52 protein-coding genes and 1 tRNA gene (2 of these 53 running past the window's edge) are annotated in these 57,021 nt (G+C 62.6%); 26 read left to right on the top strand and 27 right to left on the bottom strand.

All coding sequences use genetic code 11. The features are described 5' to 3' along the window. From CHB88_RS13585 to CHB88_RS13570, 4 genes are all read left to right on the top strand, one after another. Positions 1-428: the end of an amidohydrolase family protein gene (locus CHB88_RS13585; RefSeq protein ID WP_089399874.1), read on the top strand. It extends 586 nt beyond the left edge of the window; the window shows 428 of its 1,014 coding nt (coding positions 587-1,014); its start codon lies off the left edge, out of view; the stop codon is at positions 426-428. Between the two features lie 66 nt (positions 429-494). Next, positions 495-1,466 (top strand): Bug family tripartite tricarboxylate transporter substrate binding protein, encoded by a 972-nt coding sequence (locus CHB88_RS13580; protein WP_089399873.1) that lies wholly within the window; start codon positions 495-497, stop codon positions 1,464-1,466. A 111-nt stretch (positions 1,467-1,577) separates the two neighbouring features. After that, complete coding sequence (locus CHB88_RS13575; RefSeq protein WP_217900164.1) at positions 1,578-3,260, top strand: PQQ-dependent dehydrogenase, methanol/ethanol family; 1,683 nt, start codon at positions 1,578-1,580, stop codon at positions 3,258-3,260. An 11-nt stretch (positions 3,261-3,271) separates the two neighbouring features. Next, positions 3,272-3,565, top strand: a complete 294-nt coding sequence (locus CHB88_RS13570) for a c-type cytochrome (RefSeq protein ID WP_089399872.1) — start codon at positions 3,272-3,274, stop codon at positions 3,563-3,565. Between the two features lie 260 nt (positions 3,566-3,825). Here CHB88_RS13570 and CHB88_RS24505 read toward each other — a convergent pair whose 3' ends face one another. From CHB88_RS24505 to CHB88_RS13550, 4 genes are all read right to left on the bottom strand, one after another. Next, positions 3,826-4,368, bottom strand: coding sequence for a hypothetical protein (locus tag CHB88_RS24505; protein ID WP_143131268.1), 543 nt, complete (start codon positions 4,366-4,368; stop codon positions 3,826-3,828). 292 nt (positions 4,369-4,660) lie between these two features. After that, positions 4,661-5,467 (bottom strand): CsgG/HfaB family protein, encoded by an 807-nt coding sequence (locus CHB88_RS13565; protein WP_245844963.1) that lies wholly within the window; start codon positions 5,465-5,467, stop codon positions 4,661-4,663. Between the two features lie 640 nt (positions 5,468-6,107). Beyond that, a complete protein-coding gene (locus CHB88_RS13560) occupies positions 6,108-6,608 on the bottom strand; it encodes a YdcF family protein (RefSeq protein WP_245844962.1) in 501 nt (166 codons plus the stop codon). Between the two features lie 315 nt (positions 6,609-6,923). Further along, positions 6,924-7,181 (bottom strand): hypothetical protein, encoded by a 258-nt coding sequence (locus CHB88_RS13550; RefSeq protein ID WP_089399869.1) that lies wholly within the window; start codon positions 7,179-7,181, stop codon positions 6,924-6,926. Positions 7,182-7,413: 232 nt separating this feature from the next. On the opposite strand from CHB88_RS13550, the gene CHB88_RS13545 reads away from it, so the two are divergent. Continuing rightward, positions 7,414-7,890: a c-type cytochrome gene (locus CHB88_RS13545; protein ID WP_425436104.1), complete on the top strand. Its 477-nt coding sequence runs from the start codon at positions 7,414-7,416 to the stop codon at positions 7,888-7,890. Between the two features lie 32 nt (positions 7,891-7,922). Here CHB88_RS13545 and CHB88_RS13540 read toward each other — a convergent pair whose 3' ends face one another. From CHB88_RS13540 to CHB88_RS13505, 8 genes are all read right to left on the bottom strand, one after another. After that, positions 7,923-8,906 carry a tripartite tricarboxylate transporter substrate binding protein gene (locus CHB88_RS13540; protein ID WP_089399867.1) on the bottom strand — a complete coding sequence of 328 codons (984 nt, stop codon included), beginning with the start codon at positions 8,904-8,906 and terminating at the stop codon, positions 7,923-7,925. A gap of 55 nt (positions 8,907-8,961) precedes the next feature. Then, entirely contained in the window at positions 8,962-10,149 is a 1,188-nt protein-coding gene (gene tcuB / locus CHB88_RS13535; protein ID WP_089399866.1) for a tricarballylate utilization 4Fe-4S protein TcuB, read from the bottom strand. Beyond that, on the bottom strand, positions 10,136-11,539 hold the full coding sequence (gene tcuA, locus CHB88_RS13530; protein ID WP_089399865.1) for an FAD-dependent tricarballylate dehydrogenase TcuA: 1,404 nt from the start codon (positions 11,537-11,539) through the stop codon (positions 10,136-10,138). Before tcuA ends, tcuB begins: the two co-directional genes overlap by 14 nt. 76 nt (positions 11,540-11,615) lie before the next feature. Beyond that, positions 11,616-12,542, bottom strand: a complete 927-nt coding sequence (locus tag CHB88_RS13525; RefSeq protein WP_089399864.1) for a LysR family transcriptional regulator — start codon at positions 12,540-12,542, stop codon at positions 11,616-11,618. A gap of 251 nt (positions 12,543-12,793) precedes the next feature. Further along, entirely contained in the window at positions 12,794-14,293 is a 1,500-nt protein-coding gene (locus CHB88_RS13520) for a hypothetical protein (RefSeq protein ID WP_143131267.1), read from the bottom strand. Positions 14,294-14,418: 125 nt separating this feature from the next. Next, complete coding sequence (locus CHB88_RS13515; protein WP_089399862.1) at positions 14,419-15,048, bottom strand: 4'-phosphopantetheinyl transferase family protein; 630 nt, start codon at positions 15,046-15,048, stop codon at positions 14,419-14,421. Positions 15,049-15,051: 3 nt separating this feature from the next. After that, positions 15,052-19,110 (bottom strand): Pls/PosA family non-ribosomal peptide synthetase, encoded by a 4,059-nt coding sequence (locus CHB88_RS13510; RefSeq protein WP_089399861.1) that lies wholly within the window; start codon positions 19,108-19,110, stop codon positions 15,052-15,054. A 431-nt stretch (positions 19,111-19,541) separates the two neighbouring features. Beyond that, positions 19,542-20,132, bottom strand: a complete 591-nt coding sequence (locus tag CHB88_RS13505; protein WP_089399860.1) for an IMPACT family protein — start codon at positions 20,130-20,132, stop codon at positions 19,542-19,544. A 225-nt stretch (positions 20,133-20,357) separates the two neighbouring features. On the opposite strand from CHB88_RS13505, the gene CHB88_RS13500 reads away from it, so the two are divergent. After that, entirely contained in the window at positions 20,358-21,065 is a 708-nt protein-coding gene (locus tag CHB88_RS13500) for a glutathione S-transferase N-terminal domain-containing protein (RefSeq protein WP_089399859.1), read from the top strand. 1 nt (position 21,066) lies between these two features. On the opposite strand, the gene CHB88_RS13495 is transcribed toward CHB88_RS13500, so the two are convergent. Further along, entirely contained in the window at positions 21,067-21,966 is a 900-nt protein-coding gene (locus CHB88_RS13495; protein ID WP_089399858.1) for a LysR family transcriptional regulator, read from the bottom strand. Between the two features lie 133 nt (positions 21,967-22,099). Here CHB88_RS13495 and CHB88_RS13490 point away from each other — a divergent pair, with 133 nt between their 5' ends. The 3 genes from CHB88_RS13490 to CHB88_RS13480 all read left to right on the top strand — a co-directional run bounded on the left by CHB88_RS13490 (position 22,100) and on the right by CHB88_RS13480 (position 24,705). Further along, positions 22,100-23,206, top strand: coding sequence for an NAD(P)-dependent alcohol dehydrogenase (locus tag CHB88_RS13490; protein ID WP_089399857.1), 1,107 nt, complete (start codon positions 22,100-22,102; stop codon positions 23,204-23,206). Positions 23,207-23,244: 38 nt separating this feature from the next. Then, a complete protein-coding gene (locus CHB88_RS13485) occupies positions 23,245-24,420 on the top strand; it encodes an ABC transporter substrate-binding protein (RefSeq protein ID WP_089399856.1) in 1,176 nt (391 codons plus the stop codon). Between the two features lie 90 nt (positions 24,421-24,510). Further along, positions 24,511-24,705 (top strand): hypothetical protein, encoded by a 195-nt coding sequence (locus CHB88_RS13480; protein WP_089399855.1) that lies wholly within the window; start codon positions 24,511-24,513, stop codon positions 24,703-24,705. A gap of 247 nt (positions 24,706-24,952) precedes the next feature. Here CHB88_RS13480 and CHB88_RS13475 read toward each other — a convergent pair whose 3' ends face one another. Together CHB88_RS13475 and CHB88_RS13470 are read right to left on the bottom strand one after the other, a co-directional pair. Next, a complete protein-coding gene (locus CHB88_RS13475; protein WP_089399854.1) occupies positions 24,953-25,399 on the bottom strand; it encodes a DoxX family protein in 447 nt (148 codons plus the stop codon). 63 nt (positions 25,400-25,462) lie between these two features. Continuing rightward, the gene (locus CHB88_RS13470) at positions 25,463-26,248 is read right to left on the bottom strand and encodes a dioxygenase family protein (RefSeq protein ID WP_089399853.1); all 786 of its coding nucleotides are present in this window, start codon (positions 26,246-26,248) and stop codon (positions 25,463-25,465) included. A gap of 174 nt (positions 26,249-26,422) precedes the next feature. On the opposite strand from CHB88_RS13470, the gene CHB88_RS13465 reads away from it, so the two are divergent. The 5 genes from CHB88_RS13465 to CHB88_RS13445 all read left to right on the top strand — a co-directional run bounded on the left by CHB88_RS13465 (position 26,423) and on the right by CHB88_RS13445 (position 31,865). Continuing rightward, complete coding sequence (locus tag CHB88_RS13465; protein ID WP_217900163.1) at positions 26,423-27,313, top strand: LysR family transcriptional regulator; 891 nt, start codon at positions 26,423-26,425, stop codon at positions 27,311-27,313. 374 nt (positions 27,314-27,687) lie between these two features. Next, complete coding sequence (locus tag CHB88_RS13460) at positions 27,688-28,551, top strand: lytic transglycosylase domain-containing protein (RefSeq protein ID WP_089399851.1); 864 nt, start codon at positions 27,688-27,690, stop codon at positions 28,549-28,551. 150 nt (positions 28,552-28,701) lie between these two features. Further along, positions 28,702-30,681, top strand: coding sequence for an acyl CoA:acetate/3-ketoacid CoA transferase (locus CHB88_RS13455; RefSeq protein ID WP_245844961.1), 1,980 nt, complete (start codon positions 28,702-28,704; stop codon positions 30,679-30,681). Positions 30,682-30,770: 89 nt separating this feature from the next. Further along, complete coding sequence (locus CHB88_RS13450) at positions 30,771-31,685, top strand: AEC family transporter (RefSeq protein ID WP_089399850.1); 915 nt, start codon at positions 30,771-30,773, stop codon at positions 31,683-31,685. Between the two features lie 105 nt (positions 31,686-31,790). Further along, a tRNA-Thr gene (locus CHB88_RS13445) sits at positions 31,791-31,865 on the top strand. 183 nt (positions 31,866-32,048) lie between these two features. Here CHB88_RS13445 and CHB88_RS13440 read toward each other — a convergent pair. The 4 genes from CHB88_RS13440 to CHB88_RS13425 form a co-directional block, all read right to left on the bottom strand. Beyond that, positions 32,049-33,185: a DUF4124 domain-containing protein gene (locus CHB88_RS13440; protein WP_089399849.1), complete on the bottom strand. Its 1,137-nt coding sequence runs from the start codon at positions 33,183-33,185 to the stop codon at positions 32,049-32,051. Between the two features lie 285 nt (positions 33,186-33,470). Then, positions 33,471-34,106, bottom strand: a complete 636-nt coding sequence (locus CHB88_RS13435; protein WP_089399848.1) for a ProQ/FINO family protein — start codon at positions 34,104-34,106, stop codon at positions 33,471-33,473. 49 nt (positions 34,107-34,155) lie between these two features. Further along, entirely contained in the window at positions 34,156-34,713 is a 558-nt protein-coding gene (locus CHB88_RS13430; RefSeq protein ID WP_089399847.1) for a hypothetical protein, read from the bottom strand. 82 nt (positions 34,714-34,795) lie between these two features. Further along, positions 34,796-35,155 carry a hypothetical protein gene (locus tag CHB88_RS13425; protein ID WP_089399846.1) on the bottom strand — a complete coding sequence of 120 codons (360 nt, stop codon included), beginning with the start codon at positions 35,153-35,155 and terminating at the stop codon, positions 34,796-34,798. A 440-nt stretch (positions 35,156-35,595) separates the two neighbouring features. Between CHB88_RS13425 and CHB88_RS13420 the strand changes: the two genes are divergently transcribed. The 3 genes from CHB88_RS13420 to CHB88_RS13410 all read left to right on the top strand — a co-directional run bounded on the left by CHB88_RS13420 (position 35,596) and on the right by CHB88_RS13410 (position 38,913). After that, positions 35,596-36,081, top strand: coding sequence for a hypothetical protein (locus tag CHB88_RS13420; protein WP_089399845.1), 486 nt, complete (start codon positions 35,596-35,598; stop codon positions 36,079-36,081). Positions 36,082-36,204: 123 nt separating this feature from the next. Further along, positions 36,205-38,082 (top strand): potassium transporter Kup, encoded by a 1,878-nt coding sequence (locus tag CHB88_RS13415; RefSeq protein WP_089399844.1) that lies wholly within the window; start codon positions 36,205-36,207, stop codon positions 38,080-38,082. 129 nt (positions 38,083-38,211) lie between these two features. After that, the gene (locus CHB88_RS13410) at positions 38,212-38,913 is read left to right on the top strand and encodes a dioxygenase family protein (protein WP_245844960.1); all 702 of its coding nucleotides are present in this window, start codon (positions 38,212-38,214) and stop codon (positions 38,911-38,913) included. Positions 38,914-38,928: 15 nt separating this feature from the next. On the opposite strand, the gene CHB88_RS13405 is transcribed toward CHB88_RS13410, so the two are convergent. The 4 genes from CHB88_RS13405 to CHB88_RS13390 form a co-directional block, all read right to left on the bottom strand. Continuing rightward, positions 38,929-39,237: a helix-turn-helix domain-containing protein gene (locus CHB88_RS13405; protein ID WP_089399842.1), complete on the bottom strand. Its 309-nt coding sequence runs from the start codon at positions 39,235-39,237 to the stop codon at positions 38,929-38,931. Positions 39,238-39,468: 231 nt separating this feature from the next. After that, entirely contained in the window at positions 39,469-41,226 is a 1,758-nt protein-coding gene (locus tag CHB88_RS13400) for a putative bifunctional diguanylate cyclase/phosphodiesterase (RefSeq protein ID WP_089399841.1), read from the bottom strand. Positions 41,227-41,236: 10 nt separating this feature from the next. Further along, positions 41,237-42,568 carry a sensor domain-containing diguanylate cyclase gene (locus CHB88_RS13395; RefSeq protein ID WP_089399840.1) on the bottom strand — a complete coding sequence of 444 codons (1,332 nt, stop codon included), beginning with the start codon at positions 42,566-42,568 and terminating at the stop codon, positions 41,237-41,239. Positions 42,569-42,572: 4 nt separating this feature from the next. After that, entirely contained in the window at positions 42,573-42,965 is a 393-nt protein-coding gene (locus CHB88_RS13390) for a phosphonate transporter (protein ID WP_089399839.1), read from the bottom strand. Positions 42,966-43,581: 616 nt separating this feature from the next. Here CHB88_RS13390 and CHB88_RS13385 point away from each other — a divergent pair. After that, positions 43,582-44,577, top strand: a complete 996-nt coding sequence (locus tag CHB88_RS13385) for a Bug family tripartite tricarboxylate transporter substrate binding protein (protein ID WP_089399838.1) — start codon at positions 43,582-43,584, stop codon at positions 44,575-44,577. 62 nt (positions 44,578-44,639) lie between these two features. Here the strand turns inward: CHB88_RS13385 and CHB88_RS13380 are convergent, their stop codons facing one another. Further along, positions 44,640-45,911, bottom strand: a complete 1,272-nt coding sequence (locus tag CHB88_RS13380) for an MFS transporter (RefSeq protein ID WP_217900162.1) — start codon at positions 45,909-45,911, stop codon at positions 44,640-44,642. A gap of 135 nt (positions 45,912-46,046) precedes the next feature. Between CHB88_RS13380 and CHB88_RS13375 the strand changes: the two genes are divergently transcribed. The 4 genes from CHB88_RS13375 (at position 46,047) to CHB88_RS13360 (ending at position 50,324) form a co-directional block, all read left to right on the top strand. Next, a complete protein-coding gene (locus tag CHB88_RS13375; protein ID WP_176442460.1) occupies positions 46,047-46,391 on the top strand; it encodes a DUF1840 domain-containing protein in 345 nt (114 codons plus the stop codon). Positions 46,392-46,716: 325 nt separating this feature from the next. Continuing rightward, on the top strand, positions 46,717-47,937 hold the full coding sequence (locus CHB88_RS13370) for a diguanylate cyclase domain-containing protein (protein WP_089399835.1): 1,221 nt from the start codon (positions 46,717-46,719) through the stop codon (positions 47,935-47,937). A 161-nt stretch (positions 47,938-48,098) separates the two neighbouring features. Beyond that, a complete protein-coding gene (locus CHB88_RS13365) occupies positions 48,099-48,290 on the top strand; it encodes a hypothetical protein (RefSeq protein ID WP_089399834.1) in 192 nt (63 codons plus the stop codon). Between the two features lie 213 nt (positions 48,291-48,503). Then, entirely contained in the window at positions 48,504-50,324 is a 1,821-nt protein-coding gene (locus CHB88_RS13360; RefSeq protein ID WP_089399833.1) for a hypothetical protein, read from the top strand. Positions 50,325-50,376: 52 nt separating this feature from the next. Here the strand turns inward: CHB88_RS13360 and CHB88_RS25620 are convergent, their stop codons facing one another. Then, positions 50,377-50,577, bottom strand: coding sequence for an FAD-dependent oxidoreductase (locus tag CHB88_RS25620; RefSeq protein WP_089399832.1), 201 nt, complete (start codon positions 50,575-50,577; stop codon positions 50,377-50,379). A 227-nt stretch (positions 50,578-50,804) separates the two neighbouring features. Here CHB88_RS25620 and CHB88_RS13350 point away from each other — a divergent pair, with 227 nt between their 5' ends. Next, a complete protein-coding gene (locus tag CHB88_RS13350) occupies positions 50,805-52,628 on the top strand; it encodes a hypothetical protein (protein WP_089399831.1) in 1,824 nt (607 codons plus the stop codon). On the opposite strand, the gene CHB88_RS13345 is transcribed toward CHB88_RS13350, so the two are convergent. Next, entirely contained in the window at positions 52,617-52,829 is a 213-nt protein-coding gene (locus CHB88_RS13345) for an FAD-dependent oxidoreductase (protein WP_281255021.1), read from the bottom strand. The genes CHB88_RS13350 and CHB88_RS13345 overlap by 12 nt on opposite strands. A 261-nt stretch (positions 52,830-53,090) precedes the next feature. Between CHB88_RS13345 and CHB88_RS13340 the strand changes: the two genes are divergently transcribed. Continuing rightward, positions 53,091-55,007, top strand: coding sequence for a hypothetical protein (locus CHB88_RS13340; protein ID WP_143131266.1), 1,917 nt, complete (start codon positions 53,091-53,093; stop codon positions 55,005-55,007). Between the two features lie 104 nt (positions 55,008-55,111). On the opposite strand, the gene CHB88_RS13335 is transcribed toward CHB88_RS13340, so the two are convergent. Continuing rightward, entirely contained in the window at positions 55,112-56,014 is a 903-nt protein-coding gene (locus CHB88_RS13335; protein WP_089399828.1) for an NAD(P)/FAD-dependent oxidoreductase, read from the bottom strand. Positions 56,015-56,202: 188 nt separating this feature from the next. On the opposite strand from CHB88_RS13335, the gene CHB88_RS13330 reads away from it, so the two are divergent. Both CHB88_RS13330 and CHB88_RS13325 read left to right on the top strand, forming a co-directional pair. Then, positions 56,203-56,520, top strand: coding sequence for a hypothetical protein (locus CHB88_RS13330; protein ID WP_089399827.1), 318 nt, complete (start codon positions 56,203-56,205; stop codon positions 56,518-56,520). Positions 56,521-56,541: 21 nt separating this feature from the next. Continuing rightward, positions 56,542-57,021: the 5' portion of a hypothetical protein gene (locus CHB88_RS13325; RefSeq protein ID WP_089399826.1), read on the top strand. 132 nt of this gene lie beyond the right edge of the window; 480 of the gene's 612 nt are visible here — the first part of the coding sequence; it begins with the start codon at positions 56,542-56,544; its stop codon lies off the right edge, out of view.

Raw genomic sequence — 57,021 nt, 5'->3', positions numbered from 1 at the left:
CGCGCATCGTCTTCTCCGGCCTGTTCGACCGCCTGCCGGAAATGCGCATCATCACCCATCACTGCGGCGGCATGATCCCGTACTTCTCCGGCCGCGCGGAAACGCTCTGGGCGCAGCTCGGCAGCCGCAGCGCCGACGAGAACTACGAGGACATCCTCAAGCGCATGGCGAAGAAGCCGATCGAGTATTTCCGCATGTTCTTCGGCGACACGGTGCTCGGCGGGTCCGCCTCGGCGCTGCGCTGCGGCCTCGATTTCTTCGGCCCCGACAAGGTGGTGTTCGCCAGCGACTGCCCCTTCGATCCGGAGGGCGGGCCGATGTTCATCCGCGAAGGCATGCGTTCCATCGAATCGCTCAACCTGTCGGACGAAGACAAGCGCAAGATCTATCTGCTCAACGCGCTCAAGCTGCTGGGCATGAAGGAGTAGCAGGACTCCCTGCCGCGGGAGACGCTGGAGCGGCGCACACCAACGGAAGGAAGAGAAGGAGACATCATGCAGTCCTTGATCCGCTTCATCGGCGTCGCATCGCTGTGCCTGGCCGCCGCCGGCGCCGCCCAAAGCCAGACTTATCCGTCCCAGCCGGTCACGCTGATCGTGCCCTACACGCCCGGCACCGGCATCGACATCATCGCGCGGACCGTCGGCCCGAAGCTGCAGGAACGCCTCGGCCAGCCCTTCATCGTCGACAACAGGCCGGGCGCTTCCGGCAACATCGGCGCCGAAGCGGTGGCCAAGGCCGCACCCAACGGCAACACGCTGATGATCACGGTAAACACCTTCACCATGACGCCGGCCCTGTACAAGAAGATTCCCTACGACCCGGTGGCGGACTTCACGCCGATCAGCAAGCTCGCCTTCGGCTCGCTGGCGCTGGTGGTGAACCCGGACGCGCTGCCGGTAAAGAGTCTCGACGAGCTGGCCAGCTATGCCAAGGCGCGGCCCGGCAAGATCAACTACGGCTCGCCGGGCAACGGCACGCCCCAGCACCTTGCGGTGGAAATCCTGAAGGAGCGTCTCGGCATCGACATGGTGCATGTGCCCTACAAGGGCGCCGCCGGCGCGAATACCGATCTGCTCGGCGGCCACATCCAGCTGATGGTACTGCCGGTGCATACCGCGCTGCCCTTTGTCCGCCAGGGCAAGCTGCGCATCCTGGCGGTGTCCGGCGAGAGCCGCTCGGTGCTGGCGCCGGACGTGCCGAGCATGGGCGAACTCGGCATCAAGAACCTCGACGTGGACCTGTATTTCTGGCTCGCCGGTCCGGCGAACCTGCCCAAGCCGGTGGTGGCCAGGCTCAACCAGGAGATGGCCGCCATCATGGCCATGCCGGACGTAAAGGAGTCCCTGATGCGCCAGGGGCTGGTGCCGGCGACGAGCTCGCCGGAAGAAATCAATGACAGCATCAAGAAAGATGTCGTGCGCTGGAAAACCTTCACCCGGCAGCACAACATCACGGCGGATTGACTTGAAAGCCCGCGCATGGCGGCTTGAGCCGCCGTGCGCTTTCACAGAAGAGCCGCGCCGAAGCGGCCGAAGACATCCATGAACCCAACAAGCACACAGGGAGACAAACGCATGCAGTCCATCATCCGCACCGGCGTCGCCGCCGGCCTGCTCGGCCTTTGCGCGCTCAGCGGCGCGCAAACCACCCAAGACCTGCTCAACGATGCGCAAACCACCGGCGACGTGCTGGTCAACGGCATGGGTTACGCCGCCCAGCGCTACAGCCCGCTGACCCAGATCAACAAGACCAACGTCAAGCGCCTGGTCCCGGTGTGGAACACCTCGCTCGCCAGCAATACCGGCGAGCAGGCGCAGCCGGTGATCCATGACGGCGTGATGTACGTCACCACCTTCAACGCCACCTTCGCCATCGACGCGCTGAGCGGCCGGGTGCTGTGGCGTTCCGCCCTCGATCTCGATCCCGGCTTGGCGCGGGTGATCTGCTGCGGCCAGGTCAACCGCGGCGCGGCGCTCTATGAAGGCAAGGTGTTCCGCGGCACGCCGGATGCCTTCATGCAGGCCCTGGATGCCAAGACCGGCAAGGAACTGTGGCGCACCAAGCTGCTCGACTGGGAAGACGGCTACTCCATCACCGGCTCGCCCATCGTTGCCAACGGCGTGCTCATCACCGGCATGGCCGGCGGCGAATACGGCGTGCGCGGCTTCATCGCCGGCTTCGATCCGGCCACCGGCAAGGAACTGTGGCGGCATCACACCGTTCCGGGGGAGAACGAGCCGGGCAGCGACAGCTGGCCCAGCAACGACATGGCCAAGCGCGGCGGCGGCACCACCTGGGGCCCCGGCTCCTACGATCCCAAGCTGGACCTGGTCTACTGGGGCACCGGCAATGCCGGGCCATGGGATTCGCGCGGCCGCAAGGGCGACAACAAGAACACCGCCTCGGTGATCGCGGTGCGGCCCAAGACCGGCGAGCTGGTCTGGGCTTTCCAGTTCACGCCGAACGATGCCTTCGACTTCGACAGCATCAGCCAGATGGTGCTGGCCGATATCAAGGTCAACGGCCAGACCCGCCCGGTGCTGATGCACGCCGACAAGAATGGCTTCATGTACGTGCTCGACCGCAGCAACGGCAAGTACATCGCCGGCAACAAGTTCGTGAAAGTCACCTGGGCCGACGGCCTCGATCCGAACGGCCGACCCATCCTTTCGGCCGCCACCAAGCGCTTCATGGAGAACAACGACAAGATCGAAACCTGGCCTTCCAACAGCGGCGGCGTGAACTGGCATCCGATGGCCTACAGCCCGCGCACCGGCCTCCTGTATGCCAACACGCTGGAATTCGGCATGGAGATCGTCGGCAAGGGCCCGGTGGAATACAAGTCGCGCGGCCAGCTTTACATGGGCGTGTCGATCAAGAAGCTCTATCCGGAAGACGGCAACCGCGGCTACCTGAAGGCCATCGATCCGCTCACCGGCAATATCAAGTGGCAGGTGCCGGCGCAGATCCCGCACTGGGCCGGTACCCTCGTCACCGCCAGCGATATCGTCTTCACCGGCGACATGCTCGGCGCCTTCAAGGCCTTCGACGCCAACACAGGCAAGGTGCTATGGAGCTTCCAGACCGGCTCCGGCATCGTCAGCCAGCCCATCACCTGGGAGCACAAGGGACGGCAGTACGTCACGGTGCTGAGCGGCATCGGCGGGGTGTACGCGCAGAACAGCGGCGACGAACGTTTGCGGAACGTACCCACCGGCGGCTCCGCCTGGACCTTCGCCCTGTTCGATAACAAGTGAGTGAGGATGTAATGAAATTGATCGCGTTGACGCTGCTGCTGGCGGCCGCCACTGCCCACGCCGAAGTCCCGCTCTCGGAAGCGGGGAAATCGGTTTATGAGAACAACTGCATCACCTGCCATGGGCCGGACATGGTCAACCCGGGCACGGTGACCTACGACCTGCGGAAGTTTCCGAAGGACGCCAAGCCGCGCTTTCTGTATTCAGTGATGAACGGGAAGGGCGGGATGCCGGCGTGGAAGGGGACGTTGAAGCCGGAGGATGTTGAAGCGTTGTGGGCTTATGTGTTGACGGAGGGGAAGTAGGCATTGATGGTTCGAAGGTTTATTGACAATGAATGTGCAGAGCTGCGCCATACTCGCATAGTGCTCAGGAAAGCATTGTCCCTATAACTACATGTATGGATTGTCTTGGAAACCCAGTCAGAAGAGGATCAGCTTAAGCGGCATCGCTGCCAGCGATGCCGCCTCGGCTTCAGAGAAATTAAAAGAGTTAGAAAAAATTCTCTATTGATCGCACTCGGGGTGCCAATTCAGACCTCAGTTGGCATGACATAAAAATAAGGTTAAAAATGACCGATAGTTCTATTCCGTGGGTCATATCGCCCAGATGTATGAAGGACCCCAATCTGAGAATCGCTAAAGTCGGCAAGCTCTTTTCCACCATAGCCAAAGCTGTTCGCTATACCAATAGCTACTTTTGCAGCAGCAGTGGAGTCAGCACTATTCAAATTAAATTTTTTGGGAAACACCAACCCCGGAAGTTTGCCAATTTTAGCTGGACCAACGACAGCATATTTATCGTTTCCGAGGCTAACGACGAAAGCCACGGAGTCGGAGAGGTCTAGGCGATCATTTTTATCGTCTGCTTTGATTATTCGATTCGCAATTCGACATGCCATTGTGTAGTTTCCCGCGACTTGTACATCTACTTTTTGACCGGATTGCGAGATGACGAACTTGTCCCCTTGTTGGGCTGCACTTAGCACATTCCGCACATTCGCCATTGTGACAATGTTTTGTCCATTTAGTTTAAGCGAAGGAGTTTCAGATTGTTTGATGGTGGAAAGTTGAGCAACTTCTTGATTACGATTAACGCCCGTAGCCATGATTTCTCCTATTGATAAGTAAGATTAAAGGTATCAGACAGCATTTAAGGTTTAGCAATGGCTATGCCAACCTAGAAGTAAATAAGAAACTTTACTCAATCTTTTCTAAATGGAGTAAATGCACTCAACGATTCTTAGTTATTTTTACTTCTTTCCAAACTTCCGAATCCGATTTTCGCTATTGGAAGTGTTATAAGAAACAAGTGGATTGGAGCACTCAATATAGCCACAGGGCACATCAGCTGGCCATTCACGCTGCAACATTGGTATTGCAAATTTTAAAAGGCGGTGCTTAATTGACTTTTAGCTTCCCGCCCTTCCCAAGCCCACCTTCAACATTCTGAGCTACATAGTTGCGCGTCGCGCGAACAATGTTGTTGTAGCTGTCCATGAATGCGGCGACCAGAACCTTGCCTTGCGGCGTGTTCGTAAATCCGCCGGCGCCACCGCCGAAGCTCGATCCCAAAAATCCGAAGCCGCCGGACATATCGAAGTTTTTCGCCGAGCCCTCAGCGGCTGCGAGCTGAACGCCAGAGCGGTTATCCACCATCAGGAGCATCGTTGACGCTTCATTCGACTTCATTCCCGCTGCCACGACACTTCCAATTGCGCCAATCAGGCCGCCGCCAAATCCTCCTGCTCCACCTGTGCCTTTCTGGCTGATGGTGACCGAGGGGCTGAGCGAGTAGTCTGCCGACACCATCTGGCCCTTCCCGAAGTTCGAGCCGTTCCGGAGTTCCCCGCGTGCCTGCAATTCCCGTTCAGTGTTCATGTTTCCCATCGCTCGGCCACGCTCGACGACGACGAAGCAATTGGATTGCTGAACGATGAGGCGAAGCACGGGAGTGGTTGATTGCAGCTGATACTGCTGTCTGAAATAGCCGAACCAGGGTTGCGTAGTGTCTTCAACGATTGCAATCGTGCCTAGCGGCTTGTCACATTTCTCCAGTTTCGAGGATGCATTCTGGGCAGTGGCTCCGCCGGCGGACCCAGTGGCGACTGTTTTCGCGCTGTTGTCCCCTATGGACGGCATGGTTCCTTCGCAGCCTGCTGATATGACAGCAGAAAATAGCAAGATCACTTTCGAGAATGCTTTCACGATTTTTTCCCTGAGCAGAAAGGCGTTGCTTTGTTAATGGAGGGGTAGAAGTATTGAATAAATTAACATTCGGATAACTATATTGAAATCAAAAATGCCGGACAAGATTTATGTACGGGTCATATTGGACGTGAGGCGGTTTTGCCTCAGGTTGGGCATAGATAATTCTGTACACAATCAAGTGCGCAATACTTAATTGCGCAAGTCGTTGCCGTTTTGATTTTGATTTTCACGCATCAGTGATGCCGTGATGATTTTCTTGAATTGGTGGGGCGATCAACAACGAAGAAAAGAAAACGTAGATTGCGCTTATGAAAGGTAACGACAAGCTCGTCACCCCGTGACTCGTCGCCAAATGTAACGATCAAAAAATTTGACTCATTTGTTTCTTGGGCCGCGGAGTGACCGAATGACAATCTGACAATCGGCGGCTGAAGTCAGAGGAAATAATCAATTACTACAGCGCAGGATAAACAGATGGCAGAAAGCCGCTTTACTGCGTTCCTCAATTCGTTTTACCACGGAGGTACTTGAAAAGTACGCGGTTATCCAGACTTGTTCTTGATGGCCTATGGGATGATTGACTTCTGTCCCATTCGTGTAGAAAGCCAATACGCTGGCAAGGCAATCATCTCCCTCGCTATGGAATAAAGGTCTCGCGCCTCGAAATAGTAGGCATGGGCCGTGCGAACCGTCTGGATGCCGGCCTGTCGCAGTGCGAAGCCCTGCGGGTGATGTGGAAATATTGCGTGATGACCAACGCGGTCGTGGCATTGTTTGCCTTCATGATCTCGGCGCTATTGCGGGCTGTTGCCTCGGTATTGTCGCCATGCTCATCGAGGATGAGGGCTGCACGTGGCACCTGCTGGCTTGCCAGATAATCGGCCATGACCTGTGCCTCGCTGAAGCCTTCCACGCCCGTGCCGCCGCTGACGATGATGCGCTTGAACATGCCTTGCCGGTACAGTTCGACGGCTCGGTCGAGGCGAGCGCGCAAGCGTTTTGATGGTGTGCCGTCCGGTAGCACTTTGGAGCCGAGGATTATCCCCACATCGCTGACTTGAACATCGTCGCGCAAGCCGTCGATAACGATGCTGCCACTGTAGAGCAGCAGTAACGCAGGAAGCAATAGAACGAGCAAGCGAGATAACCGCACGTCAAACGCTATTCTGCAAGATTAGGGCGCGACACTGCATCGTGTCCATGACGCCAAAGCGGACAGTGCAAAATTCGATGAATGCGTCTTGCTCAGCCGGTGAAAGGTTCTCGATTGGTTCGATCTCCAAACCTTTCCGTGCAGGGTTTTCAAATCGCACTTGTAGGGAAGGTCGGTGTTTGATGAAAAGCTCCCAGGTGATTCCTTTTTCATGATCGCTAACGATGCGCTCGACCCCCACGAAGGCCCATATGGCGCTGAAAACTATCGCCGCGACGCCTAGCTTAAGCGAACCATTCATCATGGCGCAGACAGCTTGAATTCACGCCGCATCTGTTCGGCGATGATCATCCCGTAGATTCCGGGACAAGCTCGGCTCGTGCCATGGGTCTTTGCGAACTCTCGATGGCCACCGAGCTTGTTGATCTGAAAGTAGTGGAGCGAAGTCTTGATCATTATGGATACGGCTTTAACAAAATGCACGGCAATCTGTTCCGGCCGTGTCGTCTCGATGACTTCGGTAAATCCTTCTCCATCGGTAACGCCGCCATGCTGCACACCATTTCCTCGTCTACCGATTCGCCTGTGCGCAGTCAGGCCGCATTATGCCACTCGTGACGTAGGCCGGACATGCAAGTAAGGACACCGGTTTTCCTCGTTTGGAACAGGCTGCACACGCCCGTAAAAGACGCCGGTCACCCATGGCTGCCTGGAAGAGCCAAGACATCCTCGAGCACAATATGAAAGAATCAACGCTTACCCATGCGGGAAGCAAGCCGCTTCAATGAAAATGAAGAAAACAACACGCTTCGTCTTTGGCCTGAGCATTGCCCTGCTGGGCGTGATCTTCGTTTTTCATGCCAGCAAGGACAAACGAGGAAAAGTGCTGATCGATCCGGCTAACCAGCGATTGATAGCAAGCGGCAAGGCCCTCTACGCCGCCCACTGCGCCGCCTGCCATGGCGCGAACCTGGAAGGCCAGCCGGATTGGCGTCAGCGGCTGCCGGATGGCAGGCTGCCGGCGCCGCCGCATGACGACAGCGGCCATACCTGGCATCACCCGGATGTGCAGCTCATCGATATCGTGAAGAATGGGTTGGTGCCTGGCAGGACGGCGCCGGAGGGCTACGTGAGCAACATGCCGGCCTTTGGCAACCGGCTGACGGACCAGGAGATCGTCGCCGTGCTGGCGTACATCAAGAGCAGCTGGTCGCCCGAGATGCGCCAGCTGCAGGAAGACGTGACCCTGCAGCGGCATTCGCGCTAAGGGACGTCATAAGGGACGTCAAGCGAAAAGGCTCACTCCGACGTGATGTTCGACTCCTTCGCCACCTTGCTCCACTTCGCCGTCTCGGTGCGGATGAAGCTGGCCAGCTGCGCCGGCGTCGTGTCGCCGGCGGAGACGCCCTGTTCCTGGAAGCGCTTTTCCACGTCCGGCATCTTCAGCACCTTCATCAGTTCGGCATGGACGCGCTGCTCGATCGCCGGTGGCGTGTTGTGCGGCGCCATCAGCGCGAACCAGGTGGTGACGTCGTAGCCTTTCACGCCAGCCTCGTCCAGCGTCGGCACGCCGGGGTAGGCACTGGAGCGCTTCTGGGTCGTCACCGCCAGCGCCTTGACCTTGCCGGCGCGGATATGCGGATTGGCGGAGGGGCTGGTCTCGATCGCCATCTGGATCTGGCCGGCCATCAGGTCGGTCATCATCGGCGCGCCGCCCTTGTAGGGGACGTGGGTGATCTCGGTGCCGGTGAGGGCGCGGAACAGTTCTCCCGACATATGCTCGGTGCTGCCGGTGCCGGCGGAGCCGTAGTTGACCTTGCCAGGATTCTTCTTGATGTAGGCGATCAATTCCGGCACGGTGTTGGCCGGCACGCTCGGATTGACGATCAGCACGTTTGGCGTCAGGGCGACCAGTCCGACCGGATCGAGATCCTTGCCGAAATCGTAGGTGAGGTTCTTGTAGATGCCGGGCGCCATGGTGTGGGCCACCGTCGCGAGGAAGAAGGTGTAGCCGTCCGCCGGCGCCCGCACCGCGGCGGCTGCGCCGATATTGCCGCCGGCGCCGGGCCGGTTGTCGATGATCACCGGCTGCTTCAGCGCCTCGCCCAGCTTCTGGCCAACGGCGCGGGCGATGATGTCTGTCGTGCCGCCCGGGGCAAAGGGGACGATGAGGGTGATGGGCTTGGCGGGCCAGGCGTCGGCTGCGAGCGCCGGGATGCCGGCGCAGAGCAGGGCTGCGCCAAGAGCGCGGGCAAGCAGGGAACGGCGGGTGAACGACTTCATGGAGCTTCCTTCTGATGTCTTATGAATTAGTGATGTTGTTACGCGCCGGCCATCGTCAATCGGCGCCGAGCTGCAGCCGGTTCGGCTGGCGCTTCTCGATGTTCCACTTCAGCAGGGCGGCGCTGCGGTAGATGCCGTGGGCGAATTTGCCATAGGGCAGGGTGGCGAACAGCGCCATCACCACGCCCAGGTGCAGCACCAGCAGCAGGCCCATCCAGCCGCTGTCGCGCCCGGCCAGCAGGGCCAGGCCGGTGGCGCTGGTGAGCAGCAGCAGCGCGATGAAGCCGCGGTCCATCGGCCGCTGCGCGATGTCGCCCTGCTGCGGATGGCGCTTCAGGTTCAGCCAGAGCAGGCCGGCCGGGCCGATCAGCAGGCCGATGCCGCCCAGCGTGCCGAGCACCACCGGAAGGCTGGTCAGCGCATACGGCGCATGCAGCGCGCCGACATAGTGGTAGAGCGTGGCCACCGAGGTCGAGGCGAAGCACAGCATGAAACCGTAGAAGGTGAAATGGTGGAAGCGGCGGCGCGCCAGGGTGAAGCGGTCGTCCGATTCGTTGCAGCCTTCGCCATGGCCGCCGTCGAGATAGGTCAGGGCGAGGGCATTGCGCGCCGCCTCGCCCATGGCCGGCGCGGTCGCCGTGCCCGGCTTGACGTCGCGCCAGAAGCGGCGCACGCCCATCCCCAGCGCCAACACCGCGAAGCCGAACACCGCGCCGAACATGCCGGCCATCAGGTTGTGCGGGAAGATGGCGTAGAAGTTGCCGGCCAGCGCGCCGGGGAACAGGGTGCCGTGCATGGCGGTGGCCAGCGCCAGGAACAGCGCCAGTGTCGCCGCCAGCGCCAAGGCCACCGTCAGGCCGTTGTTCTTGTACAGCCTGCCGAAGGCGGGCGGCCAGGCGTAGTCGCTGTAGGTCTGGCCGCGCACCTTGGCCATGGCCTGGGGGACGTTGACGGCGAACTCGTGCGGCGGCGCGTACTGGCAGGCGTGATAGCAGGCGCCGCAGTTGTGGCACAGGTTGGCGAGATAGTTGACGTCGGCCTTGCCGAACTCCAGCCGGCGCGTCATCGCCGGGAACACCGCGCAGAAGCCTTCGCAATAGCGGCAGGCGTTGCAGATCTGGAGGATGCGGGAGACTTCCGTTTCGTTGGCGCTCAGCGCCGGCTGGCCGGGCTTCACTGCCGCGGGAAGTTCACCCTGGCCGAGCGAGCTGGCTTCGCGAATCAGGGCATCAAGCTGTTGCATGTTCGATTCCTTGTTTTGCTGCGACGGCGGCCTGGGTGCCGGCGATGCGGCCGAAGGCGGTGCCGATGGACATGCCGACGCCGGCGGTATAGCCCTTGCCGAGCACATTGCCGGCCATCATTTCGCCGGCGACGAACAGGTTGGCGCTCGGCTTGCCGCCGAAGTGCACCGCCGCCCTGTCGTTGACCTTGAGGCCGAGGTAAGTAAAAGTGATGCCCGGCTTGAGGGCATAGGCGGTGAACGGCGCGGTGTCGATCGGCCGCGCCCAGTGCGTCTTGGCGGGAGTCAGGCCTTCGGTGTGGCAATCGTCCAGCACGGTATGGTCGAAGGTGCCGACGCGGCACGCGCGGTTGAAGTCTTCGACGGTCTTGACGAAGGCGGCTTCCGGCAGGCCCATCTTGCGCGCCAGCTCGGGCAGCGTGGCGGCGCTGGTGCCCGGGAACACCGGCGGCATGAAGCGCCCGACCGCCTTGGCGTCGATGATGCAGTAGCCGATCTGCCCCGGCTGCTGCGCCACCAGGCGGCCCCAGATCGCGTAGCGCTTGGGCCAGAAATCCTCGCCCTCGTCGTAGAAGCGCTCGGCATCGCGGTTGACCACCACGCCGAGCGAGACGCAGTCGATGCGGGTGCAGATGCCGCCGTCGTACAAGGGCGCGCGGGCATCGATGGCGACGCAGTGCGACTGCGACGGGTCGCCGATGGCATCGGCGCCGGCATCGATCATGAACTTCAGCAGCGTGCCCTGGTTGAAGCGGGTGCCGCGGATCAGGAAGTTGTCGGCCGGCCATTCGCCGCGCTCGTTCTGGCCCCAGGCTTCGCGCATCCACGCCAGGTTGGATTCGAAGCCGCCGGCCGCCAGCACGCAGGCGCGGGCTTCGAAGCGCTTGCTGCCGCTGCGGGCGGCGACGAAGCGGTCGCCGTCGAGTTCCAGGGAGTCGACCGGCGTGTCGTAGCGGATGTCGACGCCGAGCGCCTCGGCGCTGCGGTAATAGGCATTCACCAGAGCCTTGCCGCCGCCCATGAAAAAGGCGTTGGTGCGGGCCAGGTGCAGGGTGCCTGACAGCGAGCCTTGAAACCGCACGCCATGCTTTTGCATCCAGGGGCGGCAGGTGGAAGAAGCGCGGATCACCAGGCGCGCCAGGTGCTCGTCAGTCTGTCCGCCGGTGACCTTCAGCAGGTCCTGCCAGAATTCTTCCTCCGGGTAGGCGTCTATCAGCACATCCTGCGGCGCGTCGTGCATGCAGCGCAGATTGCGGGTGTGCTGGGAATTGCCGCCGCGCCATTCGCGCGGGGAGGCTTCGAGCAGCATCACCGATGCGCCGGCCTCGCGCGCCATCAGGGCGGCGCAGAGGGCGGCGTTGCCGCCGCCGATTACGAGAACATCAACCATGTCAACAGTCCGGAAAATTTTCCGTACTGTATCGCCGCCTTGTCATCATCGCCAGCCCGGGGCGGGAAAGAGGTGTTCAGCTTTCGTGAAGGGTGGCGCCCGGCCAGCTGCCGGCTTCCACCAGCGCGCGCGTCACTTGTCCCAGCACGTTCCGGGCGGCCAGGCCCGCCGGCGAAAGCTCATCGTCGGACAGGCTCACCAGCAGGTTGGGCCGGCGCGCTTCCTTCTCGGCGATTTCGATCATCGCCAGCGATGCGTCGCGCAGCCGGGCCACCGCCGCGCCCGGCTGTATGGTGGCGCCGTAGCCGGCTCGCACCGCATCCATCAGCATGGCGAGGCCATCGATTTCGGCGGCGACGTTGAGCGCCAGCCTGCCTTGGGCGGCGGCGCCGTTGAGCAGCGCCCGCAGGCCGTGCGAGCCGCTCGGCAGGACCAGCGGCAGCGCGGCGATCTGCGCCAGGCGCACCTGCTTGCCGCGCGGCAGGCCCTTCATGCTTCGCGGCGCGATCAGGAACAGCCGCTCCTCCAGCAGCGGCGTGACGCTCCAGCGCCGGCCGCGGTCGGCCTGGAACAGGATGGCGAGGTCGAGCTGGCGGGCGTTGATCATCGCGCTCAGGTTGCCGGACAGGCTCTCCACGATGTGCAGGCGGATGTCCGGATACTGCTCGCGCATGGCCGACATGAAGGGTAGGCCGAGCACGGCGGTGGTGCTGGGCGCCATGCCGACCGCCACGTGGCCGGACAGGCGGGCCAGCTGCGCCGCCCGCACCGCGTCGTCGGCGTGGCGCAGGGTGAGCTGGGCCTGGTGCAGGAAGGCGAGGCCGGCGTCGGTGGGCACCACGCCGCTGGAAGTGCGCTGCAGCAGCCGGGTGGAAAGCTCGCTCTCCAGCCGGCTGATCTGCTGGCTCAAGGCGGAGGTGACCACACCGAGGTCGAGCGCCGCGCGGCCCATGCTGCCGAGCTCGGCGACGCGGACGAAGTAGCGCAGTTGGCGAAGTTCCATGGCGGGAGCAGGCGGCGGAGGGTTGAGGGATCGTCACTCTGCCATGACTGACGCGTGAATGCCAGCGAAGCAGTACATGTCGGTGAGGGGCCTATCTTGTCCTTGCCGGCACGCTCCCGGTCTTCGTCACGTTTTCATCGCATGCGTCGACGCTGCGCGCTCCGCGTTCCGCTCCGCTTGCGTGGCATCACCTGATGCCGGGATGGGTTAACGTGGATTATTGTTCGCTGCGAACGCGCAGACATCGCGCCTCATCGCGTCCCGCCGGGTCGCCGAGCCGGAAGGTTAAGTGAGCCCTCGATGGGCGCGCCGCTCATGCGCAACGCCTTCAGATACAAGCCCCATGCGCCGGGATCGACCGGCAGCCTGCCGGCGAAGAAGCCGCTGCTGGCATGGCGAGCGAGCAGGTCGAAGGCCTGGGCCCGGCCGAGATCAGGCAGCGTACTGGAAGAGGGAGGAAAGAGCAGAGACAGCTGCGCCAGGGTTTCCAGGACGGTGCTGGGGTGAGCCACTCCTCGGCTGATGATCTCGGCGTTCCCGGCCGCCAGCGCCATGCTCAGGACTTCCCGCGCTTGCGTCAGGTCAGGATCGTCTTGCGGCAGCACGGCCACCAGGGCACCGAGGCTGCGGATCATGACATAGTGGTAGACGAGGCGCGCGTTGTGCGGGTCGACCCACCGCCCTTGACGAGCACCCGCCTTCAGCTGGCCGGGATAGAGGCCGAGCCTGGCCTTCAGCTTGGCGTGGCGCAGGTAGCGGGCGTCACCGGTTTGCGCATACAGGCTCGCCAGCAAGTGGATGCTGAAGCTGTTGTAGTTCCAGTTGGGGACGACCGGCTGCGCGATCGCCCAGTTGGCTGCCGCGATGGCCGACTGCAGGTACTTCTCCTTGCGGGTCGCCCGATGGAGTTCGATCATCGCGACGCCGCAGAGGCCGTTGTCGAACTGGAGATCGCCGTTGCCGAGGTCGTTGATGATCCAGTCGTTCGATACCGCAGTCGGCAGCATGCCCAATTCTTCCGCTCGCTTCAGGAATTTTTCGGCGGCTTCGAAAGCCCGCCCCTTGTTTCTGCGCACGGCGGGAAACGGAAATAGCCCTTGCCCGCCCTGCGCTTGAGCCCATAACAGATAGTCGGCGGCGCTCTCGGCAATGCTGAGCAATTGTTCGGCTGATTCGGCACCGGCGTCCCTCGCGGCAAGCGCGCCGGTGATGATGGACGCCACGTCCCGCAATGGATGGGCGATCCCCGTTGGCGCGGGGCGCGAGAGCCACCAAGCGTTGCGCACTACCTGTTTCCGGTAGGGTTCGAAGGCGGCGCCGATCTGACCAACCGAGAGTGCGGGCGCATCGAAATCGATGGTGTAAGTGGCGGGCGCTTCATCGGGAACGCCGGCTTGCCCGCCCAGCGCGAGCGTCAACGCTTGCGTAATCTCGGTTATCTGCGGAAGATTTCCCGTCTGCTGCGCGACCGCCAGGCGACAGCGGAACATGGCCACGCGGTTCCTGCCCTGACAATACGGATTGAACGAGGCATCAACTGCCGGGACGGCCGCCTCTGCAACGCCGGCGCCGGACAATAGAAAGACGGCGGCGATCATCGCTCGATGACGAGCCAGGATGGCCGGCAGCGAACGCAAGGCGAGAGAATGAATTTGCATCGTGGCGCAGTGAAGTTCAGTAGGCGCTGCCTCAACGAAGAATCGACTCAGGCGTCCGGCGGCAGCCAGGCGAGACACGAGGCCTTGCTGCAAGCAAGTTGCACGCCCAAATCGGGGTCTTGCGGACAGCCGGCAAGCACGATGGGCCGCAGAAACGTCGCGCCGGAATGTTGATTTGCGCGCCCGCGCGAATTCAGGCCGTGGGAAGAAATGCCTGATTACGCCGGCTTGGCAGCAAACCGGTTGAGTGATTCCGGCATGTACGCCAGCATTCCCGCATAGCCGGACGGCAGGTCCAGCCTGCGCATGGCGCATTGGGCAAGCCTTGCCTGAAGCGCCGGGCTCCTTTCGGCAAGGCCGGTGCCGACGCACTTCAAGCCGGCTTCGAGCCGTGTCCACTCGACGGCGAAGGCATGCATGCGTTCCGGCGGCGGGGCATGGGCGATCCGGTGAAAGGCATCGGGATCCAGGTAATCCCGTGCGACGGGTTCCCAGGAAAAGTCCTCCGGCAAGCGCATGATGTCGATGCCGACTTGGCCTACCGGCGAAAGCGCCGCCACCGACAATCCGGCTTCATGGCTGATCGAGACCGATAACATCCGTCCGCCGGCGTCAGCGCGTAACGGACGCCCGGGAACGGCGTCGAGGCGGATCGACGCCGCAGGAAGATCGAACAGCAGACCCAGAGCGTCGGACACCGCCGCTCGGATTAGCGTCCGCGCCTGGTCGCGCTGCTGAGTGTCCGGCGTCGCAACGCTGATGACCAGAGGCGCCTCGCCAAACGCGGGAAGGCCGGCGATGCGCTCCCGCGCCGCCGGCCAGGAGTGAACGGGCAGGCTCTCGGCCACGGCTCAGCGCGCCGGCGCCGCCGGCAAGCCGCGCCAGCTGGTGCGGGCGGGAATGCATTCGCCCTTCATCACCAGCGTGAGAGCGCCGATCCGGGCGCCATCCTCGATCACCGCGCCGTACAGCGCCGAGCTGCGGGCGCCCATGGTCACGCGGCTGCCGATGCGCACATGGTCGATCTTCATCACCCGGTCTTCGAACAGATGCGTCTGCGGGCAGGCCAGTGCATTGATCTCGCTGTGGTCGCCGATATGCACGCAGTCGAACTCGGTCATGTTGGTGGTGTTGAGATACACGCCGCGGCCGATGCGGGCGCCGAGCGCATTGAGCGCCACCGGCAGCCAGGGGGTGCCGCGCAGATAGCGCAGGAAGTTCGGCACGGCGACGCCTTCGTAGAGATTCGTCACCGCTTCCGACAGCCAGACGAAGGGCGTCCACATCGGCACGTTGCGGCTGCCGTAGCGGAATAGCAGCAGCCATTTCAGCGCGGCGACGAAGATGAAGCTGCCCACGCCGTAGGCCAGGCCGGCAAGGTTGGCGTAGGCCAGGACCTTGTCCCAGCGACCGGCATCGGCCAGCGGCATCAGGTCGAGCACGATGGTGTAGCCGACGGCAATGACGATAGCGTGCGGGGTGACGATGCGGAAGGCTTCCACCAGGCCGCGCGCGACACGGCGCAGCGGCGAAGGCCGGAAGGTGAGCCGCTCCGGATAGGCGCTGGTGCCTTCGCGCGCCGGCAGGTTGATCGGCGGCGAGCCGAGCCAGGTGTCGCCGCTGCGCATGACGCCATTCTCCGGCACGGTGGAATGCACGCCGATCAGGGCGTTCTCCGGCAGCACCGTGCCGTCCGGTACGTAAGCCCCATTGCCGACGAAGCTTCGGCGCGAAATGACGGTGGGCTTGATCGTCATCCAGCCGCCGGCGATCTTCTCGTCGCCCAGCATCACCGCATCGGCGATGAAGGTATCGTCCCCCAGGGTCAGCATGTCTGGCACCAGGCCGAGCGCCGTGGAGATCTCGGCGTGGCGGCCGACCTTGACGCCGAGCAGGCGGTACCATGACGAAGCGTAGATGGTGGCGTAGAGGCCATGCAGGATGTTGAGGCTCGACTCCTGAATCTGGTTCACGAACCATTTGCGGCAATAGAGGTTGCCGTGCACCGGCCAGCTGCCCGGCTTCAGGCGCGGCAACCCGCTCCAGCGGATCAGCGCCGACAGCAACAGGGTACCGACGATCAGCACCGCCGTCGCCGGGAAGGCCAGCACGAAATAGCGCGCCAGCTGGACGCCGACCGCATTGCCCTGCAGCCAGGGGAAATGGTTACCGGTGTCGAACCAGTCGATCAGCATGAAGCTCGGGAACACCGGCAGGAAGAACAGCACGCAGACCAGCAGGGCACTGACGCCGAAGAAGGCGGTCTCGCCGGCGCGGCGCAGACGAGTGACGGCCGGACGCGGCGGCTGGGCATGCAGGTCGACGGCGCCGGCGTCCGCTGCGGGCGAACCTTTCCACACCCGGCCGGCGGGAACCGCCATGCCATCGCTCAGGGCCGACTGGCCCTCCAGATGGGCGGCCTCGCCGATGCTGGTATTGCCTTCCATGACGGCGTAGGAACCGACGCAGGCTTCGCTGCCGATGTCGATGCGGCCGATATGCAGCATGCCGCGTTCGACGCGGGCATTCTCCAGGTTGGCGGCATTGCCGATGCTGGCGCCGTCGCCGACACTAAGCAGATCGGGCGCGCGGATGGTGACGGAGCCGATGGCAACGTCGTCGCCGATCTTGGCGCCGAGCGCGCGCAGCCACCAGGCATACAGCGAGGAGCGGGTAAGCAGATAGGTCGGCACTGCTTCCACCAGGCGGTCGGCCAGCCACCAGCGGTAATAGGTGAGACCCCAGAGCGGATAGCGGCCCGGCTTGAGGCGGCCGGCGATCATCCACTTGCCGACGATGGCGACGGCGAATTCGAGCAGGGTGGCGAGCACGAAGGCGCAGACCGAGGCCAGCACGGCGAGGCCGATCGAATCGTCGGCATCGCCGGTGAAGAAATGGTAGGCGAAGAAGGGCGCCAGCCACTGGCCCATGCGCAGCGCCACCAGCGCCGGCACCGCCGCCGCCTGGCCGGCGCCGCACAGCCAGCGCCGCCAAAGGCTGGGCGGGGTCCATGCATCGTCTACTTCGGCGGCGGCCGGCGCCTGCGCCAGCGCCGCCGCGATAAGGCCGATGCGGCGGTTCTGGTAGATGTCGCGCACCGTCACGTGGGCGAAGCGCGGATCGGCGCGCAGGGCCGATGCCAGGCGGGCGGCAAACAGCGAATGGCCGCCGAGGTCGGAGAAGAAGTCCGCGTCGCGCCGGATCGCCTGGCCGGGGAAAAGCTTCGCCAGCGCCGCGAACAGCGCTTCTTCCGCCGGCGACGCAGGCACATCGGATCCGGCCGCATCCACCGCGGGTGCGGCCGGCATGCGCGCCTTCAGCGCCTTGCGGTCGATCTTGCCCGAGGTCAGGCGCGGCATTTCATCCAGCAGCTCGAAGCTGCCCGGCACCATGTAGGCCGGCAGGGCGGCGGACAGCGCGGCGCGCAGCGCGACGACGTCGATCATCGCGCCGGCATCGGCCACGAGGTAGGCATTGAGGTGATCGATGCCATCGTCCTGGCGCAGCACCACGGCGGCGGTGCCCACGCCCGGCTGGCGCATCAGGGCGGCTTCAATTTCGCCGAGCTCGACGCGGAAGCCGCGGATCTTGACCTGGTCGTCGGTGCGGCCGAGGCATTGCACGCGGCCGTCGGCATCGATGCGCGCCAGGTCGCCGGTGCGATAGAGCCGGGTCTGGTGTTCGTTGACTGCCCAGGGATTGGGCAGGAATTTTTCCGCCGTCAGCTCCGGCCGGCCGAGGTAGCCGGCGGCCACGCCCGGGCCGGTGATGCAGAGTTCGCCCACCTCGCCGCGCGGCAGCAGGTTGAGTCCGCGCTCGAGCGCGGTATCGATCACCAGCAGGCCATAGTTGGGCAGCGGCCGGCCGATGGTCACCGGCTCGCCGGCGCGCAGTTCGGCGAGGCTGGCCGATACCGTGGCTTCGGTCGGGCCGTAGGTGTTGAACAGGCGGCGTCCGGGGCGCACCCAGCGCCCGACCAGGGACTCGGGGCACATCTCGCCGCCGAGATTGATCAGCCGGAGACCGGGCACGTCGCGGTTGAACAGCGCCAGCAGGGTGGGCACCGCATGCAGCACGCTGATGCGGTTGTCGATCAGCGCCTGCGGCAGTGCTTCCGGATCGCCGGTCAGCTCCTTCGGCGCCAGCCAGAGCGTGGCGCCGACCAGATAGCTGATCCAGATCTCTTCGAACGACATGTCGAAGGCCACCGAGAAGCCCTGGTAGACGCGGTCGTCCGCCGTTACGCCGAGCAGGCTGTTCTCGCTGCGCAGGAAGTGGCAGATGCTGCCCTGGGCGATCATGATGCCCTTGGGCTTGCCGGTGGAGCCGGAGGTGTAGATCACGTAGGCCGGATCGGTCGGCTGGCTGTTGACGCGGCGGCGCAGCTGGCCTTGCGCCGGCTGCAGCAGGTCCTCCGCCAGCCAGCGGCTCACCAGCCCCTCGCACTGCGCCAGGCGCGGCGCGAAGGCGGCGCAGCTGACGATGCCCACCGCATCCGCATCTTCCAGGCAGACGGCGATGCGCTCCAGCGGCGTGTCGGCGTCGAACGGCAGCCAGGCGGCCCCCGTCTTGGCGATCGCCGCCTGCATGACGAGCAGATCCAGCCCGCGCGGCAGCCACAGGCCCACCAGGCAGCCGGACTGCACGCCGGCCTCGAGCAGCCGGGAGGCGGCCAGGTCGGCGCGGGCATTGAGCTCGCGGTAGGTGAGGCTGCGCTCGCCGTCGATCAGCGCCACCTTGTCCGGCAGGCGCGCCGCCGTCGCTTCCAGCAGATCGGCCAGCACTTCCTGCCTGATCAGTTCCGGCGCCGACGGTCCGAGCAGGACCTCCTGCCAGTCGGCGGCCGGAATCAGGGTCGATGATGAAGGTGGCAATGCGTCGACCGGATCGGTCGAAAGAGGGGCGGTCATGTGAGTAGGCGCGGAGAGGTGACAGAGCGGCGATGCGGAACGCGTGATCCTTGTTCGATCGACCACATGCTCGACTGCTCTGTGGCGGTGCTTTCAATAGAGTCCATGGGCACGGACGCAATATCCGCATCCGCTGGTCCCGTCGAAGCGGCCGCGCATTATATCGCTGCCATCAAATGCTTCGACGGGTGATGAAATTTAAACGGAGGATGCGCGCTTGGGTTGACGGTCGGGCATAAAAAGACCGGGACAAATTGCCCCACGTGGCAGGCATGCCACAAGCCGCCTTTGCGTGCTTGTGCCTTTGTCATGCAGTTCGGCTTATTCACAGCCAGGCTTGACAAGCCTGTTGATAAGCTGTTGGCGTCTTCGCTACTTGCTTGATTTCCAAGGATGAAATCGAACGGCCTGCGAAACCGGCAGAAGCCGGATCACGCGTCAGGGAACCCCACCCGGCCCTGGGTCAGATTGATCAGCGCCTCGCGCGCCGTCACGCAGGCATCCTTCGGCAGGCGTACCGTCAGGCGGACGGTGCCGCCATGGCTGCCGTCGACCAGCGCATGGCCCTGATGCTCCACCCAGCGCCGCACCCGGGCTTCGTCGGCGTACGCGCATTCGATGACCAATTCGGCAAGCGCGATGCGTTCGATCCGCTGTGCCTTCGTCAGCGCCGCCGCCACCGCATCGGTATAGGCCCGCGCCAGGCCGCCGGCGCCGAGCTTGATGCCGCCGTAATAGCGCACCACCGCCGCCAGCACGCCGTCGAGCTCATGGTGGCGCAGCACTTCCAGCATTGGCCGGCCGGCGGTGCCGGAGGGTTCGCCATCGTCGGACATGCCGGATTGGCCGCCGGCCATCAGCGCCCAGCAGACATGGGCGGCGGCACGGTGCTCCTCGCGCAGGCGCTGCAATACGCGCATCGCCTCGTCGCGACCGGCGACCGGCAGCACGAAGGCGAGGAAGCGGCTCTTGCGGATGTCGATTTCCGAAGCGACCGGAGCGGCCAGGGTATAGGTGGGCAAGCTGAACTTTCGATGGTACTGAGCCGGTGCATTTTACCGAGAACGATGCGGCCGGCAGCGGCGCACAAGCGCATGCGAGGCAAGCGGGAAGAAGCGAGCGCATCCGAGATCCCGGTTTTGGGGGCGCCCGGACAAGCTTCGTTGAAAAAGTTATATTGGCTGCCTGCCCGGTGCTCATGCAACGCATCGGCATTCACCTGTTCCATCGCCTTCGAAGGATTCTTCATGCCCGATCTGTCCGCCTACCCGATCACCAAAAAGTGGCCACCTGCCCATCCCGACCGCATCCAGCTGTATTCGCTGCCGACGCCCAATGGCGTCAAGGTCTCCATCATGCTGGAGGAAACCGGCCTGCCTTACGAACCGCACCTGGTGCGCTTCGATGCCAACGACCAGACGTCGGCGGAATTTCTTTCGCTGAACCCGAACAACAAGATCCCCGCCATCATCGACCCGACCGGCCCGGGCGGCAAGCCGCTGCCGCTGTTCGAGTCCGGCGCCATCCTGCTTTACCTGGCCGAGAAGAGCGGCCAGTTGCTGCCGCAGGACCCGGCCGGCCGCTACGATACCATCCAGTGGCTGATGTTCCAGATGGGCGGCGTTGGCCCGATGTTCGGACAGCTCGGTTTCTTCCACAAGTTCGCCGGCAAGGAGTACGAGGACAAGCGTCCGCGCGACCGCTATGCCGCCGAAAGCCGGCGCCTGCTCGGCGTACTGAACCAGCGCCTCGAAGGCCGCGCCTGGATCATGGGCGACGACTACACCATCGCCGACATTGCCATCTTCCCGTGGGTGCGCACCGTGGTGGATTTCTACGGCGCGGGCGATCTGGTCGGCATTGCCGACTTCCCCCACGTCACGCGCGCGCTGGCCGCCTTCCTGGCGCGGCCGGCGGTGGCGCGGGGCCTCAACATTCCCAGGCGCGAAGGCTGAATCAGCCCAGCCCTTCCCCGGCGCGGGCGAACTCCTGCAGCAGGTCGCCCAGCGCCGCGGATGGCTTGGCGCCGGCGCGGGTGATGCCGTAGTAGTCGAGCGTGACCTCCGGCTCGCGCAGCAGCGTGCAGTCGACCTCGTAGCGGGTGCAGGCGAGGCGGGCGATGGTCGGCATGACGGCGATGCCGAAGCCCTGGTCGACGAAGGCGATCGCCGCTTCCAGATTGCGCAGCACGATGCGCTCGGCGCGCGCCCCCTTGGCCTTGGGCAGGTGACGGTCCACCAGCTGCTGGATGGGGTTGTCGTCGGGCAGGGTGACCAGCGGCTGGCCGGCCAGGTCGGCCCAACGGGTTGGCGGCGCCGGCGTCCGCCTGCCGCGCCGGCGCGGCGTGACCGCCATCAGCGGCGTCGGAAACAGCGCGTGACGCTTCAGGCCGGCGACCCTGGTAAAGAACACGCCGAAGCCGGCATCGAGCTCGCCGGCTTCCACCATGGACTGCACCTCGTCGCGGCTGGCGTCCACCAGGTCCACCCGGCTGCCGGGATGCGCATCGAGGTGGCGCTTGATCACCCGCGGCGCGAAGCTGGCTGCCGCCAATGGCGTGATGCCTATCTTCAGCGGCGCTTGGCCGCCGCTGTTGCGCTCATTGATCTCCCATCCGACCTGTTCCAGTTCCCTCAGCGCGCGCAGCGCCGCCGGCAGCAGCTTCTGGCCGGCCGGCGTCGGCGCCACCAGGCGGGTGGTGCGCACCAGCAGCGCGCAATTGAGCTGCCGTTCCAGGTCCTTGATCATGGCGCTCAGGCCGGCCTGGGTAATGAACAGCTTTTCGGCGGCCTTGGTGAAGCTGCTGCACTCGACCACGGTCACGAAGGCGCGCAGCTGGCGGAACGATGCATTCATAAGCAGTCCTTGTTAATTCATAAAGGATTTTAGCTTTTCCTTATGATTGCGCGATGGTTTAATGTTATGTTTGCCAACGCCAGGCGGGAACCCGGCGCTTGGCGTAAAGCAATGAATCTGGATTGGAAGAGACATGACCACCGTTCTGGCCGCAGTATGCGAGGAAACCGGCACGCCGCTGAAGGTGCAGCCGATCGAGCTGGAAGAGCCGCGCGCCGACGAAGTGCTGGTGCGCATCGTCGCCACCGGCATCTGCCACACCGACATCGGCATGCGCGACGCGCCCGACCGGGTGCCCAAGCCCATCGTCCTCGGCCATGAGGGCGCCGGCATCGTCGTCAAGACCGGTTCGTCGGTTGCCAAGGTGAAGCCGGGCGACCATGTGGTCGTCAGCTTCAATTCCTGCGGCCATTGCCCGAGCTGCAACCATGGCGACCCGGCCTATTGCGTGAACCTCGGCGCCGCCAATTTCTCCGGCCGCCGCGAGGATGGCAGCAGCGCGCTGACACGCGCGGGGAATGTGCTCAACGGCCATTTCTTCGGCCAGTCCAGCTTTGCCACGCATGCCATCTGCCGCGAACGCAATGTGGTGCCGGTGCGCCGCGACGCGCCGCTGGAGCTGCTCGGCCCGCTCGGCTGCGGCTTTCAGACCGGCGCCGGCGCGGTGCTCAATTCCCTCAAGGTGGAAGCCGGCAGCGCCATCGCGGTGTTCGGCACCGGTTCTGTCGGCCTGGCGGCGGTGATGGCGGCGAAGGTGGCGAACGCCAGCCGCATCATCGCCGTCGACGTGCAAGCCAGCCGGCTGGAAACGGCCCGCCGCATGGGCGCCACCCACACCGTCGATGCCAGCAGCGGCGATGTCGCGGCCCAGTTGAAGGCGATTGCGCCGGCTGGCCTCGGCTACGCGATCGACACCACCGGCAATACCGCGGTGATCCAGTCGGCGGTGCAGGCGCTCGGCCCGCATGGCGTGTGCGGACTGATCAGCTCCGGCAAGGGCGCCAGCGTCAGCCTGAACCTGCTGCAGATGATGCTCGGCGGCCGGGTGGTGCGCGGCATCCACCAGGGCGACAGCGTGCCCGACGTCTTCATTCCGCAGCTGATCGATCTGTATCTGCAGGGCCGCTTTCCCTTCGACCAGCTGGTCAGCTTCTATGCGCTGGAAGATGTGAACCAGGCAATGGCCGACATGGAGAGCGGCAAGGCGGTGAAACCCATCTTGCGCATGCCGGCATCCTGACCGGCGGCCCGGACATTCATTCAACGAAGGAGACAAACATGAAACGACGCACCCTTTTCGCAGCAGTCGCCATCGCCGTCGCCACCCTGGCGGCCGGCCCGGTCCTGGCCGCCGACAATCTCAAGATCGGCCTGGTGGCGCCGTTCTCCGGTCCCTTCGCCGACTACGGCAAGCAGATCGAAGCCGGCATCAAGGCTTACATGGCCCAGCACGGCAATCAGGTGGCCGGCAGGAAGGTGGAGATCATCGTCAAGGACACCGGCGGCTCCGGACCCGAGGCGGCGAAACGCCTGTCGCAGGAACTGGTGTCGCGCGACAAGGTGGACTTCCTCGCCGGCTACGGCTTGACGCCGGAAGCCATGGCCACCGCGCCGATTGCCCAGCAAGCGAAGACGCCGATGATCATCATGAACGCGGCCACGGTGTCTATCCCGCAGAAGTCGCAGTACATCGCCCGCGTCTCGCTCGTGACGGCGCACAGCGCCTACTACATCGGCAAGTGGGCGGCGAAGAACAACATCAAGAAGGTGGTGACCCTGGTGGCCGACTACGGGCCCGGCATCGACTCCGAAGCCGCCTTCAAGGCCGCCTTCGCCGAGGGTGGCGGCCAGGTGACGGAATCGATCCGCACGCCGCTCAACAGCCCGGATTTTTCGCCCTTCCTGCAGCGCATCAAGGATGCCAAGCCGGATGCGATGTTCGTCTTCGTGCCGGCCGGCGAGCAGAGCATCGGCATCATGAAGTCCTATCGCGAGCGCGGCCTGGCGGACGCCGGCATCAAGATGATCGGCACCGGCGACCTCACCGACGACAACGTGCTGCCGGCCATGGGCGACGCGTCGCTCGGCGTGATCACCGCCTTCCACTATTCGGCCAACCACAACTCGCCGGAGAACAAGACTTTCCTGCAGAACTTCGCCAAGGCCAACCCCAACATCGCCCGCCCCAACTTCATGGCGGTCGCCGGCTACGACGGCATGGATGCGATTTACCAGGTGACCACCAAGCTCAACGGCAAGATCGAGGGCGACAAGGCAATGGAAATCCTGAAGGGGTTGAAGATCAAGAGCCCGCGCGGCCCGCTGACCATCGATCCGGAAATCCGCGACGTCTCCCAGACTCAGTACATCCGCCGCGTGGAGAAGGTCAACGGCCAGCTCTACAACGTCGAGTTCGAAAGCTTCCCGGACGTGAAGGGCGCGCTGGTGAAGTGAAGCGTTAGAGGGACGTCGCCGGCTGGTTTCAATGGGACCCTGGCCATCGAACCCGCAAGTCGGCGGCAGTCTTGAGGCATTCGGAAATGCATGCCGGGCAGCCTTGAATCCGTTACCGATGCAAGGCTGCCCGGTTTTTCCATTTCGATTCAATCCGAGCAAGTGCTCAATACCGCTTTACGGCCTGCCGCGATGCCGATTGGCGCTCACGCGATGATTCGCGCTAAGACGCTGCTCGTGAACAGCAGTGCGAGGAATGCCTCAAGGGATTTGTTTTTCCGGTGAAGCGGCCAGCGTCATCCTCGCGATGGAGGCGCCTTCGACGGGTGGTCTGTCTGCCGTCTTTGGTGTAGCCCTGGCATGGTTTGGTGTGAGGCGCTCGGGCACCGAGGCAGCGATTGCCTGTGCAGCGGGCAAAACAGGGGAAGCAAAAATGGGAACGGCACGCGGGCCTCTGGTCGCGTGCCGTTCATCGCTTGCGTCGTGGAGAAATGTCAGCGGCGGCGAATTGCCGCTTTCATCCGGACCAATCCTAGTTCCACTTGCCCGCCGTGCCGCCGACGCTGTAGCGTCCCGCGCCCATCACTGCGACAGCCAGCGCGCTGAAGAAGTAAAAGCCTTGCAGTTCCAGCGCCCAGCCGCCGGTCTGCGACAGGCTGAAGAACTGGCCAGTGTGCACCAGCAGCAGGGCAACCACCATATTGATCGCGACCACCAGAGACGCGGCGCGCGTCCACACGCCGAACAGGATCAGCAGCGGCGCGACGACTTCGCCGATGTAGACCAGATAGCCGAGCGCTCCCGGGAGGCCGGCCTTGGCCAGCATGCCGGTGATGAAGCCGATGCCGCCGGCAAGCTTCGAGAAGCCGTGGAACAGCAGGAACACCGCGAGCGATGCGCGCAGGAGGAGCTTGCCGATGTCATCGCCGGAAGCGGCGACCGGCGTAGCGGAAGTGGTGTGGAGGGTAGTGGTTTGCATGGGGTTTCTCCTGAGAGGTTGAGTCATCGGTAATGCGGCAATGGCGCCGCCGGCCTTGAAGGTTTAGTCGAAGGCGTACACGTCCATGGCCAGCACGCCGTACTCGACGCTGGCATGCAGGCGTGTCGCGCGGCTGCCGTCGCCGGCGGCGCCCATGGCGACGTACAGCGGCAGCAGGTGTTCCTCGGTCGGGTGGTTGCGCACCGCGTGCGGCGCCAGCCGGCGGTAATCGAACAAGGCGTCGCGTTCGCCAGACTGCAGCGCACGATGCATCCACTCGCCGAATTCGCCGACCCAGCCGGGCACGGGCGCATCGATGGACTGGCCACGGAATTCGTAGAGGTTGTGGGTGAGCGAGCCGGAGCCGATCACCAGCACGCCTTCATTGCGCAGTGGCGCCAGGGCCTCGCCCAGCCGCGCATGCGCCTGCGGCCCCGCATTGCGCAGGATGGATACCTGCAGCACCGGGATATCCGCCTGTGGATACATCAGACGCAGCGGCACCCAGGCGCCATGGTCGAGGCCGCGGCCGGCATCCCGCCTGGATGCGAAGCCGGCCTGATCGAGGAGGCTGGCCACCCGCTCGGCCACGCCGGCGTCGCCGGAGGCCGGGTACTGCAGCGAGAACAAGGCAGGCGGGAAGCCGCCGAAGTCATGAATGGTTTCGGGCTGCGCGGCGAAGCCGACTGCCGGCGCGCCGGCAGTTTCCCAGTGCGCCGAGGCGACGACGATGGCCCGCGGCCGGGGCAGGGCGGCGCCGAGTTCGAGCAGAAAACGCCTTGCCGGGCTGTCTTCGAGAGCGAGCATCGGCGAGCCGTGCGAGATGAAAAGGGTGGGCAAGGTGGTCATTCCGGGCATCTCCTGTGCAAAGACGGGCTCTAAGGAGGCGGATAAACACGAATATGCCGCCCGCCGTCATCAATGAGAACAGTATATTGATGCTGCAATGAAGGATAAAGGTGGGACGCTTTGACACATTGTCTCACTTTGATTGACAATGAGGCGATGGACATCCTGGCAGGCATGAAGATTTTCGTTGCGGTGGTCGAGGCCGGCAGTTTCTCGGCGGCCGCTGACAGGCTCGGCCTGTCGCGCGCCATGGCGTCCAAGCATGTGCTCAATCTGGAGGAGCATCTGGGCACGCGGCTGCTGAACCGCACCACCCGCCGCCTCAGTCTGACCGATGCCGGACGCGAATTCTATGAGCGCAGCGTGCAGATCGTCGCCGATGTCGATGAGGCGGAAAGGGTGGCAGGCCACCAGTCGGCGCGGCCGCGCGGCGTGCTCAAGCTCACCATGCCTTTATCCTATGGTCTGCACCGCCTGGGCGGGCTTGTCGCCGACTACGTGGCCACCTATCCCGACGTGAAACTGGAGATCAGCGTCAGCGACCGCAAGGCCGACCTGGTGGAGGAAGGATTCGATCTCGCCATTCGTATCGGCTCACTGCCCGAATCTGGCCTGATCGCTCGCAGGCTGGGCGGCGTGCGCGGGGTGATGTGCGCCTCGCCCGCCTATCTCGCGCGGCATGGCACGCCGCGCAGGCTGGAGGATCTCGGCCGTCATGCCTGCCTCGGCTACACCTTCACCGGCAGCGGCGAGGAATGGCGGCTGGTGCCGGCAGAGGACCCGCGTGCCGCGCCGCGCACCCTGCGCTGCGCCGGGCCGATCAAGGCCGACAACGGCGATCTGCTGCGGCTGGCGGCGCTCGGCGGCGCCGGGGTGATCTTTCAGCCCTTGTTCATCGTCGAGGATGACTTGCGCAGCGGGCGTCTGGTGCAAGTCCTGCCCGATCATGTTTCCGCCGAACTCGGCATTTATGCCGTATATCCAAGCCGGCGGCATTTGTCCGCCAAGGTGCGCACCTTCATCGACTTTTTGGCTAAACATCTGCCGCCTGACGAAAAGCTTTAACCCTGCATCCTCCTTTTGCCGGATTCCCCGTTTCATTGCTCTCCAGCATCACGATGGGTTCTACGAAAAGCAAGATCTGCATGAAATATCCGGCTTTTGTTTCCAAAAGTAACCAAATACGCGGCTTCTCTCGAAGAATCGCCTCTCTCGAAGAAATGGCTTTCCTTGCCCCACATCAACAGTTACCATAGGGCAATTAATCGGCACCGACGTCAGCATTCGGCTGAAAACCGAAAACACTTTCCGGCGAACCGGCGGTTGGCTTTGCCAGTTCCTGATTTCATTCAGCGGGCATGCCATGCCTGCGACGGTTCGTGTTTCCGCTTCATGTCGGCGGCATAAAGCCTTTGCCATTTTCGACAGGGAGCGAATAAATGACGAAACGATTCAGCCGCGGCACCGGCTCTGCCTCCGCAGCCTTGGCAGGTCTGTGCGTCGCCGGCGCGGCAGTTCTGCTCGCTGCCTGCTCTGGGGCGCCGATGCTGTCGTCGGCCACGCCAGCTTCCGCGGCGATGAACACCCAGCAGGAACGAGCCTACGACCTCTCCACCCAGGTGCTGCGTTCGGCCATGGCTGCCAAGCCGGCGCGGCGCCAGATCACGCCGCAGGACATCCTGCGCGAGTGGTCCACGCTGCCGCGCGAACGCCAGACGCTGGCGGCGCGCGGCCGGCCGTCGCCGGTTCCGGGCGCGCAGGGCGCAGACGTGCCGGCGACCCACATCGCCATCAGCGACCTGCTGCGCAATCCTGATTGCGATGTCTGCGAAGGCCTGCCCTTCCATCAGCATGTCGCTTCGGCCTCGCAGACCTATGGCGTGCCGCCGGCGCTGATCCATGCGGTGATCCAGATCGAGTCTTCCTACAATCCCCGTGCCACCTCCCACCGCCAGGCGCGCGGCCTGATGCAGATCACGCCGGCGGCGGGACGCGCCGTCGGCGTCAGCGAAGGAAGGCGCTTGTACGATCCCAAGACCAATATCGATGCCGGCACCGCTTACCTGCAATACCTGATGCGCCAGCACGCCACCGTCGATGAAGTGCTTGCCGCTTACAACGCCGGCATCGGCAACGTGCGCCGCTATGGCGGCGTACCGCCGTTCCAGGAGACGCGCAAGTACGTGCGCAACGTGAAGAGCGCGATGAAATCCATGGCCGGGGGCGATGCGGCCCGCCGGACTTCTCCGCTGCCGGCGCAAGCGGCGGTCAACCCCGACCTCGACTGGGGAAGCGGACGGTAACCGTACTTCTTGTCGAGCAGGAGCGCGAACCGCGCCTGCGGGCGGCGCAGCGGGTCGCAGCAGGTTGCGGCGCCGTGGCGCATGGGCATAATGCATGAACGCGCAGGCGCACGCCGGCGCTCGAAAACATGCGCATACCGGAGACAGCCCATGGTCCATCGCCTTTCCAGCCCCATGTCGGGCGGCAGCCCCTCGACCAGCCGCCACAAGATCGTCAGCGCCGCCGAAGCAGTCAGCCTGATCCATGACGGCGATACCGTCGCCACCGGCGGCTTCGTCGGCATCGGCTTCGCCGAGAACATCGCGGTGGCGCTGGAAAAACGCTTTCTCGCCGGCCATGGCCCGCGCGACCTGACGCTGGTGTACGCCGCCGGCCAGGGCGATGGCAAGGAGCGGGGCCTGAACCACCTCGGGCATGAAGGCCTGCTGCGGCGGGTGATCGGCGGCCACTGGGGACTGGTGCCGAAGCTGCAGCAGCTGGCCACCGAAAACAAGGTCCAGGCCTACAACCTGCCGCAGGGCGTCATCACCCACCTGTTCCGCGACATCGCCGCCGGCAAGCCCGGCACGCTGTCCCGCGTCGGGCTCGGCACCTTCGTCGATCCGCGCCATGGCGGCGGCAAGGTCAATGCCGGCACCACCGAAGACCTGGTCGAACTGATCACCCTTGGCGGCGAGGAACTGCTGTTCTACAAGGCGCTGCCGATCCATGTCGGCATCATCCGCGGCACCACCGCCGATCCGGAAGGCAACATCACCATGGAAAAGGAGGCGCTGACGCTGGAGGCGCTCGCCATTGCGATGGCGGCCCACAATTCCGGCGGCATCGTCATCGCCCAGGTGGAACGCATCGCCGAGAGCGGCTCGCTCAATCCGCGCCAGGTGAAGGTACCGGGCATCCTGGTCGATTGCGTGGTGCTTGCCGAGCGCCCGGAGTACCACATGCAGACCTTCGCCGAGCCCTATAGCCCGGCGTTCTCGAGCGAGATCCGGGTGCCGCTGTCTTCGATCGCGGCCATGGCGATGAGCGAGCGCAAGATCATCGCCCGCCGCGCGCTGCTGGAGATCAAGCCCAACGACGTGGTGAATCTCGGCATCGGCATGCCGGAAGGCGTGGCCGCCGTCGCCGCCGAGGAGAAGGTGCTGGACCTCGTCACGCTGACGGCGGAGCCGGGCGTGATCGGCGGCATCCCGGCCGGCGGCCTCAACTTCGGCGCCGCCAGCAATGCCGCCGCGATCATCGATCAGCCCTACCAGTTCGACTTCTACGATGGCGGCGGACTCGACGTCGCCTTCCTCGGCCTGGCGCAGGCCGACAGCTGCGGCAATCTCAACGTCAGCAAGTTCGGGCCGCGCCTGGCGGGCGCCGGCGGCTTCATCAACATCAGCCAGAATGCGAAGAAGGTGGTGTTCGTCGGCACTTTCACCGCCGGCGGGCTTCAGATCGCGGTGCAGGACGCGCGGCTGCGCATAGCCCACGAGGGCAGGGAGGTGAAATTCGTGCAGGAGGTGGAGCACCGCACCTTCAGCGGCGAGGTGGCGCGCCGGCGCGGGCAGACGGTGCTGTACGTCACCGAGCGCTGCGTGTTCCGGCTGGTGGAGGACGGGCTGGAGGTGATCGAGATCGCCCCCGGCATCGACCTGGAGCAGGACGTGCTGGCCCGCATGCGGTTCCGGCCGCGCGTGAGCCCGGCGCTGAAGCCGATGGATGCGCGCATCTTTCGCGACGCGCCGATGCGCCTGCGCGACGACATCCTCTATCTGCCGCTGGAACAGCGCCTTGTCTATGATGCCCAGCGCGACCTGTTCTTCGTCAACTTCGAGGGCTTCGAGGTGAAGAACGTGGCCGACATCGAGCGCATCCGGCAGGCGGTGGAGGAACGGCTCGGCCATCTCGGCTGCAAGGTGGCGGCCATCGTCAACTACGACAATTTCTCCATTCCGCCGGAGCTGATGGATGCCTATGTCGCCATGGTCGCGGACCTGACCGAGCGCTTCTACAGCCGCGCTACGCGCTATACCAGCAGCGCCTTCATGCGCAGCTATTTCGGCCAGGCGTTCCGCGGCCATGACCGCGAACCGTCCCTGTACGCGAGCCGCGACGAGGCGCTGTCCAATCTGCGGAAATGACGGGCATCGCCGGATGCGCCGCGGCGCGCGGTTTTATGCGATAGTTGCCCGCTTTGCACTCATCCGCCGTCCGGCGCGGCCATCATTCAATGTCAATGCTCCTCCACGTTTATTCCTCGGTGCTGGCGATGCTGCTGCCGGTGTTCGCCTGCGCCGGCGTCGGCGCCGAATGGGCCCGGCGCAAGCTGGCCTATCCCGGCACCTTCGTCTCCGCCCTCGTGACTTCGGTCGCGGTGCCCGCCCTGGTGTTCAACACCCTCACCACCACGCGATTGGAAAACAAAACCCTGCTCACCGTGGTGCTGGCGGCCGCCGCCGGCATCGCTGTCATGGCCGCGCTCAGCGCCGTGATGCTGCGCCTGCGCGGGCTTCCGGTGCGCACCCTGGTCCCGACCTGCACCTTCCCCAATGCCGGCAACCTCGGCCTGCCGCTGTCCCAGTTCGCCTTCGGCGACGCCGGCCTCTCGGTCGCGGTGACCTTCTTCGCGGTCTGCTCCTTCATGCAGCACACCGCCGGCGTCTACCTGCTGACGTCTTCCTCGGGCGGCAAGGGCGCGCTGCGCAGCCCGGTGATCCTGGTGGTGCTGCTGGCCGTCGCGCTGCGCGCCGCCGGCATCATGCCGCCCGCATGGCTGCTGGATACCAGCCGGCTGCTGGGCGCGCTGACGGTGCCGCTGATGCTGATCAGCCTCGGGCATACGCTGATGTCCATCAATTTCGGCAACGTGACCGCCGGCCTGTATGTCGGCATGACGCGCCTGGTCGCCGGCGTGGCTGGCGGCACCCTCGTCGTCAAGGCGCTGAACCTGCCGCCGGAGATCGCCGGCGTCACTCTGTTTCAGATGATGATGCCGGTGGCCGTCGTGAGCTACATGTACGCCCAGCGCTTCACCGATCACGCGGAGACCTCCGCCGGTGCAGTGCTGAGCTCCACCATCGCCTTCCTGCTGCTGTGCCCGCTCGCCTTGTGGTATGCGGGCGTTCCTTTCGGCGCGCTGGGCTAGCTCGCCGCTTCGACGCGAGGCGGTAGACCAAACGCGTCGTCTCTGGTACAGTTGCGCCCTCTCGCAGAACGCGCGATTCGCTTCGGATCGGCGCGTGGCGACTGCGCCCTTGTAGCTCAGTGGTAGAGCACTCCCTTGGTAAGGGAGAGGCCACGTGTTCAATCCACGTCAAGGGCACCAGCATTCCAGGCCGCCGGATTCATCCGGCGGCTTTTTCTTTTCTGCTTCCCGTTCAAGTTCTTCATCGGCTTTTGCCAATGCGGCCGCATTCAGGCAGCCGCTGTCCAATGCAACTCCACCAAAGCGAAAACGGCGCCTTGCTTGTTGGGCAAGGCGCCGTCGCTTCAAACATTCAGGACTTCATTACTGCTTGCCGTAGTCCATCGGCAGGATCTGCAGCTTCTCCCAGGGGAAGCCGTCGAGCAGCGCATAGTCGGCGGTGCCGTTGAACAGGGCCGGGTAGGGATCGGCCTGGCCCTTGTCGGTGTAGGACTGGGCATTCTGCAAGCGGATCGAGATCGCGCCGGCCTTGTCCCACACGACGAAACCGTATTTCTGCGCGGCCTTGGCAACCATCTTGGCGATCGGATGAATGTTCAGGGCGTCGACGTTGATGCTCGGGTCGAGGCGCATGCGGGTGCCTTCCGGGATGCGGTTCGGGGCATTGTCCGGGTTGTAGCCGTCGGAACGGGTCGCGGGCCAGGAGAAGATGCTGGATTTTTCCAGCTCGACCAGGGCGATGCCGACGACGTGGTTGATCTCGCCCTTCTGCAGTTCCTCGGCGGTGACCTGGCCGCCGATGAAGGGCAGGCCGGTGGCGGTGGTGCCGTAGGGGTTGTCGAACAGGCCATTGCTGGCGGCCGCGTTCTTCATCTGGCCGCCCCAGCAGGCTTGCCATTGGCCGTTCTCGTTCTTGGTCTGCCAGAACTCCCAGATGCCGCCGGTGGAGGGCTGGTAGACCGTCATCTCGCCATCGGTGCCGCCGGAAGGCTTGGCGAAGGCCGGCACCGGCACGCTGGCCCATTGCGCTTCCAGCGCCTGGTCGACATAGCCCTTGCCTTGGCAATCCCACATCTTGACTGCGACGGTCGGGGTGTTAGCGTCAGCCACGTACACCGGGCTGGAGTAGGAATTGGTGTTGACCATCACGTTGCCGTAGTAAGCCTGCTTCTGACGCAGGAAATCGGCCACCATGTTGGCGGAGTTCGAATGCAGGGCGGCATCGGCCGGAATCGGCTGGTACCAGAAGCTGTTCGGGCTGAACACGGTGCTGCCGGCGGCATCGGTCGCGCTGCGCGCGACGCTGGTGCTGGTGGTGGTCGCGGCCGGGGCGCCAGCTGCTGCAGTATCCTGGGATGCCGACTGGACAACGGCGGCCTGGATGCCGCCGGCTTGGTCTGCCGAAGAAGAACCGCCACCGCCGCAGGCGGACAGGAGGACGGACAGGGAAACACAGGAAGCTGCGATGAGGGACTGGCGTTGGGAAGCGAACTTAAGCACAAATACTCCTTTGAAATCTCATGCCTTGCGGCAAGCACTTTCTTAGGAGTATTGCTGGGTTGAATGGTTCCGCCGATCAACGATGGATTCTCAATTGCCCGGCGGAACGGGATAAAGGCTGCCTATGGTGGCAACGCGTCACTATTGAACAGTACGTCATGCAGGAATGGCACAGGCCGCCAGCGCTTCGAAGCGTGACGCAATGTCGGTGAAGGGGCGGTGGAAGCGCTGAGGGAAGGGTGTTTGTGCTACGAGCGGCGGCTGCATCGGCGCGGAGCGGGGCGGTCAGGCGCCCGCCGGCGCTTCCTTGGATTTCTTCGGCTGAACGATGATGCCTGCCGCCTTGATCGTCGCGCTGGGCAGGTCGAACTCCCCCGTGATCAGCACGGCCGCCTGCCCGCCGAGTTCCTTGAAGGCGGCTTGCGCCTTGCGGAAGGACTTCGGATTGAGCACCGCTTTCACCTTGCCGGTGGCGGTTTCCACCGTAACCGGCACGCTGCTGGCCCCGATGGAATCCACGTCGAGGTGTTGTTCGAAATCGATGACGGTGACGGAGACTTTGACGGTATTGGCGCGCATGGCAAGTTCTTCCAGTATCTTTTTTTCGGTGCCGGGATTCAGACCGGGCAGGGCGTCAAGTTTCATGCCGAGGCGGCCGGCGGCGAAGCCGCGCTCGAGCGGCGATATCGTTCCGCAGACGTCGCCATCCAGGCCATAGCGGGCGCCGCCGGCGACCACGTTGCGCAGATAACGGCGGTCGCCGGTCTGGCGCGACAGGGCTTTGTTCAAATGCTCGACTGGCGCGATGTCACGCGCCGCCAGTTCCTCGCGGATGCCGAGCTTGAGCGGCTTGAATTCGGCGAAGACGGGAAATTGCTCCCGCAGTCGCCGCAACAGCATGGTACTGGGCTGTGGCTCCATGTTCTCCCTTATGCTCCATCGTGATCGATGACGACCGGCGGTGCTGCCGTCATTCCGCCCGCGCTGCGCGCCAGGCGGCGACGATTGCCGTCACGTCGGCGCCATCATAGGGCGTGAGCTGATCCGGGTCGCCGCCGTAGATCGCCTGCTTGATGCCGGCGAGAAGGCGTGCTGCATCGAGCAGGGCGGCGGCAATGCCTTCCACCGTAATGCCTGCATCGCTCCAGATCGTTGCCGGATTGTCCAGCGCCTTGCGATCAATGTGGAAGTGGGTCTTGTTCCTGATGTGCAGCAGCCTGGGAACGATGCCGCGCAACTGTTCGAGGCTGATGCCGAGCCGGTCGGCGGTCAGCTGCGCGATGGCGCGATGGCAGCGAATGATATACCAAAGCGAGCCAGCCTCCTTGTGATTGTCGAAAATCCGGATGGCGCCGCCTATCATGCCGTCGTACAAGGCGCCGGCGGCGATGGCGAGGAAATCGACGCCGGCTTGGGAAATGCCGGCTTCATTCAGGCGCTGATAGGCGGTCAGCTGGAGCAGCGCCTCGTTCGCCTCGGCGAAATTCCGGTTCAGCGCCGCGAGGACTCTGGCTGTGTGGGGCTTCATGGGGCTTCATGGCGATTGCATGAACGATGGCAAGCGAATATCGCCATTCTGTCGCAATACGCCGGGCCGCGCACTGCGGAAGCTATTGCCTTATCTGCTGCCGTTCCCAAAGCCGGAACGCTGCATCGAGCGGATCGCGCGACGGGATGCCCTCAGCGCCGTCGTCCGCGCCAGCCCGAATGGCGCCATCCATGCGCGCGGTGGCGATGATGCGGCCCACGCAGGACTGCCACTCGTAACGCGCTTCGAAAAACGCTTCATCATCCGCATAGTCTTCGCGACGTGGCAGCGGCGGCAAGCGGCGAAAGGTGGAAGGCGAGGAACAGTCGAACAGCTTCCTGATTCGCGCGTCGCGTTGCGAGGGGGTCAGCCTCAGCCAGGCGCCACCCAGCAGCGCCATCCAGTCGTTGGCATCCCAACCCGGCAGGTCGATATTCTTCATAAGTTCACTAACGCAGATTGTAGGGAAACCGAGGGTGCTTCACGACTTCATGGCAAAACCCCACGATAGCATCGTACGCCCTGGCAATATGCGCTTAATGATGCTCTTGTAGTCCGCCTGTTGTGCCGGCGCCATGTTTGATTGCATGCCTGTCAAGGCTGCCCATGTTCGAGTTAACACAATGGCCAGTCGAAGGCATTTCCCGTACACGGAAACGATGCGGGAAGCCCGCGTGGGCATGGGGCCGCATCATGTGTTGTCGACGTAAGGCACGAATGGAAGGTCGACATGATTCGAATGGAATTCAATCGTTAAAAAAAGCGGTTTCCTGAATATTGAAAATTAATGAACTCAAGAAATCAAACTCGAGTTTCAGTTTGAGCATTCAATGTGAACAATATTGTTGTAGTATCACGCATTCAATGACTAAAGGAACATTCATGTCCTCTCTCAACCAAGCAAGGGAATCCCTGAAGGCGGAGCTGGCCCATGCCGAGCAAGGCGTGCGCTTTTATCAGAGCCGCATCGAAGCGCTGCACAGGGCGCTGGCCAGCCTTGAGCAGATAGACGACGTGGATGGCCGCATCGCCAAATCCGGCGTAAAGGCGCGCCGCGGTCGTGCTGCCGCCACGGGCGCAGCCGTGAAGCCGGCGAAAGCAGCCGGCAAGCGCGGCCGTCCGGCAGGCGCCGCGGGACGGGATTTGCCGTCCACCGGCGGCAGCTTCTGGATCGACCTGATCGGGGCGGAACCGAAGACCGCACCGGAACTGCTCGAGGCGGCGGTGCGGCAGATGAACCTGTCCCTGGACCCGGCTCAGCGCAAGAAGCTGGCGCAGCGCATGGTGACCGCCATCAATGGCTTGCTCAAGTCCGGCAAGATCAAGGACAGCGGCAAGGGCCGCGAGCGCCGCTACTACCGAGACTGATACTTACCTGTTCGATTACGGCGCCGGCGTCGATCAGCCGCCGTGGCAAGCCCCATTTTCATGCCCTTCGATTAAGATAGCGGTTCGACAAGCTTCCGCACCACCGACAGCGAAGGGATCGTCTTGACTGGCACAGCTTCCAACAACCGGCTCGCCGCGCTCACGCTGGCCGCCATCGGCATCGTCTACGGCGATATCGGCACCAGCCCGCTCTACACCATGAAGGAAGTGTTTGCCGAGCACCACGGCATCGCGCTGACGCCGGGAAACATCATTGGCGTGGTGTCGCTGATCGTCTGGGGCCTGATCATCGTGATCTCCCTCAAGTACGTGACGCTCGTTCTGCGTGCCGACAACCGCGGCGAAGGCGGCATCATGGCCCTGACCGCGCTGGCGCTCTCCTCGGTGACGCAGAAATCGAAGTGGTATTACCCGGTGATGCTGCTGGGCATGGTCGGGTCCGGGCTGTTCTTCGGCGACGGCGTCATCACGCCGGCCATTTCGGTGCTGTCGGCGATCGAGGGACTGGAAGTGGCCACGCCGGCGCTGAAACCCTACGTCATTCCGCTCACGCTCGCCGTGCTGGTCACGCTCTACATGGTGCAGCGCCACGGCACCGCCGGCATCGGCCGCTGGTTCGGCCCGATCGTGCTGGTCTGGTTCTTCGCCCTAGCCGCCATGGGCCTGGTCAACATCGTCGCCAATCCCGCCATCCTTGCCGCCTTCAATCCCTGGCATGCGTTCAACTTCCTGTTCCACAATGGCTGGTTCGCCTTCCTCGCCCTCGGCGCGGTGGTGCTGGCACTGACCGGGGCGGAAGCGCTTTATGCCGACATGGGCCACTTCGGCCGCAAGCCGGTGCGCCTGGCGTGGTTCATGGTGGTGTTCCCGGCGCTGGTGCTGAACTACCTCGGGCAGGGGGCGCTGCTGCTGTCCAACCCGGCGGCCGCCTCCAATCCCTTCTTCCAGCAGCTGGGCGCATGGAGCGTCTATCCGCTGGTGGTGCTGTCCACCATGGCCACGGTGATCGCTTCCCAGGCCACCATCTCCGGCGCGTTCTCGGTGACGCAGCAGGCGATCTCGCTCGGCTTTCTGCCGCGCATGCGCATCTGCTACACCTCCGAGAGCGAGATGGGGCAGATCTACATTCCGCTGGTGAACTGGCTGCAGCTCGCTGCGGTGGTCATTGCGGTGGTGGGCTTCGGTTCTTCCTCCAACCTGGCCTCGGCCTACGGCATCGCCGCCACCGCGACCATGATGACCACCACGCTGCTGACCTTTTTCGTGGTGCGCTTCGGCTGGAAGTTGCCGATCACGCTGGCTTTTGCGGCCACCGGTTTCTTCCTGGTGATCGACATCGCGCTGTTCTCCTCCACCAGCCTGAAGATCGTCAGCGGCGGCTGGTTCACCCTCGCCATCAGCGCCTTCATGGTGACGCTGATGCTGACCTGGCGGCGCGGCCGCGAGCTGGTGTTCGATAACATACGCCGGAACCTGGTGCCGGTTCCGGATTTCCTGCAATCCTTGTTTATCAGTCCGCCGCACCGGGTGGAAGGCACCGCCATCTTCTTCCGCGCCGAAGGCGACGGCGTGCCGCATGCGATGCTGCACAATCTGCTGCATAACCGGGTGCTGCACGAAAGGGTGGTGCTGCTCACGGTGAATGCCACCGACATCCCGCACGTTCCGGACGCGGAAAGGGTGAAGATCGAGCCGCTGGGCAATGAATGCTATCAGCTCGACATCTATTACGGCTTCAAGGATGAGCGCGACATTCCCTATGCGTTGAAGCTGTGCGAATCGATGGGACTGGAAATCGATCCGATGCTGGTGTCCTACTTCATCGCCCGCCAGACGGTCATTGCCAGTCCGAAGTCGGGCATGGCGCTATGGCGCGAGTCCTTGTACGCCGCCATGGCGCGCAACGCGCGCGATGCGGCCGACTATTTCCGCCTGCCGCCGACGCGGGTGATCGAAGTCGGCACCCAGGTGGAGATCTGAGACATCGCGGCGATTCATGCCGGCGCTCCTGTCGGCCGGCATGAATCGCCGCGATGCGCTAATCTGGACTGATGCAGGGACGCCACCACGACGGTGAGTTTCACACCCCCGCAGTCGAGGAGATTCACCATGCCGGATTTCCGCTCAACATCCTGTCATTTCGACACCAGCCCGCTCTCGTGCAGGCAAGAAATCAATCGCCGGCGCATGCTGCTCCGCAGCCTCGGCGCCGGGATCATCGCCTTTCATCCCTGGAGGGCGCTGGCCGCCGAGCTGGTTCCGACGCCGGCGCAGACCGAAGGGCCGTTCTACCCGGACCGCCTGCCGCTCGACCAGGATAACGATCTGCTGGTGATCGCCGGCCGCAATGCCGCGGCCGCCGGCGAAGTGACGCAGCTTGCCGGCCGGGTGCTGGACATCGGCGGGCGGCCGCTGCGCGGCGTGACCGTCGAGATCTGGCAGGTGGACCGCAATGGACGCTATATCCACTCCGCCGATGCCGACGCCAGGAACGACGCAAATTTTCAGGGATTTGGGCGCTTTGAAACCGATGCCGACGGCGCGTACCGCTTCCGCACCATCAAGCCCGTTCCCTATCCCGGACGCGCGCCGCATATCCACGTGAAGCTTCACAGGAGCGGCCGCGAACTGCTGACCACGCAGTTGTACGTGCAGGGGCATCCGCAGAACGAGCGGGACGGGGTGCTGCGCGCCATACGGGATGCGCGCCAGCGGGCCTCGGTGCTGGTGCCATTCGTGCCCAGCGACGTCCATCCGGGAGAGTTGTCCGCGCGGTTCGACATCGTGCTCGGCACCACGCCGCGCGGATGATCCTGTTTGGAGGAATCAGCCCGTCACAGGATCGGTGTCGTCTTCGGGGATGAGGGAAAGCTGGGTGCCCATCGGGTCGTTGGCTGCCAGCCGGTCGAGGTCGTCCTGGAAATCCAGTGTCTGCAGCAGGGCGGCATAGCAGGCCATGTCGATGCGGGGGTCGCCCAGTTCGATATTGCGCAGCGTGGCGACCGAGATGCCCGCTTCTTCAGCCACTTCCTTGGCGGCGAGCTTGCGCCGCACGCGTGCCAGCCTGATGCGTTCGCCGAACCGGCGCAAGCGGGCGACGGTCTGCGCCGATATCTGCGGAATCTGTTTTGCCATGATGCTGCCGGATGACGATGTCGCTTAAGGAAACCGCCACATTGTTCCACAACTTGGCGCCAGGTGAATAGTCGGGCGGCGTGCGCAGGGCCTGCAGCGCCTGGTCAAAAAGCCAAAAAAAAGCCCGCGGCCTTGCGGCTGCGGGCTGAATCCAATTCAAGAGAATCAGAGGAGACGGAAGCATTATCCACAGGCGAGGATATAACTTCCAATTGCGATTGAAAATACCATCTATATGGATTTTCCATAACCGCGAGCCAGCAGCCAGGCGAGCAGTTCTTCCGCCGGCAGCGGCCGGCTGAACAGGTAGCCCTGGCCCTTGTCGCAGGCCAGCTCCTGCACCGCCTCGGCCTGGGCCTCGGTCTCGATGCCTTCGGCAACCGTGATCATGTTCAGGCTGTGCGCCACCCGCACCGTGGCGTCGATCAGCACCCGATGATGGCTGCTGGTGTCGACCTGGCTGACGAAGGAGCGGTCGATCTTCACCGTCTCGACCGGGAGCAGGTGCAGGCACGACAGCGAAGAGTAGCCGGTGCCGAAGTCGTCCAGCGCCAGCCGGATGCCGTTGGCGCGCAGCTCCCGAAGGCGTTCAAGCATCGTTTCGTCCTGGGCTGCCAGGCTTTCGGTGACTTCCAGCTGCAGCGCGGAGGGCGGCATCTCCGTCGAACGCAGAATTTCCATGAACCGCAACCCCATGTCAGGGTCCGACAGCTGCGCCCGCGACAGGTTGACCGCCAGGGAACGCGGGGCAGCGGGGCCGAGCAGGCGCTGCCATTGCATGAAGTCGCGGCAGGCGGTGCGCAGCACGAAATCGCCGATCGCGCCGATGAGGCCGGATTCTTCCGCCACGCCGATGAAATCCACCGGCGAGACCAGGCCGCGCTGCGGATGGCGCCAGCGCACCAGCGCTTCGACGCCGGCGCCGTGATCGATGTCGCTGCGGGAAGCGAACCCGACCACCGGCTGGTAGACCACGAACAGCTGTTCTTCCTGGAGCGCGCGCCGCAGCTCCGCCTCGATGCCGCCGCGCCGCACCGCGCGTTCCCTCATCTCGGGCTCGAACAGGCAGAAGCGGGCGCCGCCCGCGCGCTTGGCCTCGGCCATGGCGATATTGGCGTCCTGCAGCAGGATATCCGCATCCGACGGGCCATCGCCGCAGGTAGCGATGCCCATGCTGACCGGGCAGATGATCTGGTGCTGCCCCACCTGGTGCGGCGCCTGCAGCTCGCGCATGACCCGGGCGGCGACGCTGGTGATGTCCTCGATGCGGCGGATGCCGTCCAGGATGACGACGAATTCATCGCTGCCGAAGCGCGCCGTCATCGGCATCGGCTGGCTCGACAGGCCGACCACGTCATAGTGCCGCAGCGTCAGGCGCAATCGATCGGCGATCTGCTGCAGCACCTGATCGCCGACCCCGTTGCCGAAGGCGTCATTGATCTGCCGGAAGCGGTCGCAGTTCATGAACAGCACCGCGCAGCTCCTGGAGGCGAAGTACGGCACCCGGTTGACGATTTCCTGCAGCTTCTCGCGCACCGCCAGGCGGTTCGGAATGTGCGTCAGGCTGTCGATATGCGCCGCCTGCCGCAGTTCCTGCGCCAGCTGCTGCTGTTCGCGCTCGGCTTCGCGGGTCACGTCCTGGAGCGCCATCATGAAGCGCTCCGGATCCAGCTTGACCAGCGTGAGCGCCAGGATGGCCGGCACGTCGGGGGCGAGGCTGCCGGCCGGCAGATGCACCCGCATTGCGTCGCATACGGTGCCGCTCGGCGCGCCGAACTCCAGCGCCATGCGGCGCAGCTCCGGCGCGACGCCTGCCAGCACGTCGAACATGTTCTCCATCTGGCCCCCGGCGATGGGCATCAGCAGCTGGGCGCATTTCGGATTCAGCATTTCGATGCCGCCGCTGGCCGACAGCTGCGCCAGGGCGATGGGCACCCGGTACAGGAATTCGATCAAGCCTTCGTAGGCATCCGTCTCTCGGACTTCCATGGCGCTCGCCTCAGGCTGTGCTGGCCAGTTCATGCCAGCTGCAGATCCGGTTTCGGCCGGCCTGCTTGGCCCGGTAAAGCGCCTGGTCGGCTTGGCCGAGCAATTCGCCGAGCCCCGAAATTTCATCGCTCAGGCAGGCGATGCCGCCGCTGATGGTGTAGGGAATCTCCATGCCGTTGAAACTGACGGTGGCGTGCTCGACCATGGCGCGGAAGCGCTCGGCCGCGACCTGCGCAGCCTCCAGGTCGGTCGACGGCAGCAATACGGCGAACTCCTCCCCGCCGATGCGCGCCGGCACGTCGATCTGGCGGAAGCATTTCCTCAGCTTCTCGGCGAGATCGAACAGGACGGCGTCTCCGGCGGCGTGGCCGTAGCCGTCGTTGATGCGCTTGAAGTGATCGGCATCGAACACCGCCACCGAGGTCGGCCGCGGCATGCGTCGCACCCTCGCCAATTCGAGTTCGGCGGCCTCGAAGAAGGCGCGCCGGTTGGCGATGCCGGTCAGGTGATCGCACAACGCCTCCCGATGCTGGGACTCGGCCGCATCCTTGCGGTCGTTGATGTTGCGTATCACCAGGCAGTAAGACGCCTCGTCGCAGACCAGGCTGCCCGCCTGCGCCGGCAAGCCCAGCTCCGTCCGATATTGCAGCGGCACGATCAGGCTGCTGGCCCAGAAGCGGCTGCCGTCGGCCCGCACGCAATACCCTTCATGCAAATTCCAGCCGGCCTCGTCCGCTTCATGCAGCCGGTCCAGCATGCGTTCCGGCGTGATGGCATCCGGCGGATAGAACAGCGCATAGGAAGTGCCCTCGACCTGCTCCGGCGTCAGGCCGGTCAGGCGGGTGATGCTGTCGTTGGAATCTTCGATGCGGCCCTGGCTGTCGAGGCCGACCAGCGCATAATCCTGGATGCCGGAAAAGATGGCGTTGAACCAGGCCCGGTTCTTCTCCAGCAGCCGCTCCTGCTTCACCTGCACGCTGACATCGCTCAGCACGGCCATCAGCCGTTCGCCGTCGAGCTTGAGGATGGTGATGGAAAGGTATTGCGCATCCCGCTTGCCCGGTATGCCGGCGCTTACCTGCACGCGCAGTGCATCGCAGATCGTGCCGAACTTCGACGGGAAACTGGCACAGCGATGGCGCAGGTCGGGTGCAACCGTCGCCAGCGCGTCGAAGAGGTTGGACAGATCGCTGTCGGCGGCCAGTGGCATCAGCAGCTGCGCCGATAACGGGTTCATCATGTGAACCTCGCCGTCCAGGCTGGCCTTGACCAGGCCGACCGGCGCCATGTAGAGGAATTGCAGCAGCGCCTCGTGCTCTGCTTCGAGTGCGTCGGTTAGCATGTCGTCAACGCGACCGGTCCACCAGCACGAAATTGAGAGCCAGTCCAGGGTGCGAAAGCAGGCGCAGCTTGACCTTGGTCGGCCGCATGCGCAGCGTGAGCACGTAATCGATGGTGGCGTCCAGTTCGTGGCCCAGGCGGTGCGCATCCTCGAAGCGCTGCGCCACCATGAAGTTGTTCATGCATGGAGCGACGTTGGTAAAGAAACGCTGGCCGAGGACGTTGCTCACCGACAGGCCTGCCAGGGTCGCCTCCGTCCTGTTGTAGATCTTGACGCCGGTATCGTCATCGAAGCCGATCACGCCGAAGGCGAGTTCATCCAGTTCATGCGGCTCCATCCCATCCAGCAGGCGCGCGAGGCCGGGCTGGGTGAAGTTGATTGAAGGGGTCACGATCATCGAATAGTCCTTTTGATGAATCAGGGAAGTGAGCTGCCCAAACGCAGCTGGCTGAAGCGGCATCCTTCGCGCAGCGCTTTTCGGACGGCATACGGCCTGAGCCGGCTGCCAGCAAGTCTCCAGCGGACGGTTCGGCGGCCGCTAAAGTTGCGTGAAGTAAAGTAATCATAGTTTCCTAAAGCCAATATTGCAAGAAGTGTCTACGGCAAATAGGCGGGTTTATTCGAGGAAATTAGAATTGTTGATATTTATCAACATAAATGTCTATGTCATGTATACCCGGTCAGGCAGAACATGTCAGGGGGGCAGCCCGTGGTAATCAGGTTCGCGCTTGCCGAGGAGGGCAAGCGTGGCAACCTTACTTGGGAAGGCTGTTCGGCGTCTGGAGAGGCGGGCCGGCATAGCCGATGCGAACGGTAAAAGTGCAGAAGTCAAGGCCACCCGGCATGAATATTCCGCTTTCCGAATACCGTTTATCAGTAATATTGTATGTTCACAATGTGATGGCAACCTTACCATCTGAGCCGTTATCAAGCCGGCGTCCTGAAGTCCCGGCTTCACGGGCGCTGCACGAACGGGTCGTTGCACAAACACCGCAACAGGAAAGGATGAGGAGATGAAGAAAACGTTATTTCGCGCGGCGCGTCTCGGCCACGCTTCAGTGATGGCGCTGGCGCTGATGGCAGCGGGCGGCGCGGCGGCGCAGGGCAGTTATCCTTCGAAGCCGGTCAACATCTACACGCCGTTTGCGGTCGGCAGCGGGCCGGACGCCGTGCTGCGCCAGGTGGCGGACCGGCTGTCGAAAATGTGGAAGCAGCCGGTCATCATCAACAACAAGCCGGGCGCCGGCGGCTTCCTCGCCTTCGAATCCACCCAGCGCGCCGCGCCGGACGGCTACACCCTGCTGCAGCTCGACAGCGAGCATCTCGCTGCCGTCCCTTATCTCTACAAGTCGCGCAATTTCCAGACGCTGGACGTCTACGAGCCGGTCGCGACCCTGTTCCGCACGCCGTTCCTGATCTCGGTGCCCACCGATTCTTCGCTGAAGTCGGTGAAGGATCTCGTGGCCGCCGCCAAGGCCGCGCCCGGCAGGATGAGCTACGGTTCCTGGGGCATCGGCAGCCCCGGCCATCTCGGCGGCGAGGCGCTGGAGCTGGCCACCGGCACCACCATGCAGCATGTGCCTTATCGCGAAGTGTCGCAGCTCTACGGATCGGTCGCCAGCAATGACGTGCAATGGGCATTCGCCTCCATTCCTTCCAGCCAGGGCGTGTTCAAGGCCGGCAAAATCCGTTACATCGCCGTCGCCGCGCCCAAGCGCATCCCGCAGATGCCCAACGTGCCGACGGTCGCCGAGTCGGGCGGCCCGGCCGACCTGGATGTGAATTCCTTCGTGGTGCTGGTGTCGCCCAAGGGCATGCCGGCCGATCTGAAGACCAAAATCAACGCCGACGTGCAGAAGGTGCTGGCCGATCCCGAAATCAAGGAGCGCTTCAATACCTTCGCCTTCGAAGTCCTGAACTGGACGCCGGAAGAAATCCGCCGCAACGCGGATGCGAAGGCAAGGATCTACTCCAACCTCATCCAGCGCAAGAACCTCACCCTGGAGTAAGGAAGCGCCGGCGCCTCGCCGGCTAGCAGCCATGCCGCAGCGGGCTCGCCGCGCCATGACTGCTAGCCGGGCGCTCGCGCGTCCCGCGCCGCTCCCGCATACCGTGCCAGCAGCCCGGCGAACACCAGCATCGCCAAAGCGGACCACGCAAGCGACGCGTGCACGCCGACCACGCTGCCCATCAGCCCGACGGTGATGCCGCTGAATGCGCGCATGCCCAGGGCCGACATGTTGAACAGGCCGATTACCCGGCCGCGTGCCTGCGGCGCCGCGTTCACCTGCACCAGCGACTGCGCCATGCTGGAAAAGGACAGTTCGAAGACGCCGGCGGCGAAGAGGGCGATCAGCGCCACCGGATAGGACGGCGCCAACGCAAATCCCGTCAGGGCCAGGCACCAGCAGGCCGCCAGCAGGATGGCCTTGCGCGCTCCCGTATCGCTGCGGCCGCGCGCTTCCAGCCAGAGGCCGGCGCACAGGGCGCCAGCCGCATCGGCGGCGAGCAGCATGCTGTAGGTGGCGCTGACGTCGCCATGGCCGAGGTCGGCGGCGAAGTTCGGCATCTGCGCCTGGTAGCTGTTGCCGATGAAGAAGGAGCCGCCGCCGGCCAGCAGAATCATGGAGACCAGCAGCCGGTCATGGCGGATATCCGCAATGGTCTGCACGATGTCTCTCAGGCCGCGAACCGCTCTTCGCGGCGCGTCGGCTGCCGCCCGGCCGTGCGGGATGGTGAGCAGCCACAGCACCAGGGGCACGTAGAAAAGCGCATTGGCGAATATGCCGTGCACCGGTCCCAGCCACTGCATCAGGAAGCCGCCGACCGCCGGACCGACGATCAAGCCGAGATAACGCGCCGTCGCGTTGGAGCGCACGGCGCTCTGCAACGCATCCGGCGGCACGATCTCGTACAGCAGCATCTGGCTGGCGGTTTGCCACAGCACCCCGGCAATACCGTGCAGGATCAGCAGCACGACCGCCTTCCAGATTTCCAGCGTATCGGTCCAGATGAAAAAGCCCCAGCCAAGCGACACCCCGATGAAGATCGCCATCCCGGCCTGGATCACGCGGCGCGGGTCGGTGCGTTCCGCCAGGCCGCCCACCGGCACCGACAGCAGCAGGAAGGGCAGCCAGTGCGCCAGCACGGCCACGCCGCCGAGGGTGGCCGAGTGAAACTTCTGGAACGCGACCCAGTAGCTGATGACGTGCTCGATGTTGTCCGCCATCATGGCCAGCAGGTAGGTGGCCAGGTAGGCGCGGAAATCCTTGTGCCGCAATGCCTGAAAAGCCATCCCGGCTGCCGCCGGGGCGTTGTCCGCCTTCGCCTGTTTCCGTTTCAATCGAGCCCGCCTGTCGTCATGTCCAAGGCATCGATTGTAGTGTGATCGCGGCGATGCCGTGGTCTGGCATCGGTCAAGCCTGCGCGCCCCCGCGCTGCTAGCATGATCCGGTGGGTTTTCATCCATGGAGGGATCATGCTCGTCAATTTCCATTCTTCGGCAGGCGCCGATGTGGTCATGCTCGAACAACATGCACAGCAAGTGCTCTCGCTGCTGGGCAAGGAAACGCGCAGCGGCATGCTGACCAGCCAGGAACTGAAGGAAGCCATTCCCCGTCTGCAGCAGCATGTGGATGACAGCAAGGACCACGGCATCACCAGCGCGGTGGTGCGCGATGTCGTCACCGGGGGCGCAGTCAGCCATTACCACGACGCCGGCGACACGGTCAGTTTCGCGTCGCGCGCCTTTCCCCTGCTCGAACTCATGCGGGCAGCCCGGCAGGCGGGCGCCGACGTCGAGTGGTCGCTGGCCCAGGCTTGACTGGGGAACCGAGGCTCCCTGCTCAAGCCCCTGGTGAGGGGCAGGCGCCGGAATGACATGCGCATTCCGGCATCATCCTTGCCATCCCGGCACGATCAAGGTTGCTGGCGCCGCCAGTCAACACCTTTCGTTGTGGCTTGCGCCTGCCTAGGCCAAATAAATCCGGACCCGCGCCATCCCCGAGGAAACCTTTCCTTGCTGGAATGGCCTAATCGTTGGGCGCGCCGGTCGACGGGCAATGGGATTCAACCTGCCATGCGGCTTCGAAACAGCCGAGCCTGCTTGGCGCCGGCGCTGAAACTGAACGATTCGTTAGGAAACAGGCATGACAGACATCGCGCTGCGCGGCGCGGCCGGCAAACTGGATGGCGATGCGGACAGCCGCATGAGGAAGGTGCTGAGGTTGGAATTCATTGGTCGCTATGCGATGACCGCCGGCGCCATTCTGTGCTTCGTCGCCTGCGTCATCTTCACCGCCCAGGCCAACCGCATCCTCGACCGGCATGACGATCACCGCAATACCGCGCAAGTGACGGCCACGCTGCTCAACGTGCTCGCCAACGTGCATACGATGGAGTACGGCGCCGGTGCCTATCTGTCTACCGGCAACGAAAGCCGGCTCGCGCCTTTTCACCAGGGAAGCCTGGAGCTGAGGAAGAATCTGTCCTGGCTGGCAACCCTGTTCCCGGACGAGGATGCGGCCGGCGTGACCCTGGTGACTCGCCTGCAGACCTTGGCGCGCGGGCGGGAACAGGAACTCCTGGCCGCCATCGGCCGCCAGCGCGCCGACTCGGGCGATGATGCCAGGACCGCTCCGGAATTGCTGGCGCAGGCCCGGCAGGATGGTATCGAAGCGGTGGTGTTTGAACTCAGCACCCTGCAGCAACAGCGGCGCGAACAGGCCGATGCCCGCACCAGTGCCGCGGTGCAATCCGCCAAGACCGCCTTCCTGGCGTGGATCAGCCTGCTCCTGGCCGTGTTCTGCCTGGCGTTCCAATACAGCAGCCGCGCCGGCCGCCTGCTGAAAACGGCGGCGCAGCGGCTGGCGGAAGAGGCAACCCACGATCCGCTCACGAGGCTGCCGAACCGGCGCTATCTGCAGGATTGGCTGCGCAAGGCGATCGCCCGCAGCATTCGGTCGCATGAACCGCTGACGGCGATGTTCATCGACCTCGACGGCTTTTCCGACATCAACAACACCCTGGGCCACGAAGCCGGCGACGACGCCCTGGTGTGGGCCGCCAGGACGATACAGTCCCAAATTCGTAGCGCCGACTTCCTGGCGCGCCTGGGCGGCGATGAATTCGTCATCATCTGCTGCGGCCCGACGCTGGGGCAGATCGAGCACTTGGCGCAGCGCCTGCTGGCCGCCTTCGCCGGCGCGCGGCCGTTCGGCAGGCTGGAAGCCGGGGCCTTGGGACTCAGTATCGGCATCGCGCAAATGCCGGCCGACGCCCCGGACGCCGACGCGCTGCTCAAGCGGGCAGACCTGGCGATGTATGAGGCGAAGCGCGCTGGCAAGCGTTGCTTTCGGGTGGCGGGCTGAAGCGCATTCAGGAATTCTTTCTTCCTCCTTGAGAACAGGCTTGGGCAAGTCTCTCAGGAACCCGCGAGCGGGTTTGTTGCCTGAAGATTAGCGGCAGTGCGTGCTGCACTGTCATCGCTGCCGAACGCGGCGATAGTAACTTGCTTTCAGGAGAAACCGCCATGCCCAACGACAAGGTAAAAGGCACTGCCAACCTTGATAGCGCCAAAACCGAAAAGCAACCCATGCCTGGTCTGGACAGCAGGACCATCGATACGGTGGAGACTGGCAAGAAACCGGACATTGCGGAGGATACGCTGCCTACCTCTTGGGTGGATGATCCGCTGAATGAGAAAGCGCCGAAACAGCGATGATGTCCTGAAAAGCAACCTGCCGCTTCTTTGAGTTTTTAGAAAGACAGTTATCGCTCCTGCGAACATCAGGTGACGAGCTTTAGCGAAGCGGTTTAGCGACTGAACCTCAGTTCAGATGCTGGCATGGCATAGTGAGTGCACGCGGAAAACGGGTGAATATTAGCCGCGCGGAAAGTTGCAGAACCGCGTGGAAACAACCTGTTTGGGAGTGCCATGTCGTTTCCTTTAACTGTCACAGATCGTTCTGGCTTATTGGCCGGATCACGTCAAGCTCATTTCGTGCAAGAACCGGCGGCAGCGCTGATCACGATCCACGATAAAAACAATTCAATTGATCAGCTGGCCCGAGGGCAGAAACCGCTGCAGGAAGTTCGCCATGAGGAGCCAGTCGTCGTTAAGCGCGGCAGCCGCCAGATAAAGACATGGCTGCTGGAACAGCAAAATTGGGACGCGTCCACGAAGCGCTGGCGCACTGTAGCGATTTTTGCTGACGGCTATGTTGAAGGGCCCGCAAATCGGGATGGACAAGAAGACAGCGTGCGCCAAAAGCGGCTTTTGATCACGGACGGGACCGGAAAACCGCTCACCGATCCTGAAACGGCTCGCAAGCGAATCCAGGAAATCATTCTCAATGGCGGATGGACCAAGCTCACTGCGGAGCAGGCACAAACCATACAAGAGCGGCATGCGCAGGTAGTCACAGGTCCGGTAAAACCGACTGAGTTCCAGAAATTTAAGCCTCGCCTGCCCCTGACCGAGTCGCAATTGCAAGGCATGAACATGGCTCAGCGCTATCGATGGCTTGCGCAGGCAGCCAGCCGCGATGTAGGCAAGGAAGCTGGAACCCAACTACGCCAGTTATTGACGCCGGAAGCCGTTGGCTTGCTTCTGGGCGTGGCTGCCTTGCAGGGTAGTGGCGCAGGCATTGTCGCACTGTTGATCAACACTGGCCTCAATATCGAGCAAGCGAGGCAGATTGCGCAGAAAGTCTACGAAATAACTCAGGCAATGGGGTCGAACAACGTGTATGACCTGGACCAGGCGGCTGCCAAGCTGGCCCAAGTGTTCGGCCTGTTTATTCTGCTGACAGGCACAGCGGGTGTAGCCAAATTGCTTCAAGCGCTTAAGGGAGCGGCGGTTAGAAAAAACGTTGAATCCAACCCCAAGACATCGCGGCCTCCATCGAATAGCGCATCATCGAGAAGTGCATCTCAGGGGTCGCGCGCCATAGCACCGCTATCAGAAAGAGAAGCCGGTCTTGTGCACCAGGTGCCAGGCTTCACCAGAGCGCCGGAGATTGGCAAGGCATTCAGCCAGTACATGCATGGCGCAACCGTAAAGCTGGCGAAGGAAGTGAAGGCGGGCCGCATCAAGGTCGAGGAATTGTGGGGCGCGCTCACCAAAGCCAGATATGAAATACAGAAAGGGATCAAGCGTGAGGGAGCGGAAGACTTCAATGTTGACCGGTTGAATATGCCGGAACACATGCAGGTCATCTCCAGCACAAATATCCTCACTGATTCGCGTTACCGCCCCTATGCCAACCGGATTTTCAAACTGTTTCCCGATACACGCTCCTGGCCCGATGGACAACTCCGCGCGGACATGACTGGAAAAATCGGGCGTGAAGAAATCAGGCTGACAAGTTATGAAGGCTCTTTTAATCTTCGTAATGGGTCAGTGACCGCACTTGTCATCAAGTCCCCGCTCGCGATTGTTTTAAAGAAGATCTTCGCGCACGTTGGTACGTTGACGAAGGCGGCGCTTCAAGAAAAAAATGAAACTATCGCGCTTGCTTATCTGGCCCAGATTCACTGGTGGCTGGCTCAAGCCTGTCCCAATGGAAGGGGGTCGGCGGCCGTAGCGGAAGCTTTCGTCCGTACGATTGCCCTGGCGCGCGGCATGAAACTCGGTGAATGGAAGGTCGCCCCAGATCTCGAAGCGCTATTCATGCGGATGGACGACTACGTTGCCGCCTATCCGGGCTTCTTCGAAAACGTATCAAATATAAAGAACCCACCTCGCGGGCAATGAAGATTGAATCGCCATCCCGGTGAATGAAAAGAAGCCCAATGTGAATGGGTTTCTACAAGCTGTTATGAATTGCCGTCGCGGCAATCGCCGCCTGCCCGGTAGCCACGGCGATCTGATTCAATCCGCTCACCACGTCGCCGGCGGCATATAAACCCGGCACGCTGGTATGCACGTGGTCGTCGACGCGGATATTGCCACTCTCATCGCAATCGGCGCCGAGCTCACGTGCAAGCTCGGAGCGCACATCGATCATCAGGATGTATTCTCCTAACTGCAAACTAATAAAGATTTAATTCTTGTGATCAGCCCGCGTTAGGAACTGAGCTGCATGTGGTCAAGCAGCAGAAATATTGCGCATTTTGGTAACACGGCATAGTTGTGGAAGCGCTAATGGCATAGATAGTGCAAGACAGAAGACCTGTCCGAAGGGGACAACATGCGCCTCTTTTGCGGAAAGATTTAGTTCTCTTGGGAGAAATCATGCCTTCGCCATCCAAAGTCGCTAACCAAGCCGATCGGTCATTCGGATCTCAAACTTCACTCTCCTTTCCATCAGGCGCGTTTGATCAATTCTCTCAATCCGCAACCAGAAGCCAGGGAACAGGTAAGTCAAAACCGGTTTCCAAGAATTCGGCGACGAATTCAATTCGCAATACAAAGCACAGCGTCCAACAGCGACAGGGCAAGACTCGCGATATCCGGGAAGCAGAACCGCTTCAAGTAGAAATAAACGGCCGTCTCATCGAGACGAGACTGCGTGAGCACCAGGTATGGGATGTGGCTGCCCGGCAATGGCGGACGGTTGGCATTTACGCCGATGGCTACGCTGAAGCGTCAGCGTCTAACCCCAACCGGAAAGAAAGCATTCGTGACACGCAGTTGCTGATTCGGGATGCCAAAGGCAAGAATGTGATCGATCTTCAAGCCGCAAGAAGGCGGATGGAGCAGATCATTGCGCATGGCGGCTGGACAAAACTCACTGTCGACCAAGCGCAGACGGTCAGGGCCAAGCGTATTGAGGTGCTGACCAAGCCAATCGTTCCAGCCAAGTTTGAAGCCTATAAATCTCGCTACGGGTTGACGGAAGCCGCATTGCAGCGCATGAACCAAACGCAGCGCTATCAATGGTTGGGCAAAGCAGCAACCCGTGGACTTGGCAATGAAGTTGGTGCCCAAGTACGGCAATTATTGACACCACAAACAGCGTTCGTGCTGCTTAGTCTGGCTGCATTGCAGGCCAGCGGTGCCGGTACTGCTGCTCTGCTCATCAACACTGGTTTGGGCGCGACCCAAGCAAAGCAAATTGGCCAAGACCTGTATGAAGTGCATCAGGCGACGCAGAGCAATAATGTGTATGAGATGGACCAAGCTGCTGTAAAACTGACGCAAGTAGCCGGGCAGTTGCTAATCTTAATAGGCCCGACTGGCATGGCTAAGTTGCTTAAAGTATTGCCAAATGCATCGGCAATTATCGGGAAAAAGAAGCAGCCATCAGTCGAGCAGCAGGCACCCATTTCTCTGCTTTCAGAGAGTGCCGCCGGGCGGGTTCATCAAGTTCCGGGATTCACCAAGAACCCTGCTATTGGTAAGGTGTTCAGCCAATATATGCATATTGCAACGGTGCGACTTGCGCCGCTCGTGAAAGCTGGAAAAATTGACGCCAAAACGCTTTGGGGCGCTCTCACTGAAGCAAGATATCAGGTAATACAAGGAGGTCCCGAATTCCCAGGGGAGCATTATTTTGGAGCGGATAAGTTCAATTACGAGTGGTATGTCGGCAGCACTTCACGAACAACGATTCTAAATAATCGTCGGTACCATTCCTTCGCAGATCGAATATTCAAACTATTTCCAGATGAGACTTTTTGGAAAGAAAATGAGCTTCGCGGAACAATGTACGGAAAAATTCATGATGAAAATGTAGAGTTGACGAGTTACAAAGCGAGAAGGGATCCTAAAACGGGGGCGCTTAAGTCATTAGAAATAGAAAGTCCGACTGGAAAAGATGTTTCCCTTATTGCAAAGCATCTCGATGAACTCATGCAGGCAGCACTGAGCGCACCTACAAATGCAATCGCCATTCGTTATCTAGCTGAAATGCATTGGTGGTTGGCTCAAACCTGTCCTAATCTTCGTGGTTCAGCAGCTGTTTCTGATGCATTTGTTCGCACTGTTGCGCAGGCCCGCGGCATTAAGCTTGGAGAATGGAAAACAGCCCCAGACCTTGAAGCTATTTTTTCAGGCATGAAGACATTCGTTGAAGCATATCCGACGTTTTTCAAGTCGCCGTCATCAGGTAAATGAAGTGCCGGCGTAGACAACTGTGGGGTTAATCACGGAAGCCTGGAGGCTGTTATGAATCGCCGTCGCCGCAATCGCCGCCTGCCCGGTGGCGACGGCGATCTGGTTCAGTCCACTCACCACGTCACCAGCAGCATATAAACCCGGCACGCTGGTATGCATGTGGTCGTCCACGCGGATGTTACCGTCCTTGTCGCAGTCGATCGCGAATTCGGTGATCGCTTCCTCGACCCCGAGGATGTCGCATTGAGACGCCGCTAATGACTATAGCTTGAGTCCCAGTTATAAATTAATGTGAAGAGGAAAGCCCTATGAAATAAAGGTCCAAGGAACTTGGACCAGCGACAAAGCATACTTGTGCAAGCGCACATGGCATAGAAAGTGCACAAGCCTTAGGACTCGAAAGATGCCGGCCCGCGCCGGCGTGAAGGTACTGAACAGGTGCAGCTTTTTTGGGAGATTGCCATGTCCTTTCCGTTGAAAGTCTCAAACCGAGTCCACCAATCAGATGGTTCACAAGATTCAATACGGTTTCCGACAGGCGCATTTGATCAGTTCTCTCAATCCTCCTCCCGCAGCCAGCAGACAGGAAATAACAAAAAGAATCATCAGATTTCGAAGTCAGGTACTAGCAGCAAAACAACGGTAAGCGGCCAACGCCAACAGCACAGGACACGAGACCTCCGAGAATCGGAGCCGGTCGCCGTACTAGTCAATGGTCGTCGAATTGAAACACGGTTGCGAGAACGCCAAGTCTGGGACGCGAGCCGAAACCAATGGCGCACGGTCGCCATTTATGCCGATGGTTACGCTGAAGGGCCAGTGTCCCGGCCCGACCAGGGAGACAGTGTGCGAGACAAGCAGTTGCTCATCCGGGATCCCAAAGGCCGTGCGGTAATTGATCTAGGGGCGGCAAGAAGGCGAATGGAGGAGATCATTGCACATGGTGGCTGGACCAAGCTGACAGCGGGCCAAGCACAGGCAATGCAGGAAAGGCGTATTGAGGCGAGTACAAAACCAATTGTGTCAGCCAAGTTCGAGGCTTATAAATCTCGCTACGGGTTAACTTATCCTGTATTGCGGCGGATGAATTTGGCGCAGCGCTATCAATGGCTGGCTCAGGCCGCCAGCCGCACTCTTGGCAAAGAAGTGGGGGCGCAGGTCAGGCAGCTATTGACGCCGCAAACCGCAGCCATGCTGCTTGGCATGGCCGCATTGCAGGCCAGTGGCGCGGGGATAAGCGTCATGCTCATCAATATCGGATTGAGCGCCGAGCAAGCGAGGCAATTCGGGGCGGAGCTTTACGAAGTCCATCAAGCGACGCAGACCAACAATGTTTATGAGATGGAGCAGGCTGCCAGCAAGCTGAGGCGGGTTGCGGGGCAGTTGGTCCTGCTGGCTGGGACGATAGGCATGACCAAGGTGTTCAGCGCATTGCTAAAGCCAAGGCCAAAGACCCCTGATCCAACGAAGAACAAGCCTTCTTCCAGTCAATCAACTTCTCAAGCATTGCAGACAACAACAAGAAGCAATCTGGAGCAGATCACTGCCGAGCCACCTAAAAAAGACACTTTCGGACCGAAGGTCACTACTAAAGATTCCCCTCGTCCACTCCCAGAAAGAGAGGCGGGGCGTGTTCATCAGGTGCCAGGGTTTACCAATAAGCCAGTAGACGGCAAGGTGTTCAGTCAGTACATGCATGCGGCGACGGTTCGTCTAGCGAAGCTAGTGAAAGCGGGCGATATCGATGCATCGCGACTTTGGGGAGCGCTGACCGAAGCGAGATATCAAGCGGCGAAAGGCTTGGGTGACGCGGCCGCTCGCCGTTTTCGGATAGACCGGCAGAATGATAGAGAGACCAAATGGGCCCAAACGATTACCTACATTGCTAATAACCCTCCGTACAAGGCTTATGCGGGTCGTATATTCAAACTTTTCCCTTATAGAAAGAACTGGGAAGACGGCAAACTCGACACCTACATGACGGGTACGATAAAGGGTAAAGAGATTGAATTAACTCATTATTCCGGCAGCATCAAAAAGCAGAACGGGAAACTGGATTTGCTAGCTATTAGTAGTCCTTATGACGACGAGTTTGGTTTTATTTTTAGTCACATAGATGAACTAAAGGATGCGGCACTGAAGGCACCTAACAATGACACTTCGCTTCGCTATCTTGCTGAAATCCATTGGTGGCTGGCTCATGCTTGCCCTAACGGTCGCGGATCAGCCGCTGTAGCTGACTCTTTTGTAAGAACGATCGCCCAAGCCCGCGGCATGTCACTTGGAGAATGGAAAACTGCTCCCGACCTCGAAGCGCTGTTCTCTAGTATGGAGGACTTCGTTAAGGCGTATCCAACATTTTTCAAGACAAGGCCGTAAGGAAAGGCCCTAAGTCGACAGTGACCCTGTTCAAGGGGTGATCCGAGGATTGTCGGCTCGAGCGCGCCCAGGAATTTGAAAAGCATGCTTTAAGCAAAGCGCACCTACAAGCTGTTATGAATCGCCGTCGCCGCAATCGCCGCCTGCCCGGTGGCGACGGCGATCTGATTCAATCCGCTCACCACGTCACCGGCGGCATATAAACCCGGCACGCTGGTGTGCATGTGATCATCGACGCGGATGTTTCCGTCCTTGTCGCAATCGGCGCCCAGTTCGCGTGCCAGCTCGGAACGAACGTCAATGCCGAGCATGGCGTAGACGCTGTCGAACTGGTAGCTCGCGCCGCCGTGCATCTTGATGGCGTCGATCTTGTCGCCGTCGATCATCAATTCCGACACCGGCTCCTCGATGATGCGGATGCCGTTTTCCTTCAACGTCATCCGGTCTTGCGCGCTGATCTGCATCTCCCGGTCCAGGCTCATGACGGTGAGGTCGCTGGTGAAGTGGCGAATGAACATGGCTTCCCGAATGTTCTGCGGACCGCTGCCGAGCAGGCCGACGCGCTTGTTGCGCGCTTCGTAGCCGTCGCAGATCGGGCAATGGCGGATCAGGCCGCGCCGCACCGCTTCCCGCAAGCCGGGAAAGTCCACCGTCCTGTCCATCGCCCCGGTGCCGAGCAGGACGGTACGGGCGCGGATGACATCGTCGCCGTAGTAGACGAAAAAGTCGCCATCTTGCAGTCGCTGCAGGCGGTGCACCGCCGTCGAGATCACACGGATGCCGTAGCGTCCGGCTTGCGCATGCAGTCGCGCCAGCAGTTCCTTGCCGCTGATGCCTTCCGGAAAACCCGGATAGTTGTGCGACACCGGGATCCAGGCAGCGCGGCTGTCGCCTGCATCGAAGACCTTTACCTCGCGCTCGTAACGGGCCAGATAGATGGCGGCGGTCAGCCCGGCCGGTCCGCCGCCTATCACTACGCAATCGGTCTTCGCCGCGGAAAAAGTCATGAGGTCCTTTCTGTGAACGGTACAGCATTTCAGCCAGGCAATTCTATTTTGCGAATGACAAGAAACCCACGCCGCCGGCGGAAGTCTATCCGGCATGGCGCATGCCCGGGCATGCAACCGGCCGCCGTGCGGCCTGCCTGTGTGTGATGTGGGAAGTCTGACAGAGTTTCTTTTTCCATGGAGGCAGCATGAATAGGTTCACCACCGTCGTCTTCGTCGCCCTGTGCGCCATCGGCAGTTCCGCCGTCGCCCAGGACAGCTCCAGCGGCATCCGCGAAAGCACCGATCCGTCGCGCATTGCCGAAGTCGAGCGGCACGCGCGCGATCTGCAATCGCAGCAGCAGAGCAGCGGCGGCAGCGCCAGCAGCACGACCGGCATGACGCAGGGCGACATGGACACCCACGGCAAGCGCCATCACGGCGGCAAGCGGCACACCATGCCGCGCTCCCGCGGCGGTGCAGCCGGCGGGCAGCCGGAGAGCGCTGGCACCAACCTCGGCAAATAAGCCTTCAGGGAGGCCAGGCCAATGAACGTCGCCGACGGCCAGCAGGCGCTTGCCGTGGTGCTGGGGCTGCTGATCTTTCACGGATTCATCGGCGGCCTGGACGTGGTCTGGAACCACGAGCACCTGGCGCGCCTGCCTCGACAAGGCTGGGCACGCACCGAGGAACTGCTGCATGCAGGCCGGGAACTGATCTTCGCGCTGCTGTTCATCGGCCTCGGCTGGTTCGAGTGGCATGGCGTGGCGGTCGCGATCATCGCATGCCTGCTGCTGGCGGAATTCGGCGTGACCACCACCGATACGCTGCTCGAAGACGAAACCCGCCGCCTGCCGCATTCCGAGCGGATGCTGCACGTCATCCTGCTGATCAACTTCGGCGCCATCGTCGCCTTGCTGCTGCCGCTGCTGGCGACATGGAGCGCTCAGCCGACCTCAGTCACGTTCGTCAGCCACGGCTGGCAAAGCTGGGCCTTGCTGGTAATCGGCATCGTCTCCTTTGCCTGG

The organism is Noviherbaspirillum humi, assembly GCF_900188095.1.
GTDB classification, from domain to species: Bacteria; Pseudomonadota; Gammaproteobacteria; order Burkholderiales; family Burkholderiaceae_D; genus Noviherbaspirillum; species Noviherbaspirillum humi.
Note: the sequence above shows the minus strand (reverse complement) of the source record. Positions and strands in the feature narration are given on the sequence as shown.

Bases quoted from the DNA above. Each gene is read 5' to 3' on its own strand.
- CHB88_RS13495 (WP_089399858.1), bottom strand. From the start codon at position 21,966: ATGAATGCATCGTTCCGCCAGCTGCGCGCCTTCGTGACCGTGGTCGAG.
- CHB88_RS13370 (WP_089399835.1), top strand. From the start codon at position 46,717: ATGACAGACATCGCGCTGCGCGGCGCGGCCGGCAAACTGGATGGCGAT.
- CHB88_RS13575 (WP_217900164.1), top strand. From the start codon at position 1,578: ATGCAGTCCATCATCCGCACCGGCGTCGCCGCCGGCCTGCTCGGCCTT.
- CHB88_RS13480 (WP_089399855.1), top strand. From the start codon at position 24,511: ATGCCGGGCAGCCTTGAATCCGTTACCGATGCAAGGCTGCCCGGTTTT.
- tcuB (WP_089399866.1), bottom strand. From the start codon at position 10,149: ATGCAACAGCTTGATGCCCTGATTCGCGAAGCCAGCTCGCTCGGCCAG.
- CHB88_RS13450 (WP_089399850.1), top strand. From the start codon at position 30,771: ATGTCAATGCTCCTCCACGTTTATTCCTCGGTGCTGGCGATGCTGCTG.
- CHB88_RS13360 (WP_089399833.1), top strand. From the start codon at position 48,504: ATGTCGTTTCCTTTAACTGTCACAGATCGTTCTGGCTTATTGGCCGGA.
- CHB88_RS13470 (WP_089399853.1), bottom strand. From the start codon at position 26,248: ATGACCACCTTGCCCACCCTTTTCATCTCGCACGGCTCGCCGATGCTC.
- tcuA (WP_089399865.1), bottom strand. From the start codon at position 11,539: ATGGTTGATGTTCTCGTAATCGGCGGCGGCAACGCCGCCCTCTGCGCC.
- CHB88_RS13510 (WP_089399861.1), bottom strand. From the start codon at position 19,110: ATGACCGCCCCTCTTTCGACCGATCCGGTCGACGCATTGCCACCTTCA.
- CHB88_RS13375 (WP_176442460.1), top strand. From the start codon at position 46,047: ATGCTCGTCAATTTCCATTCTTCGGCAGGCGCCGATGTGGTCATGCTC.
- CHB88_RS13430 (WP_089399847.1), bottom strand. From the start codon at position 34,713: ATGAAGCCCCACACAGCCAGAGTCCTCGCGGCGCTGAACCGGAATTTC.
- CHB88_RS13335 (WP_089399828.1), bottom strand. From the start codon at position 56,014: ATGACTTTTTCCGCGGCGAAGACCGATTGCGTAGTGATAGGCGGCGGA.
- CHB88_RS13365 (WP_089399834.1), top strand. From the start codon at position 48,099: ATGCCCAACGACAAGGTAAAAGGCACTGCCAACCTTGATAGCGCCAAA.
- CHB88_RS13400 (WP_089399841.1), bottom strand. From the start codon at position 41,226: ATGGAAGTCCGAGAGACGGATGCCTACGAAGGCTTGATCGAATTCCTG.
- CHB88_RS13435 (WP_089399848.1), bottom strand. From the start codon at position 34,106: ATGGAGCCACAGCCCAGTACCATGCTGTTGCGGCGACTGCGGGAGCAA.
- CHB88_RS13580 (WP_089399873.1), top strand. From the start codon at position 495: ATGCAGTCCTTGATCCGCTTCATCGGCGTCGCATCGCTGTGCCTGGCC.
- CHB88_RS24505 (WP_143131268.1), bottom strand. From the start codon at position 4,368: ATGGCTACGGGCGTTAATCGTAATCAAGAAGTTGCTCAACTTTCCACC.
- CHB88_RS13465 (WP_217900163.1), top strand. From the start codon at position 26,423: ATGAAGATTTTCGTTGCGGTGGTCGAGGCCGGCAGTTTCTCGGCGGCC.
- CHB88_RS13385 (WP_089399838.1), top strand. From the start codon at position 43,582: ATGAAGAAAACGTTATTTCGCGCGGCGCGTCTCGGCCACGCTTCAGTG.
- CHB88_RS13545 (WP_425436104.1), top strand. From the start codon at position 7,414: ATGAAGAAAACAACACGCTTCGTCTTTGGCCTGAGCATTGCCCTGCTG.
- CHB88_RS13460 (WP_089399851.1), top strand. From the start codon at position 27,688: ATGACGAAACGATTCAGCCGCGGCACCGGCTCTGCCTCCGCAGCCTTG.
- CHB88_RS13390 (WP_089399839.1), bottom strand. From the start codon at position 42,965: ATGATCGTGACCCCTTCAATCAACTTCACCCAGCCCGGCCTCGCGCGC.
- CHB88_RS13490 (WP_089399857.1), top strand. From the start codon at position 22,100: ATGACCACCGTTCTGGCCGCAGTATGCGAGGAAACCGGCACGCCGCTG.
- CHB88_RS13410 (WP_245844960.1), top strand. From the start codon at position 38,212: ATGCCGGATTTCCGCTCAACATCCTGTCATTTCGACACCAGCCCGCTC.
- CHB88_RS13330 (WP_089399827.1), top strand. From the start codon at position 56,203: ATGAATAGGTTCACCACCGTCGTCTTCGTCGCCCTGTGCGCCATCGGC.
- CHB88_RS13485 (WP_089399856.1), top strand. From the start codon at position 23,245: ATGAAACGACGCACCCTTTTCGCAGCAGTCGCCATCGCCGTCGCCACC.
- CHB88_RS25620 (WP_089399832.1), bottom strand. From the start codon at position 50,577: ATGATCGATGTGCGCTCCGAGCTTGCACGTGAGCTCGGCGCCGATTGC.
- CHB88_RS13425 (WP_089399846.1), bottom strand. From the start codon at position 35,155: ATGAAGAATATCGACCTGCCGGGTTGGGATGCCAACGACTGGATGGCG.
- CHB88_RS13525 (WP_089399864.1), bottom strand. From the start codon at position 12,542: ATGGAACTTCGCCAACTGCGCTACTTCGTCCGCGTCGCCGAGCTCGGC.
- CHB88_RS13455 (WP_245844961.1), top strand. From the start codon at position 28,702: ATGGTCCATCGCCTTTCCAGCCCCATGTCGGGCGGCAGCCCCTCGACC.
- CHB88_RS13500 (WP_089399859.1), top strand. From the start codon at position 20,358: ATGCCCGATCTGTCCGCCTACCCGATCACCAAAAAGTGGCCACCTGCC.
- CHB88_RS13395 (WP_089399840.1), bottom strand. From the start codon at position 42,568: ATGCTAACCGACGCACTCGAAGCAGAGCACGAGGCGCTGCTGCAATTC.
- CHB88_RS13350 (WP_089399831.1), top strand. From the start codon at position 50,805: ATGCCTTCGCCATCCAAAGTCGCTAACCAAGCCGATCGGTCATTCGGA.
- CHB88_RS13405 (WP_089399842.1), bottom strand. From the start codon at position 39,237: ATGGCAAAACAGATTCCGCAGATATCGGCGCAGACCGTCGCCCGCTTG.
- CHB88_RS13420 (WP_089399845.1), top strand. From the start codon at position 35,596: ATGTCCTCTCTCAACCAAGCAAGGGAATCCCTGAAGGCGGAGCTGGCC.
- CHB88_RS13540 (WP_089399867.1), bottom strand. From the start codon at position 8,906: ATGAAGTCGTTCACCCGCCGTTCCCTGCTTGCCCGCGCTCTTGGCGCA.
- CHB88_RS13570 (WP_089399872.1), top strand. From the start codon at position 3,272: ATGAAATTGATCGCGTTGACGCTGCTGCTGGCGGCCGCCACTGCCCAC.
- CHB88_RS13340 (WP_143131266.1), top strand. From the start codon at position 53,091: ATGTCCTTTCCGTTGAAAGTCTCAAACCGAGTCCACCAATCAGATGGT.
- CHB88_RS13475 (WP_089399854.1), bottom strand. From the start codon at position 25,399: ATGCAAACCACTACCCTCCACACCACTTCCGCTACGCCGGTCGCCGCT.